The sequence below is a fragment of the Janthinobacterium sp. UMAB-60 genome (assembly GCF_900095235.1).
Lineage (GTDB): Bacteria > Pseudomonadota > Gammaproteobacteria > Burkholderiales > Burkholderiaceae_D > Janthinobacterium.
This window is the reverse complement of sequence record NZ_LT607484.1, coordinates 249,762-306,564: the sequence shown is the minus strand read 5'-3', so window position 1 is coordinate 306,564 and position 56,803 is coordinate 249,762. Positions and strand designations below refer to the sequence as shown.

At 64.7% G+C, this 56,803-nt stretch carries 49 protein-coding genes and 1 tRNA gene (1 of these 50 running past the window's edge); 34 read left to right on the top strand and 16 right to left on the bottom strand.

Annotated features, from left to right (window positions below):
- Positions 1 to 1,299: the 5' portion of a sensor histidine kinase gene (locus K0F86_RS07290; RefSeq protein WP_257572027.1), read on the bottom strand. The gene continues 216 nt to the left of window position 1, outside the view; the window shows 1,299 of its 1,515 coding nt (coding positions 1-1,299); it begins with the start codon at positions 1,297 to 1,299; its stop codon lies off the left edge, out of view.
- Complete coding sequence (locus K0F86_RS07285) at positions 1,296 to 2,018, bottom strand: response regulator (RefSeq protein WP_219133789.1); 723 nt, start codon at positions 2,016 to 2,018, stop codon at positions 1,296 to 1,298. The genes K0F86_RS07290 and K0F86_RS07285 overlap by 4 nt, the downstream gene beginning before the upstream one ends.
- Before the next feature lie 200 nt (positions 2,019 to 2,218).
- Here K0F86_RS07285 and K0F86_RS07280 point away from each other — a divergent pair, with 200 nt between their 5' ends.
- The 26 genes from K0F86_RS07280 to K0F86_RS07155 all read left to right on the top strand — a co-directional run bounded on the left by K0F86_RS07280 (position 2,219) and on the right by K0F86_RS07155 (position 27,412).
- The gene (locus K0F86_RS07280; protein WP_219133788.1) at positions 2,219 to 3,286 is read left to right on the top strand and encodes a porin; all 1,068 of its coding nucleotides are present in this window, start codon (positions 2,219 to 2,221) and stop codon (positions 3,284 to 3,286) included.
- 9 nt (positions 3,287 to 3,295) lie between these two features.
- The gene (locus tag K0F86_RS07275) at positions 3,296 to 4,276 is read left to right on the top strand and encodes a tripartite tricarboxylate transporter substrate binding protein (protein WP_219133787.1); all 981 of its coding nucleotides are present in this window, start codon (positions 3,296 to 3,298) and stop codon (positions 4,274 to 4,276) included.
- A 46-nt stretch (positions 4,277 to 4,322) separates the two neighbouring features.
- Positions 4,323 to 5,420, top strand: coding sequence for an ABC transporter substrate-binding protein (locus tag K0F86_RS07270; RefSeq protein ID WP_219133786.1), 1,098 nt, complete (start codon positions 4,323 to 4,325; stop codon positions 5,418 to 5,420).
- Positions 5,421 to 5,489: 69 nt separating this feature from the next.
- On the top strand, positions 5,490 to 7,280 hold the full coding sequence (locus tag K0F86_RS07265) for an iron ABC transporter permease (RefSeq protein ID WP_219133785.1): 1,791 nt from the start codon (positions 5,490 to 5,492) through the stop codon (positions 7,278 to 7,280).
- 22 nt (positions 7,281 to 7,302) lie between these two features.
- A complete protein-coding gene (locus K0F86_RS07260; RefSeq protein ID WP_219133784.1) occupies positions 7,303 to 8,376 on the top strand; it encodes an ABC transporter ATP-binding protein in 1,074 nt (357 codons plus the stop codon).
- Between the two features lie 649 nt (positions 8,377 to 9,025).
- Positions 9,026 to 9,787, top strand: coding sequence for a beta-ketoacyl synthase chain length factor (locus K0F86_RS07255; protein WP_219133783.1), 762 nt, complete (start codon positions 9,026 to 9,028; stop codon positions 9,785 to 9,787).
- A complete protein-coding gene (locus tag K0F86_RS07250; protein WP_219133782.1) occupies positions 9,780 to 10,571 on the top strand; it encodes a 1-acyl-sn-glycerol-3-phosphate acyltransferase in 792 nt (263 codons plus the stop codon). The genes K0F86_RS07255 and K0F86_RS07250 overlap by 8 nt, the downstream gene beginning before the upstream one ends.
- The gene (locus K0F86_RS07245; protein ID WP_071322591.1) at positions 10,564 to 10,818 is read left to right on the top strand and encodes a phosphopantetheine-binding protein; all 255 of its coding nucleotides are present in this window, start codon (positions 10,564 to 10,566) and stop codon (positions 10,816 to 10,818) included. The genes K0F86_RS07250 and K0F86_RS07245 overlap by 8 nt, the downstream gene beginning before the upstream one ends.
- A gap of 29 nt (positions 10,819 to 10,847) precedes the next feature.
- The gene (locus K0F86_RS07240; RefSeq protein WP_219133781.1) at positions 10,848 to 11,105 is read left to right on the top strand and encodes an acyl carrier protein; all 258 of its coding nucleotides are present in this window, start codon (positions 10,848 to 10,850) and stop codon (positions 11,103 to 11,105) included.
- A 3-nt stretch (positions 11,106 to 11,108) separates the two neighbouring features.
- Complete coding sequence (locus K0F86_RS07235) at positions 11,109 to 11,654, top strand: hypothetical protein (protein ID WP_219133780.1); 546 nt, start codon at positions 11,109 to 11,111, stop codon at positions 11,652 to 11,654.
- Entirely contained in the window at positions 11,647 to 13,476 is a 1,830-nt protein-coding gene (locus K0F86_RS07230; RefSeq protein WP_257572026.1) for an AMP-binding protein, read from the top strand. The genes K0F86_RS07235 and K0F86_RS07230 overlap by 8 nt, the downstream gene beginning before the upstream one ends.
- Positions 13,470 to 14,558 (top strand): class I SAM-dependent methyltransferase, encoded by a 1,089-nt coding sequence (locus K0F86_RS07225; RefSeq protein WP_219133779.1) that lies wholly within the window; start codon positions 13,470 to 13,472, stop codon positions 14,556 to 14,558. The genes K0F86_RS07230 and K0F86_RS07225 overlap by 7 nt, the downstream gene beginning before the upstream one ends.
- A complete protein-coding gene (locus tag K0F86_RS07220; RefSeq protein WP_257572025.1) occupies positions 14,551 to 15,306 on the top strand; it encodes a glycosyltransferase family 2 protein in 756 nt (251 codons plus the stop codon). Before K0F86_RS07225 ends, K0F86_RS07220 begins: the two co-directional genes overlap by 8 nt.
- Entirely contained in the window at positions 15,303 to 16,274 is a 972-nt protein-coding gene (locus tag K0F86_RS07215) for an acyltransferase (protein WP_219133912.1), read from the top strand. The genes K0F86_RS07220 and K0F86_RS07215 overlap by 4 nt, the downstream gene beginning before the upstream one ends.
- The gene (gene hutH, locus K0F86_RS07210) at positions 16,261 to 17,829 is read left to right on the top strand and encodes a histidine ammonia-lyase (protein WP_219133778.1); all 1,569 of its coding nucleotides are present in this window, start codon (positions 16,261 to 16,263) and stop codon (positions 17,827 to 17,829) included. Before K0F86_RS07215 ends, hutH begins: the two co-directional genes overlap by 14 nt.
- Positions 17,822 to 18,277 (top strand): thioesterase family protein, encoded by a 456-nt coding sequence (locus K0F86_RS07205; protein WP_257572024.1) that lies wholly within the window; start codon positions 17,822 to 17,824, stop codon positions 18,275 to 18,277. The genes hutH and K0F86_RS07205 overlap by 8 nt, the downstream gene beginning before the upstream one ends.
- Positions 18,274 to 18,885, top strand: a complete 612-nt coding sequence (locus tag K0F86_RS07200; protein WP_099762893.1) for an outer membrane lipoprotein carrier protein LolA — start codon at positions 18,274 to 18,276, stop codon at positions 18,883 to 18,885. Before K0F86_RS07205 ends, K0F86_RS07200 begins: the two co-directional genes overlap by 4 nt.
- Before the next feature lie 5 nt (positions 18,886 to 18,890).
- Entirely contained in the window at positions 18,891 to 21,275 is a 2,385-nt protein-coding gene (locus K0F86_RS07195) for an MMPL family transporter (RefSeq protein WP_219133909.1), read from the top strand.
- Positions 21,275 to 21,829 (top strand): DUF3261 domain-containing protein, encoded by a 555-nt coding sequence (locus K0F86_RS07190; RefSeq protein ID WP_219133777.1) that lies wholly within the window; start codon positions 21,275 to 21,277, stop codon positions 21,827 to 21,829. The genes K0F86_RS07195 and K0F86_RS07190 overlap by 1 nt, the downstream gene beginning before the upstream one ends.
- Positions 21,830 to 23,020 (top strand): beta-ketoacyl-ACP synthase, encoded by a 1,191-nt coding sequence (locus tag K0F86_RS07185; protein ID WP_219133776.1) that lies wholly within the window; start codon positions 21,830 to 21,832, stop codon positions 23,018 to 23,020.
- The gene (locus K0F86_RS07180; RefSeq protein ID WP_219133775.1) at positions 23,017 to 23,490 is read left to right on the top strand and encodes a hotdog family protein; all 474 of its coding nucleotides are present in this window, start codon (positions 23,017 to 23,019) and stop codon (positions 23,488 to 23,490) included. Before K0F86_RS07185 ends, K0F86_RS07180 begins: the two co-directional genes overlap by 4 nt.
- Positions 23,483 to 24,208, top strand: coding sequence for a 3-oxoacyl-ACP reductase FabG (fabG, locus tag K0F86_RS07175; protein WP_374197270.1), 726 nt, complete (start codon positions 23,483 to 23,485; stop codon positions 24,206 to 24,208). Before K0F86_RS07180 ends, fabG begins: the two co-directional genes overlap by 8 nt.
- The gene (locus K0F86_RS07170) at positions 24,205 to 25,437 is read left to right on the top strand and encodes a beta-ketoacyl-ACP synthase (RefSeq protein ID WP_219133773.1); all 1,233 of its coding nucleotides are present in this window, start codon (positions 24,205 to 24,207) and stop codon (positions 25,435 to 25,437) included. The genes fabG and K0F86_RS07170 overlap by 4 nt, the downstream gene beginning before the upstream one ends.
- Positions 25,438 to 25,510: 73 nt before the next feature.
- Entirely contained in the window at positions 25,511 to 25,960 is a 450-nt protein-coding gene (locus K0F86_RS07165) for an excinuclease ATPase subunit (protein ID WP_219133772.1), read from the top strand.
- A 99-nt stretch (positions 25,961 to 26,059) separates the two neighbouring features.
- Positions 26,060 to 26,656 (top strand): hypothetical protein, encoded by a 597-nt coding sequence (locus K0F86_RS07160; RefSeq protein WP_219133771.1) that lies wholly within the window; start codon positions 26,060 to 26,062, stop codon positions 26,654 to 26,656.
- A gap of 132 nt (positions 26,657 to 26,788) precedes the next feature.
- The gene (locus K0F86_RS07155) at positions 26,789 to 27,412 is read left to right on the top strand and encodes a 4'-phosphopantetheinyl transferase superfamily protein (protein WP_219133770.1); all 624 of its coding nucleotides are present in this window, start codon (positions 26,789 to 26,791) and stop codon (positions 27,410 to 27,412) included.
- Here K0F86_RS07155 and K0F86_RS07150 read toward each other — a convergent pair.
- The 3 genes from K0F86_RS07150 to K0F86_RS07140 are packed head-to-tail and all read right to left on the bottom strand — an operon-like array spanning position 27,409 to position 29,058.
- On the bottom strand, positions 27,409 to 28,194 hold the full coding sequence (locus K0F86_RS07150; protein ID WP_219133769.1) for a DUF2145 domain-containing protein: 786 nt from the start codon (positions 28,192 to 28,194) through the stop codon (positions 27,409 to 27,411). The two genes, K0F86_RS07155 and K0F86_RS07150, sit on opposite strands and share 4 nt — an antisense overlap.
- Positions 28,195 to 28,199: 5 nt before the next feature.
- The gene (locus K0F86_RS07145) at positions 28,200 to 28,610 is read right to left on the bottom strand and encodes a hypothetical protein (RefSeq protein WP_219133768.1); all 411 of its coding nucleotides are present in this window, start codon (positions 28,608 to 28,610) and stop codon (positions 28,200 to 28,202) included.
- A 25-nt stretch (positions 28,611 to 28,635) separates the two neighbouring features.
- On the bottom strand, positions 28,636 to 29,058 hold the full coding sequence (locus K0F86_RS07140; protein ID WP_219133767.1) for a hypothetical protein: 423 nt from the start codon (positions 29,056 to 29,058) through the stop codon (positions 28,636 to 28,638).
- A 160-nt stretch (positions 29,059 to 29,218) separates the two neighbouring features.
- On the opposite strand from K0F86_RS07140, the gene K0F86_RS07135 reads away from it, so the two are divergent.
- Positions 29,219 to 29,962, top strand: a complete 744-nt coding sequence (locus tag K0F86_RS07135) for a helix-turn-helix transcriptional regulator (RefSeq protein WP_257572023.1) — start codon at positions 29,219 to 29,221, stop codon at positions 29,960 to 29,962.
- A gap of 4 nt (positions 29,963 to 29,966) precedes the next feature.
- On the opposite strand, the gene K0F86_RS07130 is transcribed toward K0F86_RS07135, so the two are convergent.
- Entirely contained in the window at positions 29,967 to 31,409 is a 1,443-nt protein-coding gene (locus K0F86_RS07130) for a DUF3999 family protein (protein ID WP_219133765.1), read from the bottom strand.
- Positions 31,406 to 34,612 (bottom strand): DUF2339 domain-containing protein, encoded by a 3,207-nt coding sequence (locus K0F86_RS07125; protein WP_219133763.1) that lies wholly within the window; start codon positions 34,610 to 34,612, stop codon positions 31,406 to 31,408. Before K0F86_RS07125 ends, K0F86_RS07130 begins: the two co-directional genes overlap by 4 nt.
- 245 nt (positions 34,613 to 34,857) lie before the next feature.
- Between K0F86_RS07125 and K0F86_RS07120 the strand changes: the two genes are divergently transcribed.
- On the top strand, positions 34,858 to 36,744 hold the full coding sequence (locus tag K0F86_RS07120) for an MFS transporter (protein ID WP_219133761.1): 1,887 nt from the start codon (positions 34,858 to 34,860) through the stop codon (positions 36,742 to 36,744).
- A gap of 9 nt (positions 36,745 to 36,753) precedes the next feature.
- Here the strand turns inward: K0F86_RS07120 and K0F86_RS07115 are convergent, their stop codons facing one another.
- Both K0F86_RS07115 and K0F86_RS07110 read right to left on the bottom strand, forming a co-directional pair.
- Complete coding sequence (locus tag K0F86_RS07115; RefSeq protein ID WP_219133759.1) at positions 36,754 to 38,280, bottom strand: ATP-binding protein; 1,527 nt, start codon at positions 38,278 to 38,280, stop codon at positions 36,754 to 36,756.
- An 8-nt stretch (positions 38,281 to 38,288) separates the two neighbouring features.
- On the bottom strand, positions 38,289 to 39,812 hold the full coding sequence (locus K0F86_RS07110) for an ATPase domain-containing protein (RefSeq protein ID WP_219133907.1): 1,524 nt from the start codon (positions 39,810 to 39,812) through the stop codon (positions 38,289 to 38,291).
- Positions 39,813 to 40,234: 422 nt separating this feature from the next.
- Between K0F86_RS07110 and K0F86_RS07105 the strand changes: the two genes are divergently transcribed.
- The 6 genes from K0F86_RS07105 (at position 40,235) to K0F86_RS07080 (ending at position 49,833) form a co-directional block, all read left to right on the top strand.
- Positions 40,235 to 41,443: an efflux RND transporter periplasmic adaptor subunit gene (locus tag K0F86_RS07105; RefSeq protein WP_374197269.1), complete on the top strand. Its 1,209-nt coding sequence runs from the start codon at positions 40,235 to 40,237 to the stop codon at positions 41,441 to 41,443.
- A 15-nt stretch (positions 41,444 to 41,458) separates the two neighbouring features.
- Complete coding sequence (locus K0F86_RS07100) at positions 41,459 to 44,623, top strand: efflux RND transporter permease subunit (protein WP_219133756.1); 3,165 nt, start codon at positions 41,459 to 41,461, stop codon at positions 44,621 to 44,623.
- A 1-nt stretch (position 44,624) separates the two neighbouring features.
- On the top strand, positions 44,625 to 46,073 hold the full coding sequence (gene adeC / locus K0F86_RS07095; RefSeq protein ID WP_219133754.1) for an AdeC/AdeK/OprM family multidrug efflux complex outer membrane factor: 1,449 nt from the start codon (positions 44,625 to 44,627) through the stop codon (positions 46,071 to 46,073).
- A gap of 68 nt (positions 46,074 to 46,141) precedes the next feature.
- Positions 46,142 to 46,756 carry a TetR/AcrR family transcriptional regulator gene (locus K0F86_RS07090; protein ID WP_219133753.1) on the top strand — a complete coding sequence of 205 codons (615 nt, stop codon included), beginning with the start codon at positions 46,142 to 46,144 and terminating at the stop codon, positions 46,754 to 46,756.
- Positions 46,757 to 46,857: 101 nt separating this feature from the next.
- Positions 46,858 to 46,934: transfer RNA gene (locus K0F86_RS07085), tRNA-Pro, on the top strand.
- An 886-nt stretch (positions 46,935 to 47,820) separates the two neighbouring features.
- Entirely contained in the window at positions 47,821 to 49,833 is a 2,013-nt protein-coding gene (locus K0F86_RS07080) for a S9 family peptidase (RefSeq protein ID WP_219133751.1), read from the top strand.
- On the opposite strand, the gene K0F86_RS07075 is transcribed toward K0F86_RS07080, so the two are convergent.
- From K0F86_RS07075 to K0F86_RS07045, 7 genes are all read right to left on the bottom strand, one after another.
- Positions 49,830 to 50,546 carry a glycosyltransferase family 2 protein gene (locus tag K0F86_RS07075; RefSeq protein WP_219133749.1) on the bottom strand — a complete coding sequence of 239 codons (717 nt, stop codon included), beginning with the start codon at positions 50,544 to 50,546 and terminating at the stop codon, positions 49,830 to 49,832. The two genes, K0F86_RS07080 and K0F86_RS07075, sit on opposite strands and share 4 nt — an antisense overlap.
- Positions 50,543 to 51,187 (bottom strand): class I SAM-dependent methyltransferase, encoded by a 645-nt coding sequence (locus K0F86_RS07070; protein WP_219133748.1) that lies wholly within the window; start codon positions 51,185 to 51,187, stop codon positions 50,543 to 50,545. Before K0F86_RS07070 ends, K0F86_RS07075 begins: the two co-directional genes overlap by 4 nt.
- Entirely contained in the window at positions 51,184 to 51,954 is a 771-nt protein-coding gene (locus K0F86_RS07065; RefSeq protein WP_219133747.1) for a PIG-L deacetylase family protein, read from the bottom strand. Before K0F86_RS07065 ends, K0F86_RS07070 begins: the two co-directional genes overlap by 4 nt.
- Before the next feature lies 1 nt (position 51,955).
- Positions 51,956 to 52,984, bottom strand: coding sequence for an acyl-CoA dehydrogenase (locus K0F86_RS07060; RefSeq protein ID WP_219133746.1), 1,029 nt, complete (start codon positions 52,982 to 52,984; stop codon positions 51,956 to 51,958).
- A 144-nt stretch (positions 52,985 to 53,128) separates the two neighbouring features.
- Entirely contained in the window at positions 53,129 to 53,749 is a 621-nt protein-coding gene (locus K0F86_RS07055; RefSeq protein ID WP_219133745.1) for a hypothetical protein, read from the bottom strand.
- 194 nt (positions 53,750 to 53,943) lie between these two features.
- Positions 53,944 to 54,537 (bottom strand): hypothetical protein, encoded by a 594-nt coding sequence (locus K0F86_RS07050; RefSeq protein ID WP_219133744.1) that lies wholly within the window; start codon positions 54,535 to 54,537, stop codon positions 53,944 to 53,946.
- A gap of 147 nt (positions 54,538 to 54,684) precedes the next feature.
- A complete protein-coding gene (locus tag K0F86_RS07045) occupies positions 54,685 to 56,763 on the bottom strand; it encodes a methyl-accepting chemotaxis protein (protein ID WP_219133743.1) in 2,079 nt (692 codons plus the stop codon).
- Between the last annotated feature and the right edge of the window lie 40 nt (positions 56,764 to 56,803).

Sequence of the window (56,803 nt, the reverse complement as noted above, 5' to 3'; positions counted from 1 at the left end):
CGGGATGCCGGCGCCGCTGTCCTCCACTTCCAGTACCGCGCCGTGCCCCGCTTGTGCAGCGCGCACGCGCAGGATCACGCTGCCGCCCTGCGGCGTGTAGCGCAAGGCATTGTCGACCAGGTTGGCCAGCAGTTCGTGCAGCAGCACGGCCTGACCATGCACAGGCGCGTCGTCGGGCGCTTCCAGCGATAAATCGATATTCTTGCCGACGGCGGCCATGGCCATTTCCAGCCCTACCTGCTGCGCCACGTCGCGCAGCGGGACGGTATGCATGGCCAGGCTGTCGCTGCCATGCTCGATGCGCGCCAGGGTCAGCAGGCGGTTGGCCAGCAGCACGGTCGAATCGGTGGTGGCGGCGATCGAGCGCACGATGTCGCGCAGGGCGGCCATGTCGGATGGCGTGCCGGCCTGGCGGTCGCATTCGCGCATGGCCAGTTCGGCCTGGGTTTTCAGCACCGTCAACGGCGTGCGCAGCTGGTGCGAGGCATCGGCGATGAAACGGCGCTGGCTGGCGATCAGTTGCTGCAGGCGCGACATGGAGCCGTTCATGGCGCTGACCAGCGGGCGCATTTCCTTGTGCACCAGCGCGGGATCGACATCGGACAGGTCGGACAGGGTGCGCGTCTCGACTTCCGTTTTCAAGCGCATCAGCGGCCGCAGCACCAGGCGCACGGCAAACCATACGAGCGCGCCCATCACCAGTATCATCGCCGCCTGCCAGCTCAGGGTATCGAACAGGATCTGGTTCGACAGGCCGCGCCGCGCATCGAGCGTTTCAGCCACCTGGATCAGGGCAATGCCGCGCATCGAGTCGTCATACACGGGTTGCAGCAGGGCGGCGATGCGGATCGGCTTGCCGTGGTAGTCGGCGTGGTAGAAGCGCACCAGGGCCGGGTAGTTCTGCGAGCGGGGCACGTTTTTCGGCACGGGCGGCAAGTCGCCATAGCCCGAGACCAGTTCGCCGTTGATGCCCGTGACCTTGTAATAGATGCGGCCCAGGGTGTCGGTCTCGAAGCTGTCGAGCGCCACGTAGGGCACTTCGGCCACGACCTTGCCGCCGACGATGGAGACGCGCTCGGCCAGCGCCCGCGTCGACGCCAGCAACGAGCGGTCGTAGGCCATGTCGGCCGCGTCGAGCGCATTGCGGTAAACAAAAAAAGCGTCGAGCAACACCAGCATCACCAGCGGGATGAGCAGCCAGCGCAGCAGCTGGCTGCGCAGGCTGCCCAGCGGCCGGCCCTGCGCCCAGCGCCCGCGCAGGCGTTCGAACAGGGGCCGGCGTGGGGCGTGCGCCTTCATTTTAGCGTGGCCGGCGCCATGGCGCTGCGCGGCTGCAGCAGGTAGCCGATGCCGCGCAAGGTGGTGATGGCGGCGCCATCGGGCGAACCGGCTTCCACGCCGTTTTCAAGTTTTTTACGTACCCTGTGGATGTACAGTTCGATGGCATCCAGGTTGACGTCGTCGGCCAGCGCGAAGACTTCGTCGAACAGCTTTTCCTTCGACACGGCGCGCCCGGAGCGCGTGATCAGCGCCTCGAGCACCGCGTGTTCGCGCGGCGTCAGGGGAAAAGGGGCACCGGCGTAGCTGAACATGCGCGTGACGGTGTCGAAACTGAGCGCGCCGCAGGTGTGCACCAGCGCCTCGTTGCCCTGGCTGCGGCGCAGCAGCGCTTTTACGCGCGCTTCCAGTTCGGCCAGCTCGAACGGCTTGGCCATGTAATCGTCGGCGCCCAGGTTCAGGCCCTGTACCTTGTCATCGAGGCCGCCGCGCGCCGTGAGTATCATGACGGGAGTCTTGCCCCGCGTGCCGCCGCGCGCGCGCAGGCGGCGCAGCACGTCCAGGCCGTCCATCTTCGGCAGGGTCAGGTCGAGCAGCACCAGTGAATATTCCTGCGTGTGCAGCAGGGCGTCGGCATCGGCGCCGTTGTGGGCGGTCTCCACCGTCAGGTGCGCGTCGCGCAGGGCCTTTGCCAGCCAGTGCGACAGCTCCAGATGGTCTTCCACTAATAATATGCGCATGGTCTCCGCCATTCGTTGAAATGATGCAGTGTAAGCCTGGCGGCAGGGGCGGCGATGAATATGTTTGCGCCCCTTGTGGCTGGCCGGCGACACCTGTCATGCTGAAAGCCAATTGAAAGGATCGCGCTCATATAGTGTGATCCTGATTCATGAAATGGATCAGGCATATCACTAATAACTATATCTAAGGGAGACCCACTATGAAAAAAACCGCATTCTCGCTGGCCGCCATGGCCGTTCTCGCCGCCGCAGCCGGCGCTGCCCAGGCACAGTCGAATGTCACCGTGTATGGCTTGCTCGACGTCGGCTTCGACAACACCAGCAACGCTTCGGCATCGAAAGGTTCGGTCAGCCGCGTCAGCTCCGGCGGCATGAATACCTCGCGCTGGGGCATCCGCGGCAATGAAGACCTGGGCGGCGGCCTGAAAGCTGTTTTCAACCTCGAAGGCGGCATCCTGATGGATACGGGCGCCATCGATGGTGGCGTGCTGTTCAAGCGCCAGGCCTATGTGGGCCTGGAAGGCAGCTACGGCCGACTCGTGCTGGGCCGCTCGTTCACCACCGTGTACGACTTCGTGCTGCCGTTCGATCCGATGGGCTACGCGCCTTTCTATTCGTGGGCGACGGCGGCCGGCAAGGCTGTGCAAGGTCAGTACGGCATGACGACCGGTTTCGACAACCTGGTCAAGTACTCGGGCACGGCGGGCGACTTCAAGTTCGGCGCCTCTTATGGTTTCGGCGAGCAAGCCACGGGCGCCCAGGACAGCGCCAAGTTTTCTTCCGGCGTGACCTACACGGCCGGTCCGGTCAGCCTGCTGGCCACCTATGAGCGTGTCAACGGCAATTCAATTGTCGGCGGCGCGCGCGACAAGACCACCTCCTATCACCTGGGCGCGATGTACAACGAAGGCCCATGGAAGTTGCAGGCCGTGGCGCGCGACTACAAGCTCGATCCGGCCGCCTCCGGCAAGCCTGACCTGCGCGGTACCCTGTACTGGGGTGGCGTCAGCTACCTGACCACGCCGCAAGTCACGCTGACGGGCGTCATCTACTACCAGGACGTGAAGAACGTGGCCGCCAATACGGATGCCGATCCGATCATGTACGTGGCGCGCGTGCGCTATGCGCTGTCCAAGCGCACCGACCTGTACGTGGCTGGCGCCTATGCCAAGGCCAAGAACAACCAGCTGGTCAGCCTGTCGCGCGACGATGCCGGTTTCGGCAACACGCAGCGTGGCGTGATCGCCGGCATGCAGCACCGCTTCTAAGCCATGACCATGCCGCGCTCCCTGTTCCTGTTGCTGCCATGCCTGCTGCCCGTTTTTGCCGGGGCACAGGTGGCTACGCCAGCGCCGGTCGAATGCGTGGTGCCGTCCAAGCCGGGCGGCGCCATGGATCTGACGTGCAAGCTGGCGAAAAAAGGCCTGGCGCAGGAGGGCGCGGCAGCAGCGGCAGGTCCCATGCGCATCAGCTACCTGCCGGGCGGTATCGGCGCGGTGGCCTGGCATTCGATGGGCTCGCAGCGCCGCCGCGCGGAAGCGAACACCCTGGTGGCCTTTTCGGGCGGCTCGCTGCTCAATCTGGCGCAGGGCAAGTTCGGCAATGCCAAGGCGGGCGACGTGCGCTGGGTGGCGGCGCTGGGCGCCGACTACGGCATGATCGCCGTGCGCAGCGATTCGCCCTACAAGACGCTGGGCGACCTGATCGCGGCATTGCGCCAGCATCCTGACAAGGTGCTGATCGGCGTCTCCGGCACCATCGGCAGCCAGGACTGGCTGAAGATGGCGCTGGTGGCGCGGCATGCCGGCATCGACCCGAAAGTGCTGCGTTTCGTCGCCCTCGAAGGCGGCGGCGAAGTGTTTACGGCGATGCAGGCCGATTATGTGCAGGTGGTCTCGGGCGACACGTCGGAGGCCACCCTGAACGCCAGCGCCAACCATGCGCGCGTGCTGGCGGTGCTGTCGGAAAAACGCCTGCCCGGCGTGCTGGCCGGCGTGCCGACGGCGCGCGAGCAGGGCGTCGACGTGGTCTGGCCCATCATCCGCGGCGTGTGGATGGGGCCGCAGGTGCCCGAGGCGGACTACCAGCGCTGGGTGGCCACCTTTGAGCGTGCGATGGCCACGCCGCAGTTCGCCGAATGGCGCGCCCAGGCCGGCCTGTATCCATTTGCCCTGACGGGGCCGAAGCTGACCGCGTATGTCAGGAAGGCGGTCGACGAGTATGCGCGGCAGGCCACCGAACTCGGATTAATGCGCTGAACGGCATCCCATTTAAAAAAACTATTTCACAGACGGAGACAACCCCATGCAAAACAAGACCCTGCTTCAAGTCGCCATTGCCGCCGCGTTTGCCAGCCTGGCCGGCGCCGCTTTCGCGCAAGTACCGGCCGGCTATCCGGCCGACTACCAGAAGATCATCGACGCGGCCAAGAAGGAAGGCAAGGTGGTGATCTACAGCGCCACCGACAGCAAGGCCGCCGCGCCGCTGATCAAGGATTTCAGCGCCCTGTATCCGGGCATCTCGGTCGAATACAACGACATGAATTCCACCGAAGTGTACAACCGCTTCATTTCCGAAGTGGCGGCGGGCGGCAACACGGCCGACGTGATGTGGTCGTCGGCGATGGACTTGCAGATGCGCCTGGCCTCCGATGGCTATGCGCTCAAGTACAAATCCGTCGAAGCGGCGAAGATTCCCGGCTGGGCCATGTGGGATGACCAGGCTTACGGCACCACGTTCGAGCCGGCCGCCATCGTCTACAACAAGCGCCTGCTCGATCCGAAGGAAGTGCCGAAGAATCACGACGACTTCGTCAAGCTGATCGCCACGCCGAAATTCAAGGACAAGGTCACCACCTACGACATCGAAAAGTCGGGCGTGGGCTTCATGTTCATGGCGCAGGATGCCAAGGAATACCCGCAATTCCTGGCGCTGCAAAACGCGTTCGGTGCCGCCAAGGTACGCGTGCAATCGTCGACGGGCACCATGATGGAGCGCATCTCGTCGGGTGAAAACCTGATCGGCTACAACGTGCTGGGCTCTTATGCCCTGGTGCGCGCCAAGACCGATCCGTCGATCGGCGTGGTGCTGCCCAAGGATTACACCCTGATTTTGTCGCGCGTGCAGTTCATCAACAAGAACGCGAAGAACGTCAACGCCGGCAAGCTGTGGCTCGATTACATCTTGTCGCACCGCGGCCAGACCATCATTGCCAACGGCGCCAAGCTGTTCGCCATCCGCGCCGACGTCACGGGCGAAACCACGTCGGCTGACCTGATCAAGCAAATCGGCGCATCCAACGTCAAGCCGATTCCCGTGCACCCGATCATCCTGCAATTTCTGGGACCTGCCAAGCGCATGGCCTTCTTGAAGCAGTGGAAAGAGACAGCCGGCAAAAAATAATGCCGTCCTGGCCGTCCGCAGGCGTATGCCTGCGGACGGATGCCGCACCCTTCATTCATTGGATTCATCATGCAAACTGCCATCTTGCCGCTGCCTGCACGGTCGCGCTCTCCCTTGTCGCGCCTGAACTGGTCGCGCGGCGTGGTCGTGACGATCACGCTGATCGCCATTTTCCTGCCGCTGTTCCTGATTTTTTACCAGAGCTTTTTGAACGCGCCGTTTTTCATGCCGGTGCGCGAATTCGGCTTTGACTCTTACCGTTTCATCTTCGATGATCCCGATTTCGCCATGGCCTTCAAGAATGGCCTGATGCTGGCCTTCGGCCTGACCGTCATCGCCGTGCCGCTGGGCGGCATGCTGGCCTTCCTGATGGTGCGCACCGATTTGCCGGGACGCGGCTGGGTCGCCCCTGTGCTGCTGGTGCCCATTTTTGTGTCGCCGATGGTGATGGGCTTTGGCTATGTCGTCTCGATGGGGCCTGTGGGCTTTTACTCGATCTGGGCCAAGGAACTGCTCGGCTTCGTGCCCTGGAATATCTATTCCTTCACCAGCATCGTCATCATCGCCGGCCTGACGCACGTGCCGCACGTCTACCTGTATGCCTCGTCGGCACTGAAAAGCCTCGGTTCCGATGTCGAGGAAGCGGCCCGCGTGGCGGGCGCCTCGCCGATCCAGGTGATGCTGAATGTATCGCTGCCGATGATCATGCCGGCGCTGGCGTATGCGGGCGTGCTGGTGTTCTTCCTCGGCTTCGAAGTATTCGGCCTGGTGCTGGTGCTCGGTGATCCGGAAGGCCATCTGGTGCTGCCGACCTATCTGTACAAGCTGACGAACAAACTGGGCACGCCGTCGTACCACCTGATGGCCGCCGTCGCCGTCTGCCTGGTGATGGTGACCATGCCGCTGGTGATGATACAGCGCTGGCTGCTCAAGTCCGCCAACAAGTATGTGTCGATCAAGGGCAAGGGCGCGCGCAGCAAGGCCATGCCGCTGGGCCGCTGGAAGTGGCTGGCCTTTGCCTTGCTGGCGGGCTGGCTGATTTTTACCATCATCCTGCCGTTGACGGGCATCGTGCTGCGCTCCTTCGTGCAGTACTGGGGCGAAGGCGTGCACCTGGCCGACGTGCTGACCCTGCAGCATTTCCGCGATATTTTCGACCAGCCATCGCTGGTGCGCGGCATCGTCAACACCATCCTGATCGGCGTCGTCGGCGGCGCGCTGGCCGTGGGTTGCTACAGCTTCATCGCGCTGGCCATGCACCGCAAGCAGGACGGCATCACGCGCCTGCTCGATTACAGCGTGCTGGTGCCGCGCGCCGTGCCGGGTCTGCTGGCCGGCCTGTCCTTCCTGTGGGTGTTCCTGTTCGTGCCGGCCTGGCTGGATGGCATGTTGAAAGGCATGGACAACGGCGTGGCCCTGTGGCTGAGCGGCCATGTGATTCCCGTGCTGCGCGAAGTGCGTTCGACCATCTTCGCCCTGTGGCTGGCGTATTCGGTGGTGTGGATGGCTTACGGCATGCGCCTCATTTCCACCGCGCTGCTGCAGGTGGGACCGGAACTGGAAGAGGCGGCGCGCGCCGTCGGCGCCAGCCGCGGCCAGGTGACGCGCGACGTCACGCTGCCGCTGATCAAATACGGCTTGCTGGGCGCCTGGCTGATGGTGTTCCTGATCTTCGAGCGCGAATATTCGACGGGCGTGTACCTGCTCTCGCCGGGCACGGAAGTGATCGGCGCCATGCTGGTATCGCTGTGGGCCGGCGGCTCGACCGACCTGGTGGCGGCGCTGTCCTTCATCAATATCACCCTGGTGGCCATCGGCCTGGGCATCGCGCTGCGCTTCGGCGTCAAGCTGCATAACTAAATACAAAGACTGAGACCACATCATGAATGAACTGACCGTCAATGAGCTGTACCTGGACTACGGCACCGGCGCTGCCGCCAACCAGATCCTGAAAGGTGTCTCGATGCACCTGCAAAAAGGCGAAGTGGTCGCCTTGCTGGGGCCTTCGGGCAGCGGCAAGACCACCTTGCTGCGCGCCGTCGCCGGGCTGGAAAGCCCGAAGGCGGGCACGATCCAGATCGGCGAGCGCAATGTCTACGATGGCGCGAAACACTTCGAGATGCCGGCCGAGCATCGCAACCTGGGTCTGGTGTTCCAGTCGTATGCGCTGTGGCCGCACAAGACCGTGTTCGACAACGTCGCCTACGGCCTCAAGTTGCGCAAGATGGGCAGCACGGAGATCGCCGCGCGCATCAAGGAAGTGCTGACGCAGCTGGGCCTGGGGCACTTGGGCGAACGCTATCCGCATCAGCTGTCCGGCGGCCAGCAGCAGCGCGTGGCGATCGCCAGGGCGCTGGTGTACAACCCGCCCGTGATCCTGCTCGACGAACCGCTGTCGAACCTCGATGCCAAGCTGCGCGAGGAAGCGCGCGCCTTCCTGCGCGAACTGATCGTGCGTCTGGGCCTGTCGGCCCTGATGGTGACGCATGACCAGGGTGAGGCGATGGCCATTTCCGACCGCATTTTGCTGCTCAATAACGGCAAGATCGAGCAGCAAGGCACGCCGCAAAGCATGTATGAAACGCCCGACACCCTGTTTACGGCCGAATTCATGGGCAGTAACAACCGCCTGCCCGGCAAGGTGGTGCAGCGCGACGGCAACCAGGTGCGGCTGCTCGTCGACGGCGCCTCGATGCAGGGCGTGGCGCGCGGCGCCAACGTGGGCACGGAAGTGACGACCATGATCCGCGTCGAGGAGGTGAAGATCAGCGCCACGCAGGTGGACAACGCCATCGAACTGCCGCTGCTGACCTGCATGTACCTGGGCGACCGCTGGGAATGCCTGTTCGAGCGCGGCGGTGCCGAGAATATCAGCCTGCGCGCGTATTCGCGCCACAAGCTCGAAGCGGGCAAGTACTGGCTGCACATGCCGGCCGATAAACTCTGGGTGTTTTAACGGTGCCGAGGTGGCCACGCTGGCGCGCAGTGTAGTGCTCTTGCTGCGCGGCGCTGGCCGCCTGGTCGGCGTTGCCCTGTGCCGCTTCTTGATGCCGCTGGCATTGCTGACCGCTCCATTCTTTTCTCCGCTGACCAGGCAAGGCCGCCACAGTTGAATTGGCCGGCTGGAACTGGCATAAAGCAAACGCTCTGTATTGTCCTTGCTGCACACCCCATTAATCCTCGCGGCCGCCACGGGTGGGCAATATGTGCGTCCCCGTTTTTTGGGCTTTCCTTCTCGGCCGCCTGCTGGCCAGTCATACCCGATGGCTGCGTTTGCCGCGCCGCTGCGCCATGCTGCGTGTGTTATCTAAAAACAACGCTCGTATGGGCGGCATGTGCAGCTTATTTTGATTATTGATAAAAAATACTATTTCTGAGAATGCCGACTTTCCATCGAAGACAATGGATGAAGGTGTTACAAATAGTAACTAAAGCGGTACATCCTTTTTAAAAACGTTTTGTATTTGCATTTAAAAAGTTGCCTCACGGCCATTTATTTTAGTTATTTTTACTTCCTTCGTTTATAATTTGAAAAGAACGCCGGCGGGGCTTTTTGCGCAGTTTTGACGTGAGTTCGCCCTTTTTTTGAGCTCAGGAAAATGCATATGCGCACCGATGGTGTCCGTTTTTCAATTGTCAGACATGCCGCTTGGGCGCCAGGCCTGGAAACGCCGCAGCAATGGCGGGCGTGGGCGCAAAGCGCCTTGCCCGTCGCGCCGATTGCTGCCGCTGGCGAGCCAGGCGTGCGTGCGATGGCGCCGATGCAGCGCCGCCGCGCCGGTCAGTTGGGCAAGATGGCGCTCGAAGTGGCGTACGCCTGCCTCGGCGAACAGCGCGATATTGCGCTCGTCTTTTGTTCTCGCCATGGCGAGGTGGCGCGCGCCGTCGAACTGTTGTCGGCGCTGGCCCAGGGCGAACCCTTGTCGCCGACGGCGTTCGGCATGGCCGTGCACAATGCCAGCGCAGGCCTGTTTTCCATCGCCCGCGCCGATACGGCCAATCAGCTGGCCGTCGCCGCCGGTGCTGCCAGCCTCGAGGCCGCGGTGATCGAAGCGTGCGGCTTGCTGGCCGATGGCGCGGCGCAGGTATTGCTGGTGTTGGCGGAGTGTCCCTTGCCAGTGCCATTCGAGGCCTTTGAAGACTGTCATGAGCAGCCGCATGCGTTTGCCTGGCTGCTGCAGGCCGAGGATTCCCCGGGCACGGCGTTCAGCCTGACGTGGCGCGCCCGCGGCAGCGATGATGCGTTGGCGGCAGCCGCCGGCGCCATGCCGGGCAGTCTGGCCGTGTTGCGATTCATGCTCGGTGAGGTCAGCACGTTCGAGCATGCGGCCAACCGCCAGACATGGTGCTGGAGCCGCCATGCATAAGCTGGAGGCTGTTCGCGCCGGCCTATCGATAGGCTGGCGTACCATCGCGACCGCGCTCAGTTTTGTCGCCTTCGGCCTCGGTGGCTTGCTGCTGCGCGTGCTGGTGTTTCCCGTGCTGCAGGTGCTGGTGTGGCGGCGCGAGACGCGCATTGCCTGCGCGCGCGCCACCATCCGCTGGAGTTTTCGCTTGTATATCGGCCTGATGCGTTTTCTCGGCGTGTTGCGCTATGACTTGCGCGGTCTGGATAAGCTGGAGCGGGGCGGTTTGCTGATCCTGGCCAATCATCCGACCCTGATCGACACGATTTTCCTGATGGCGTATGTCAAGCAGGCCGATTGCATCGTCAAGTCCGATTTGTGGAATAACCCGTTTACGGGCGGTCCCGTGCGCGCGGCCGGCTATATCAACAACACGGGCGGCGCCGAACTGGTGGACGCCTGCCTGGCATCGCTGGCACGCGGCAATAACCTGATCATTTTTCCGGAAGGCACGCGCACGCCATGCAGCGGCGAGGTCGTGCTGAAGCGGGGCGCGGCGAATATCGCCGTGCGCGGCCGCTGCGACGTGACGCCCGTGCTGATACGTTGCCTGCCCAGAACCCTGGGCAAGGGCGAGCCGTGGTGGCGTGTGCCGGCTCGCCGCGCGCATTTCGAGATCGCCGTGCAGGACGACCTGGCGATCGACGAGTTTACCGGCGGTGGCGCCAGCGACGTCATGGCGGCGCGTACCTTGACCACTCATCTGCAACATTACTTTAGCGGGAAACAGGAACAACATGCTTGAACAAGAAGTGAAGGAACTGATCATCGAGGCGCTGCAACTGGAAGACATGAGCGCTGCCGATATCGATACGGATGCGCCCCTGTTTGTCGAGGGCCTGGGACTCGATTCGATCGATGCGCTGGAACTGGGCGTCGCCCTGCAAAAAAAATACGGCATTTCCCTGTCGGCCGATTCGGCCGATACGCGCCGCCACTTTGCCTCGGTACGGGCGCTGGCGGCCATGGTTGACACTCACAGAAAGAAGTAAGGAGCAGCAAAATGGTAGATATGAGCGCAATGAGCCGCGATGAACTGTACGCATGGGTAGTGCAGTTGCTGGCCGAAATGTTCGAGCTTGATCCGGCGGCGCTGACGCCGCAGTCGAATCTGTATGCCGAACTCGATATCGACAGCATCGACGCGGTCGACCTGGCGGTCAAGCTGAAGCAGCTGACGGGCAAGCGCCTGCAGCCGGAAGTGTTCAAGACCATCCGCACGATCGACGACGTGGTCGAGGCGCTGCGTGCGATGTCGGTGTCGGAACAGGTGGCATAAAGCGTGCTGCTCAATGCCGTCGCGCTACTGCTGACAGTACTGTATCCGCTGGCGATCTGGTTCGCGCATGGACAGGTCGAGCCGCGCTGGCTGGCGTTGTTGCTGCTGCTGGCCGTCGGCTGCCGCCTGCCGGCGCTGAAGTTGCAGCGCGCCGCGCGCTGGTCGGTGGCCGCCGCGCTGCTGCTGGTCGCCATCGCCCTGTGGAGCAACCTGCTGCTGCCGCTGAAACTGTATCCGGTACTCGTCAACGCCGTCTTGCTGGCCACCTTCAGCTACAGCCTGTGGGTGCCGCCGTCGGTGGTGGAACGCATGGCGCGTCTGCGCGAGAAGGATTTCCCCCCCTCGGCCGTGCGCTATACGCGCCGCGTGACGCAGGTCTGGTGCGGCTTTTTCATCTTCAATGGCGGCATCGCGCTGGGCACGGCACTGTGGGCCAGCGAAGCCGTCTGGTCGCTGTATACGGGCGTCATCGCGTATATCCTGATGGCCCTGTTATTTGGCGGCGAGTATCTCGTCCGCCTGCGTTTTAAGCGTTTGCATCATGCCTGAAGTCCTCATGCCGGAAACCCATTCTCCGATTGATTCCCTTGCCCGCCTTGCGCTGGCCATGCAAGGCCGTACGCCCGCCATGCCGGTCGGCTGGCGCGATGGCGACGTGCTCGATCACGCGCATTTTGCCGCGCGCATGGAGGCGTGGGCCGGCTTGCTGGAGCGCCAGGCAGGCCGCCATTTTGCCTTGTACCTGGATGACAGCGTCGAGTTTGGCGCCGCCTTGCTGGGCGCCTGGCAGGTCGGCAAGACCATCTGGCTGACGGCCGATACGCTGCCGGCCAGCTGCGCCTCGCTGGCTGCGTCCGTGGATGGTTTCCTGGGGCAGTTCCCGGTCGCGCATGCGCCGTTGCCCCTGCCTGCCGACAGCCTGGCCGAGCGCGCATGGACAGTGCTCGCTGACGATTTTCCGGCGCTGGTGGTGCATACCTCCGGCAGCACGGGCGCGGCGCAAGCCATGCCGAAAAAAATCTCGCAGCTGGCCAGCGAGGTAGCCACGCTGGAGCAGCTGTTTGGCGAGCACGCCGATGGCGCAGCCGTCGTCGCCACCGTCACGCACCAGCATATCTACGGCTTGCTGTTCAAGGTCCTGTGGCCATTGTGTGCGGGACGTGCCGTGCATGCGCACAGCGTGGACTATCCTGAGCAGCTGGCAGCCTTGCTGGCACGCGGTCCATGCGTGCTGGCCGCCAGTCCCGCGCACCTGAAGCGCCTGCCGGAACACCTGGACTGGTCTGGCGCCCGTGCGCATCTGCGCGCCGTGTTTTCATCGGGTGGGCCGCTGGCCCTGGACAGTGCGCTGGCGGCGGGCAATCTGCTTGGCCGCGTGCCGCGCGAAATCTATGGCAGCTCGGAGACGGGCGGCGTGGCCTGGCGCCAGCGTGCTCCAGAGCGTCCTGACGACGAGAGCTGGCAAGGCTTTCCTGGCGTGGACTGGCGCTTGCTGGACGACGGCGCGCTGGAAGTGCGTTCGGCGCACCTGGCCGATGATGGCTGGCTATGCCTGGCCGACCGCGCGCGGCAAACGGCGCCAGGACGCTTCCAGTTGCTGGGTCGCAGTGACCGCATCGTGAAGATCGAAGAAAAACGTATTTCTCTCAATGCCATCGAAGCGGCATTGCTGGCCACACCGCTGGTGCTGGACGCGCGCGTACTGCTGTGCGATGCGCCGGCTGGCGAACGTCAGAAAGTGGCCGCCTTTATCGTCTGCAGCGCTGCCGGCCGGGCGCTGCTCGACGCCGAAGGCAAGCTGGCGCTGAACCGCCAGCTGCAAACGGCGCTGGGCGGCCAGGTCGACGCCGTTGCCTTGCCGCGCCGCTGGCGCTACCTGGAACAACTGCCCATCAATGCGCAGGGCAAGACGACGCAGGCGCTGCTGCTGGCCTTGCTGGCGCAGGTGGACAAGCCGCCCCGCCTGCCGCAGGTGCAGCTGATCGAACGTTCGGCCGAAGGCGAAACGCCGCGGCTGCTGTTCGAGCTGCGCATACCCGCGAACCTGTTCTATTTCGATGGCCATTTCACGGGCGCGCCGTTGCTGCCCGGCGTGGTGCAAGTGGAGTGGGCGCTGCACTTTGCGCGCCAGCACCTGGCGCTGCCCGCGCGGTTCCGCGCCATGCATGCGCTGAAATTCCAGCAGCCGGTGCTGCCGGACCGGCCGGTGCGGCTGGCGCTCGAGTATGACGCGCTCAAGGCCAGCCTGCAGTTTCGTTATCTGTCGGACGCCGGCCAGCATGCCAGCGGCCGCATCCTGTTCCACCCGAATGCCGCTGCCGTTCCCGGTAGCGGCGCCGATACACCCATTCCAGCAACGAGCGCATGTTAGATAAAAAATTCTCACCCGAACGTCAGACCGCCTTTGCCGCCCGTTACGAGGCGCAAAAAATCGCTTTCGGTCCCGTCGTCTTTCAATGCGTGCGCTATGCCTGGAAGCGCGGCATGCTGCAGGCGCTGGCCGACACGGGCCACAGCGGCCTGACGGTTTCCGACATGGCCGCCAGCGGCCGCTGGACGGAATATGCGCTGAAGGTGGCGCTGGAGTCCTGCCTGTCGGCCGGTGTCGTCTCGCTGCGCGATGGCGCATACGTGCTCGATAAAGTCGGTTTTTGCATGCTGACGGACAGTATCACCCAGGTCAACCTGGACTTCATGCATGACGTCTGCTACCAGGGCTTGTTTGACCTGGACCGTTCGCTTGACACCGAGCAGCCATTGGGACTGGCCGCGCTGGGCGACTGGCCCACCCTGTACCAGGGTCTGTCGGCGCTGTCGGAACCGGCCAAGGGCAGCTGGTTCGCCTTCGACCACCATTATTCGGACACCTCGTTCCCCGAGATTTTCCCGGACGTCTTCGCCACGGCACCGCGCCGCATCATGGATATCGGCGCCAATACGGGCAAGTTCGCCAGCGCGGCGCTGGCCTACCGTGCGGGCGTGGAACTGCACCTGGTCGACCTGGAGCGCCAGCTGGCGGTGGCCGACCGCACATTGACCGAAGCGGGCGTGCGCGAGCGGGCCCATTTGCACGCCTGCGACCTGCTCGACGATGCTGCGCCGCTGCCGGCCGGCATGGACCTGATCTGGATGAGCCAATTCCTCAGCTGCTTTTCCGAGCCGGCCATCGCCAGCATCCTGCGCCGCGTGGCGCAGGCGCTGGGACCGAATGGCCAGGTGCTGATCATGGATACCTTCTGGGACCGCCAGCAATACGATATCGCCGCCTACTGCCTGATCAACACTTCGCCGTACTTCACGGCCATGGCCAGCGGTAACAGCAAGATTTACCAGAGCGCCGACTATATCCGCCTGGCGCAGGAGGCCGGCCTGGAGTTGCTGACCACGCGCGACGGCATCGGCTATTGTCATTCACTGCTGCGCTTTGGCCGCGCCGGAGCCGGCAGTGACTGAAGTGCATTTTCGCCCCTGCATCGTGATCCCCGTGTTCAACCATGAACACGCGATCGGCGCCGTGGTGCAGCGCCTGCTGCCGCATGGCGTGCCGCTGATCCTCGTCGACGACGGCAGCGCCGGCGCCGGCGCGCGCACCCTCGATGCGCTGGCCGCCGCGCACCCGTCTCGCGTGACCCTGCTGCGCCATGCGCACAACCAGGGCAAGGGCGGGGCGGTGCTGACGGGCTGCCGCCACGCGCATGCGCACGGCTACAGCCATGCGTTGCAGATCGACGCCGACGGCCAGCATGAAACGGACGATGTGCCGCGCTTCCTGGCGCAGGCGCAAGCCACGCCGGCGGCCGTGGTGATCGGCTATCCCGTGTACGATGAATCGGTACCGAAGGCGCGCTACTACGGCCGCTATGCGACGCACATCTGGGTGTGGATCAATACCCTGTCGCTGCAGATCCGCGATTCCATGTGCGGCTTTCGCGTCTATCCGCTGGCGCCGCTGACGGCGCTGGCGCAGCGCGGCGTGCTGGGACAGCGCATGAACTTCGACACGGACGTGCTGGTGCGCCTGTACTGGGATGGCTTGTCGATGGCGAATCTGCCCACGCGCGTGGGTTATCCCAGCGACGGCGTCTCGCATTTCGAGCTGTGGCGCGACAACGTGCTCATTTCGCGCATGCATGCGCGCCTGTTTTTCGGCATGCTGTGGCGCGCACCGCGCCTGCTGGCACGCCACTGGCGCGCGCGATGACGGCGGCGTCGCACCAGCCGCGCGGACACTGGTCCGGCTTCAATGAAGTCAGCTTCGTGGCCGGCATGCGCCTGCTGTTCTGGATCTGCCGCGTCTTCGGCCGCTGGCCTTTCCGCATCGTGCTGTACCCGGTGCTGGCCTGGTACGTGCTGACCAAGCCACGCGCGCGCCGCGTGTCGCGCAGCTACCTGCGTCGCGTCGCGGCCTGCGGCGGTCCGGCAAACCTGAGCGTGCTGCGGCACTTCGCCGCGTTTGCCGAAACCATCCTCGATAAAATGCTGCTATGGGGCGGGCTGTACGACACGCGCGGCGTGAGCCTGCACGGCGTCGACGGCGAAGAGGGCGTCAACCGCTGCCTGGACGAGGGGCGCGGCGCCTTGCTGATCTGCGCCCACCTGGGCAACCTGGATTTGTGTCGCGTGCTGTCGCAGCGCAATGCGCGCCTGAAGCTGACGGTGCTCGTGCACACGCGCCATGCGCAGGCGTTCAACCGCATGCTGGAGCGCCTCAATCCCGATAGCCAGCTCAATCTGATGCAGGTGACGGAAATCACGCCTGCCACGGCCATGCTGCTGGCGGAAAAGGTGGCGCAAGGCGAGTTCGTGGTGATCGCCGGCGACCGCGTTCCCGTTTCTCCCCAGCCGCGCGTGGCCGTGGCGCCGTTCCTGGGCCAGCCAGCCGCCTTTCCGGTCGGTCCGTATGTGCTGGCCAGCGTGCTGCAATGCCCCGTGTATTTGCTGTTTTCCATGCGCATCGGCCAGCGCTCCGAAATCCATTTCGAACTGTTCCGCCAGTCGCTGCACCTGCCGCGCAAGGCACGCGAGCCGATGCTGGCCGAACTGGCGGCCGCCTATGCGGCGCGCCTGCAGCACCACTGCCTGCGCGCGCCGCTCGAATGGTTCAACTTCTACGATTTTTGGCAACTCCCCGATACTTCAAGACTGGATACTCCCGATGCACCTCGCTGACCTGAAAAACACCCGGCGCGCCGTCCGCTTCGACCGCGAACGCCTGCGCATCGAAGACATTACCGACATCGCGCATGGCCGGGCCAGCGCCGAACTGTCCAGCGATCCCGTCTTTCTGGCGGCGATCGCGCGCGGCGCCGATTTCCTCGACCGCCTGCTGCGCGAGGACGGCACCATCTATGGCGTGACCACGGGCTACGGCGATTCGTGCACCGTGACCGTGCCGCCGGAACTGGTTGCCGAACTGCCGCACCACCTGTACACCTATCATGGCTGCGGCCTGGGCGAATTCTTCACGCCGGCGCAGACGCGCGCGATCATGGCCACGCGCCTGGCGTCGCTCGCCAAAGGTTTTTCCGGCGTCAGCGTGGAACTGCTGGCGCAGATCGCGCGCCTGCTCAATGCGGGCCTGCTGCCGTTGATCCCGTCGGAAGGTTCGGTCGGCGCCAGCGGCGACCTGACGCCGCTGTCCTACCTGGCGGCGGTGCTGTGCGGCGAACGCGAAGTCTGGCGCGACGGGATACAGGTGCCGGCGGAACAGGCGCTGCGCGAAGCGGGCATCACGCCGCTGCGCCTGCGTCCGAAGGAAGGCCTGGCGATCATGAACGGCACGGCCGTCATGACGGCGCTGGCCTGCCTGGCGTATGAGCGCGCCGAGTATCTGATGCGCCTGACGACGCGCATCACGGCCATGGCTTCGTTTGCGCTCGATGGCAACGCGCACCACTTCGATGCAACCCTGTTTTCCGTCAAACCGCATCCCGGCATGCAGCAAGTGGCGGCCTGGCTGCGCGAGGATTTGCCCACCGATTCCTGGGAACGCAACGGCAAGCGGCTGCAAGACCGCTATTCGATCCGCTGCGCGCCGCACGTGATCGGCGTGCTGGCCGACGCCTTGCCGTGGCTGCGTTCGTCGATCGAGAATGAACTCAATAGCGCCAACGACAATCCCATCATCGACGCCGAAGGCGAGCGCGTGCTGCATGGCGGGCATTTCTACGGCGGCCATATCGCCTTCGCCATGGACAGCATGAAGAACACGGTGGCCAACCTGGCCGACTTGCTGGACCGCCAGATGGCCTTGCTGGTCGACAGCCGCTACAACCAGGGCTTGCCGGCCAACCTGTCGGGCGCCACCGGCCCGCGCGCGGCCATCAACCACGGCCTGAAGGCATTGCAGATCAGCGCCTCCGCCTGGACCGCCGAAGCGCTGAAGCTGACCATGCCCGCCTCGGTGTTTTCGCGCTCGACCGAATGCCACAACCAGGACAAGGTCAGCATGGGCACCATCGCCGCGCGCGACTGCCTGCGCGTGCTGGAACTGTGCGAGCAGGTCGCCGCGGCCCTGCTCATTACCGTGCGCCAGGGCGTCTGGCTGCGTTGCAAGGTCAGTCCTGACGTGCCGCCGCAAGCGGCGCTGGCGGCGATGATGGCGGCGCTGGCCGCCGATATCGCGCCCGTCGAGGAAGACCGCCGGCTCGACCCGGAACTGCGCGTGCTGCTCGAACGCATGCGCGCACAAGCCTGGCCACTGTACGGAGCCGGGAATGACTGAGACGCATAAAGTGCGCGGCAAGAGAGCCACGCCCAGCCGCTGGCACGCCGAAGTGGAGATGCAGGTGCAGTTCTTCGACCTGGATCCGATGGAGATCGTCTGGCACGGCCGCTACGTGAAATACCTCGAAATGGTGCGCTGCGCGCTGCTCGACAGCATCGGCTACAACTACGTCGACATGAAGGCGTCCGGCTATGCCTGGCCCGTGATCGACATGCACTTGCGCTATGTGGCGCCAGCCACCTTTGGCCAGCGCCTGACCTTGCGCGCCGACCTGGTGGAGTGGGAAGACCGCTTGAAGATCGAGTACCTGGTCAGCGACAGCGCGACGGGCAAGCGCCTGAACCGCGCCAGCACGACGCAGGTGGCTGTCGATATCGCCAGCGGCGAGATGTGTTTTGCCTCGCCGCCCATCTTGTTTGAAAAATTGGGATTGAAGGCCGTATGAAAAAACAATTCAAAATCCTGCTGGCGGGACTGTGCCTGATGGCGATGGCGCCGCTGCACGCGGCCGCACCGGTGGCGAAGATCGAGGCCATGCTGGCCAAGCCGCAGCAGCTGTGCGGCCGTTTCGACCAGAGCAAGCAGCTGGCCGGCATGAAGAAGGCGCTGGCGTCGAATGGCCGCTTTTGCGTGGTGGCCGGCAAGGGCGTCTTGTGGCGCACCTTGCAGCCGTTTCCGAATACCCTGCGCCTGACGCGCGACGAGATCGTGCATTTCCAGGGCGAGCGCGTGGCCATGCGTCTCGACGCGAAGACGGAGCCGGTGGTCAAGATGATCAACAGCGTGCTGTTTTCGCTGCTGGCCGGCGACCTGGCGCAACTCGATACGCTGTTTGAAGTGGACGGCAGCATCGATGGCGGCACCTGGCAGGTGGCGCTGAAGGCGCGCCAGCCGGCGCTGGCCAAGGCCATCGGCAGCATCCGCCTCGATGGCGGCGCCTTCGTGAAAAACATCAGCATCAGCGAGGCGAGCGGCGACCGCACGAGCATCGTGTTCTCGGCGATTGAGACGGGACCGTCCGCCATCACGGCGCAAGAGGCGGCCCTGTTTTGAACGCATTGACGAAGCGCGGCCGCAACGCCGGGCGCTTGCTGGCCATCGCCTGGGCGCTGGTGGTGGCGCTGCTGCTGGCGCATAACGCCTATCTGTGGCTGGGCAAGCGCATCGCGCCCGAAACCGACATTCTCGCCTTGCTGCCGGTGCAGGAGCGCGATCCGGTGCTGCAGGCGTCGTTTACACACATGGTCGACGCGGCGCAGCAGCGTCTGGTGGTGCTGGTCGGCGCCGCCGAATGGAGCGATGCGAAGCGCGCGGCGGACGCCTACGGCGCAGTGCTGGCGCGCCATGCGGGCCTGTTCCAGTCCACGCCGCTCGACGAGCAGGCGCAGAACGACTGGCTGGCGCTGTTCCAGCAGCATCGCCTGACCTTGCTGACGGCACCGCAGGAAACGCAGCTGCGCCAGGAGACGCCACAATTCTGGCGCGATTCGGCGCTCAGTCAGCTTTACAGCCCGTTTGGTGGTCCGAAGCTGGGCGCCTGGCAGGACGATCCGTTTGGCCTGTTTGGCGGCTGGGTGCAGGAGCGTGCGCAGGAAACGCCCGTGCGTCCGCGCGACGGCCATTTGTTCGTCGCCGACGGCGAGCGCCAGTATGTGCTGCTGCCGATGACCTTGAGCCTGCCCGCCTTTTCGCTGGGCGCCCAGGAAAGCGTGTTGCCCGTGCTGGCGCAAGCCGAAGCGGCGGCGCGGCAAGCCGTGCCCGGCGTGGAAATCATCAGCGCCGGCGTGATCCTGCATGCGGCGGCGGCCAGCAGCCAGGCAGCGGGCGAAATGTCGACCATCGGCCTGGGCTCCCTGGCCGGCATCATCCTGCTGACGTGGTTCACCTTCCGCTCATTCAAGCCGATCTCGCTGATCCTGCTGTCGATCGGCATCGGCTGCCTCGGTTCCCTGTCCGTGTGCTGGCTGCTGTTTGGCAAAATACACCTGATGACATTGGTCTTTGGCGCCAGCCTGATCGGCGTGGCGCAGGATTACGGCATTTATTTTCTATGCAACCGCCTGGGCGCCGACCCGGCGCTCGATTCGCGCACCTTGCTGCGCCGTCTGCTGCCGGGCCTGTGCCTGACCCTGCTGGCCGCCGTCATCGGCTACATGGGTCTGGCGCTGACGCCATTCCCCGGCTTGCGCCACATGGCCGTATTTTCCGCCCTGGGCCTGGTGTTTGCGTGGCTGACGGTGGTGTGCTGGTTCCCCGCGCTGATTGGTGGCGGCACCTTGAAGAGCGGCGCGCTGGTCAAACAGTATGGCGCGGCGCGGGCGCGCTGGCCGCTGTTGCGGGCCAACCGCGCCACCCTGGTTGGCGGCGTGCTGTTTGCCCTGTTTGCGCTCTTCGGCATCAGCCGCCTGGGCGTCAACGACGATATCCGCCTGCTGCAAACGCCGCCCGCGCACTTGATACGCGACCAGATCAAATTGAGCAAATTGCTCGATGGGCCCACGCCGGTGCAGTTCTACCTGGTGCGCGGCGATAGCGCGGAAGCCGTGCTGCAGCGCGAGGAAATGTTGAAACAGCGCCTGCTGCCGCTGATCGCGCAAAAGCACATCAGCGGCGTCCAAGCCATGTCGAACTGGGTGCCGTCGCTGCGGACGCAGGCGGCGCGCCGGGCTTTGCTCGACACGGCCATCCTGCAGCCGGGCGCCGCGCTCGACTTGCTGGCGCAGTCCGTCGATGAAGGTCCCGAGTGGGCCGGCAAGGTACGCGCGCAGTTGGCGCAAGCCGGTGCGCCGCTGTCGATCGATGCCTTCCTGAAGGTGCCGGCCAGCGAGCCATGGCGCCATCTGTGGCTGGGCAAGGTGGAAGGCGGCTATGCCTCCATCGTCGCCTTGCGCGGCATGCGGTACGCGGCCATTCCCCTGCTGGCGCAGGCGGGCGAGGGTATGCCAGGGGTGCAGTGGGTCGACAAGGTGAGTGAAATTTCCTCGGTGCTGGGGCGCTACCGCGTCTACATGGGCGCCGTGGTGCTGGGCGCCTACCTGGTGGTCTTCGGCTTGCTGCTGCCACGCTACCGGCGCCGCACCTGGCGCGTGCTGGCGCCCACGGCGCTGGCCAGCGTGGCGGCTCTGGCCTTGCTGGGCTACCTGGGCATGCCGCTGCAGCTGTTCCACGTGCTGGCGCTGATGCTGCTGCTGGGCGTGGGCGTCGATTACGGCATCTTCATGCAGGAGCACCCTGACCGCCGCAACGACACGCCATGGCTGGCCGTGGGCCTGTCGGCGGCGAATACCATTCTGTCTTTCGGCTTGCTGGCGCTGAGCAAGACGGCCGCATTGCAGGCATTCGGCCTGACCATGCTGATCGGCACGGCGCTGGTATGGCTGCTGTCGCCGTGCTTTGCCGAAGCCGATCATCGTAGCGCGGCCGATGCCGCAGGAGAAATCTGATGTTTTTGCACTGTCAACGATGGGCGCCGGCACTGCTGCTGGCACTGGCCGGCTGCGCCAGCGTGCCGCCTTCGGCACCGGCGCGCCTGGGCCTGAAACTGGCGCCGCAGGCGCTGGGCGCCACGGTCAGCGTGCAGCAGCACCTGGTCGTCGAACGGGCGGGCCGCATCGACGAACTCGATGCGGCGCTGGAAGTGGAGCCGTCGCATCTCGACCTGGTGGGACTGGCGTTCGGCCAGCGCGTGCTGTCGCTGCATTACGACGGCAAGGACATGACCTCGTGGCGCCACCTGATGCTGCCGGCGCAGGTGCGCGCCGAGGACGTGCTGGAAGACATGCAGCTGACCCTGTGGCCGCGCGAGGCGATCGCGCAAGCCCTGCCGGCCGGCTGGCGCATCGAGGACAGCGGCTTGCGCCGTACCCTGTTCCTGCATGACGAGGAGGTGACGGTGATCGACTACAGCGGCATGCCGCGCTGGAGCGGCAAGGTGGTGCTCGACAACCTGCGCTACCGCTATCGCCTGACGATACAGAACGCCCCGGAAGGAAGCTGAATGACCGGCTTGACTGTGTACCTGAATGACTGCGGCATCGTCTGCGCGCTGGGCGCCGGCCGCGAAGAAGTGCGCGCGCGCCTGTTTGCCGCGCACAGCGGCGTGGTGTCCGTCGATACCTGCACGCCGGGGCGCATGCTGCCGCTGGGCGTGGTCGACGCGGCCTTGCCATCGGTGGCGCATCACGGCATCGCCGCGCGCAGCCGCAACAACCGGATGGCGCTGGCGGCGCTGGCGCAGATCCGCCCCGCCGTGGAGCAGGCCATCGCCCGTTACGGCGCGGACCGCGTGGCCGTGGTGATCGGCACCAGCACGTCGGGCATCGCCGAGACGGAAGGCGCGATCGGCCAGCATGTGGCGGGCGACGGCTTGCCGGCTGCCTTCCACTACGGCCAGCAGGAGATGGCGTCGCCGGCGCTGATGCTGGCCGGGGAACTGGGCATCGACGGCCCGGCCCTGGTGCATTCGAGCGCCTGTTCGTCGAGCGCCAAGGCGATGGCCAGCGCGGCGCGCCTGATCCGCATGGGCCTGTGCGACGCCGTGCTGACGGGCGGCGTCGATACCCTGTGCGGCTTTACCGTGGCCGGTTTTTCCGCGCTGGCGTCTGTCAGTGCGCGGCGCTGCAATCCGTTCGGCGCGAACCGCGACGGCATCAATATCGGCGAGGGCGCGGCCCTGTTCCTGATGACGGCGCAACCGGCCGCAGTGGCCTTGCGCGGCTGGGGCGAGTCGTCCGACGGCCACCATATGTCGGCACCCGATCCCGCAGGCGGCGGCGCGCGGCTGGCCATCGCCCAGGCACTGGCGCGCGCCGGCATCGCGGCGTCGCAAGTCGACTATGTGAACCTGCACGGCACGGCCACGCCGCAAAACGATGCGATGGAAGCGCGCGTGGTGTCCGAGCTGTTCGGCGCCACGGCGATGAGCAGCTCCACCAAGCCGCTGACAGGCCATGCGCTGGGCGCGGCGGCGGCCATCGAGGCCGCGCTGTGCTGGCTGGCGATGCAGGACGATAACGCCGAGGGCTTGCTGCCGCCGCACCTGTGGGACGGCGTGCCCGATGAATCCCTGCCGCCGCTGCGCCTGGCCTTGCCCGGCGCGCGCCTGGGGCGTCCGCTCGACTGGGCGCTGAGCAATTCATTTGCCTTCGGCGGCTCGAATGCCGCCCTGCTGTTCGGGAGGGGAGCATGAGTTTTCCGGATATCCGCGAACTGGTGCCCCATTCCGGCGCCATGGTGCTGCTCGACCGGGTGTTGTCGGCCGATGCGGAAAACCTGTGCGCCGAAGTGGCCATCCATGCCGGCAGCGTGTTTTATGACGCGCCGTCGGCCGGTGTCGGCAGCTGGGTCGGCATCGAATACATGGCGCAGGCGATCGCCGCGCATGCGGGCTACCTGGCGCGGCTGGCCGGCGCGCCCGTGAAGATCGGTTTTTTGCTGGGGGCGCGGCGCTACGAAGCGCAAGCGCCCTTGTTTGTCGATGGCAGCGTGCTGCTGGTGCATGTGCAGCAGGCCTTGCAAGGCGAGAATGGACTGGGTGCGTTCGAGTGCCGTATCGAGATGGCGGGCGCCGTGCTGGCGCAGGCGACGATCACGGTATTTCAGCCCGAGGATGCAAAGCAATTTCTGCAGGAGAGTATGAATGGAGCGCAGCATGAGTAAAAGTGTATTGGTGACGGGGTCGTCGCGCGGCATCGGCAAGGCCATCGCCTTGCGATTGGCGCGCGACGGTTTTGACGTGGTGCTGCATTGCCGCAGCGCGCGCGGCCAAGCCGACGCGGTGGCGCAGCAGGTGCAGGCGCTGGGACGCGCGGCGCGCGTGCTGCAGTTCGATATCGGCGACCGTGCCGCGGCGGCTAGCGCGCTGGAAGCGGATATCGCCGAACATGGCTGCTATTACGGCGTCGTGTGCAACGCCGGCGTGGCGCGCGACAATGCGTTTCCCGCCATGTCGGGCGAGGACTGGGACATCGTCTTGCAGACCAACCTCGATGGTTTCTACAATGTGCTGAACCCGCTGGTGATGCCGATGGTACAGCGCCGCAAACCGGGGCGCATCGTCACCATGGCGTCCGTTTCTGGCCTGATCGGCAACCGGGGGCAAGTCAATTACAGCGCGGCCAAGGCCGGCATCATCGGCGCGACCAAGGCGCTGGCGCTGGAACTGGCCAAGCGCGCCATCACCGTGAACTGCGTGGCGCCGGGCCTGATCGAGACGGACATGATCAGCGAGGTGCCGCTCGACGAAGCGCTGAAGATGATCCCCGCGCGCAGAGTCGGCACGCCGGAAGAGGTGGCCGCCGCCGTGAGTTTCCTTGTCGGCGAGGAGGCGGGCTACATCACGCGCCAGGTCATTTCCGTGAATGGAGGCATGGCATGAGCCGCCGGGTAGTCGTGACCGGCATGGCCGGCATCAGCCCGATCGGCAATGACTGGCCGGCCATCCGCCAGCGCCTGGGCGAATACCGCAACGCCATCGTGCGCATGGACGAATGGGCCGATTACGAAGGCTTGAACACGCAGCTGGGCGCGCCGGCCGCGCCGTTCGCGCTGACGGACCGTTACAACCGCAAGGCCGTGCGCAGCATGGGGCGCATCGCGCTGATGGCCACGCGCGCCAGCGAACTGGCGCTGGAACACGCGGGCCTGGCGGAACATCCCGTGGTCAAGAGCGGGCAGATGGGCATTTCCTTCGGTTCGTCCGCCGGCACGCCCAGCGCTATCGGCGACTTTGGCCGCATGATGGAAGAGCGCACCACCAAGGGCATCAACGCCACCACCTACATCAAGATGATGGCGCACACGGCGCCCGTGAATATCGGCGTGTTTTTCGGCGTCACGGGACGGGTCATCACCACATCGAGCGCCTGCACCTCGGGCAGCCAGGGCATCGGCTATGCCTACGAGGCGATCGCCGGCGGCAAGCAGCTGGCGATGATCGCCGGCGGCGCCGAGGAGCTGTGCGCCACCGAGGCGGCCGTCTTCGACACCCTGTTCGCCACCAGCACGCGCAACGACGCGGGCCACACGACGCCGCGTCCTTTCGACGCCAGCCGCGATGGCCTGGTGATCGGCGAGGGCGCCGGTTGCCTGATCCTGGAAGAGTTCGAACACGCGCAGGCGCGCGGCGCCACCATCCATGCGGAGCTGGTGGGCTTCGGCACGAACAGCGATGGCTGCCACGTGACCCAGCCGAACGCCGCCACCATGCGCCAGGCGATGCTGCTGGCGCTGGCCGACGCGGGCTTGCAGCCGTCCGATATCGGCTACATCAATGCGCACGGCACCGGCACGCAGCAGGGCGATATCGCTGAGTCGCAAGCCACGTTCGAGGTGTTTGGTGACAGCACCCCTATCAGTTCGCTGAAAAGCTACATGGGCCACACCCTGGGTGCCTGCGGCGCGCTGGAAGCGTGGATTAGCATCGAGATGATGCGCGAAGGCTGGTTTGCCCCCACCATCAACTTGCGGCAAGTCGACCCGCAATGCGCGCCGCTCGATTACATCACCGGCGAAGGCCGGGCCATCGAATGCGAATACGTGATGTCGAACAATTTTGCCTTTGGCGGCATCAATACGTCGCTGATTTTCAGGCGTTACCGGCCGTGACGCCCGCTTGTGCTGGCGCAAACGGCGGACGCGCTTCTTTTTGTACCATCTCTATCTTATCGAGGAAAACAGCATGAAAAAAATGATGATCCTGGCGGCAATGAGTGCTGCGCTGACAGTTGTCTTGCCGGCCCAGGCAGGCGATACCAAACACATGATGCCGATCGCCAATGCGATGTCCGCCAACGATGCCCAGGCCCGTCTTGGCGATACCGTCAAATTCTATTTTGGCGACCAGGCAACGCCACCGATTGCCACGCGCATCAGCAGCGACAAGACCAGCCAGAAAACCAATGGCGTCGGCAAGTCGGCAGAGACCTCGTGCAACTGGGCCTTCCTGTCGGCCATGCTGGCGCTGCAAAAGCGCGCCCAATCGGTGGGCGCCGATGCCGTCGTCAATATCGTCAGCAATTACAAGAATGTCGAACTTTCCAGCGCCACGGAATTCGAATGCCATGAAGGCACGATGATGACGGGTGTGGCCTTGAAGGGCGAGTTCGTGAAGTTAAAAGCAGCTAAGTAAGCAGCGGAGTAGCAGGGAAATCGTCCATATCGCTACCCGGCGCCAGCTTGCAGGAAAGCTGGCGCCGGGTAGCCATTCGAATAAAAAGAGAAAGAGAACATGCAAAAAGTATCGAAAACTGTCATCCTGGCTGGCGCATTGCTGGCGATGTCCATGCTGCAAGGCTGCGCCACGCGCGTCAAGGCTTCGTCAACAAGCAATCCGGCACCGAGCGAGGCCTTCTCGTCGTTTGGCCGCATTGAAGTCAAGCCGACGGTGTTTGCCCAGGGTTACAAGGGTAACCAGGCTGGTCTGACGAAGATTGACGAGAATATCCGCAAGGACCTGGCCGAATCGCTGACCAGCTGGAATGCCGCCCCGGCCAATGGCCGCGTCCTGATCATCGAGCCTATCGTCGAAGAGATGCAGTTCAAGAGCGGCGTCAAGCGTGTATTCCTGGGACCATTGGCCGGCAGCTCCGGCGTGCGCATGCGCGTCATGATCCGCGACAACAACGGCACCCTGGTCGCGACGCCAGAGTTCTTCCAGCGCGCGGACGCGATGGCGGCCGGATTCACGTTTGGCGTGCACGATAACCTGATGCTGACCCGCATCGCCAACCTGACCAGCGCTTACATCAAGGCCAACTATGTACGTGCCGAAGGCGGCCCGACTGGCGCCGATAGTAAAGCGGTCGAAGCCGCAATGACGAACTAAGAAGGGCGCGGTGCGCAAGCGCCTGCAGACTTGCTGAGAATGGCAGCGACGGGCAACCGCGCTGCCATTTTTTTGCTGCATGCATGCTGGTCATTTGTGGCAGACTGCGCCTTTGCCTATCCAGACCTTGTCATGTCACCAGCCTTCCCCGGTAGCGGCGCCAGCATCTGGCTGCTCGATTCCCGCAGCATTGATCTCGCGCAGCTGACTCAGTATGAAACGTGGCTCGGGCCAGCGGAAACGGCCCGCTACGCGCGCTTTGCGCGGCCGCTGCGGCGGCGCCAGTTCCTGCTGGGGCGTGCTCTGCTGCGCGCGGCGATGGGGGAAATGCTGGCAGTGGCGCCGGAATCCATCGCGCTGGAAGAGCGACCCGGCCAGGCGCCGCTGCTGCTGTCGCCCGTCGATGGTGGACATTTCAGCATTTCGCACAGCGGCCACTGGGTCGCCTGCGCGCTGAGCGGTACTACGCGGCTGGGACTCGATATTGAGCTGCGCGATTCTGTCCGAGACGTGCTGGCGCTGGCGCGCCAGGCGTTTGGCGCTGCTGTGGTCGCCGAGCTGCAAGGCTTGCCGGAGGATCTGCGGCTGGCGCAGTTCTACCAGCGCTGGAGCGAGGCCGAGGCGCGCTACAAGCTGGGCATGGATGCCGCCGTTTGTGTGACGATCGCACATGCGGAGCTGTCCATCGTGCTGTGCAGCGCGGCGCCGCTGGCGCAGGCGCCCGCCTTGCTATTGTCCGGCCTGGCGCCAGACTAATTTCCCCGCACGACGATCTCCTGCGCCTTCGGTTCGCGCTGGCGCACGAAGCGCACGATGGAGTCGACGGTGACGACGTCGATCTGGCGCGTCATGCGGCGCTCGAACGGGTGATCGTCAAAAGCGATATTCGCGCGGAACATGCGCGCGCCCAGGCGCGTGGCGGCGGGGATGCTCAGCGTTTGCGGCGCGTAGCTGGCGCTGCGCAGCCAGCCTTGCGCTTCGGCGCGCGTCTCGATCTTGCCAGGCTCGTTGCTGGCCGCGGCCAGGGTTTCCAGCACCCATTGGTTCGAGTTCTGGTACTTGGTGGAGAACGGGTAGGCCAGCATATTGTAGTGCGGCTCATGCAGGCGCTTGGGCGTGTTGCTGGTCAGCAGGCGCGCCAGTTGCTGCTGCGTATCCTGGCCGGGAATCAGGATCAGGGTTTCATACATGAACACGTCGTCCATGAAGAAATTGCCCAAGCCTTCGTTGTACAGCGACGACTCCGCCGTACCGCACTCATTGAGTTCATGCACCACCAGCCAGCGCCCTTTCGGGTGGTCGCGCCAGGCCAGCGCCATGTGTGAATAGCGCAAATTGTACTTCGACAGGTCCTGGCCCGCGCGCGCCACCAGCGCCACTTGCGCGCCGGAGGCATCGAGCGCCTGCAGGGTCTTTTGCGCCAGCTCCATCGATTTGACGAGGGTGCTCGCGTCCGTTGGTTTTTCCTCGCACGAGCGCCCCGCATGGGCGGCGCCGGCCAGGGCCAGGCTGATGATCATCACGGTCAGGCGTTTCATGGGGTTCACGCTTTCGAATGGTGGAGGATGGCATTGCCGGCCGCGTTCGGCACATAGGCGATGGCCTTGCCCGACAGCAGCAGCATGTGGCCCGTCGAGACGGCCACCACCTTGACCACCGTGCCGGCTGCCAGCGACAGCCCTTGCGTGGCCTTCTGGCTCAGCTTGACGGAGGCCGTGGCGGCGGTGGACGCGCCCCTGGCCGCGCTTTTCAGCACGAGGACGCTGCCGTCGGCCACGTCTTCCACCTTGTCGATGACGACTTCACCGGCGGCGGCCAGCGCCGACATGGAGCCGACCAGCACGATGGCCGAGGCCATGCTGGCGTTGTCGGAGGCGTTGGTGGTGTCGGAGTTGGCAGCCTGGACATGCAGCGTGGCGGCGCACAGCACGGCGGTGGCGAGCAGATGTTGCATGGGAGAGTGGCTTTTCATCGGTGATTTACACTTTGGAGTGGTGCAGCAGGGCCTTGCCCAGTTCGTTCGGGATAAAGGCGATGGCCTTGCCGGAAAGAACCAGCATGTGGCCGGTGGACAGCGCCACCACGTTGACCATGGTGCCGGCCGCCAGCGACAGGCCCTTGGCCGCTTGCGTGCTCATCTGGATGGAAGCGCCGCCCGCTTCGGACGCGCCTTTCAGCACGATGACGATGCCTTCGCCCACCGTTTCCACGCTGGCGACGACCACCTGGCCGGAAGCGACCAGCATCGACATGGAACCGGCGACGACGATGGCGGAGCCCTGGCTGAGGTTTTGCGAGCCTTTCGACAGGTTCTCCGAGGCGGCGGCATGGACCAGGCCGGGAGCGGCCACGGAGAGCGTCAACAGCGACAGGGACAGGCAGAGGGGCAGCAGGCGTTTCATGTGTTTCTCCTTCAAGTGTGCCAAGTGGCAACGCCATCATTGTAGACTGTGGGCAATTGGTCAATGGAAACGCTACTCGTAGCGGGCAGGCATACCGCAGGTAGCGTATTGCGCTACTTTCTTGCCGCTGGAACCGATGCAATTTTTATAAAGGAAGTGCATGCCGCAAACCCACGCCTTGATCGAAGCCTTGAAACGCCTGTTGAAAGCGCGTTCCGTCACGTATGCCGAGCTGGCCCAGCGCATCGGCGTGTCCGAAGCCAGCGTCAAGCGGATGTTTTCGCAGAAGCAGTTTACCCTGCAGCGCCTGGACCAGATACTGGTCGCCATCGGCAGCGATTTCCAGCAGCTGGCACTGGCCGTGCAGACGGCGCAGGCCGCGCCCACCCTGATCACGGGGCTGACGTATGCGCAGGAAAAGGAAATCATCGACGACACCCGCTTGTTCGTGGTGGCCGTGTCCGCCCTGAACCTGTTGCCGCTGGAACAGATCGTTGCCACTTACGACATCAGCGAGGCGCAAGCCGTCAAATATTTGCTGCGCCTCGACAAGATCGGCTTCCTGGAACTGCTGCCGAATAACCGGGTCAAACTGCTGGTGGCGCGCACGTTTGCGTGGATACCGAATGGTCCGATTCATACCTATTTCAAAAAAGAAGCGTATGGCGATTATCTCAATGCGCAATTCGATGGCGAAACAGAATTGCTGCGTCTGGTGAACGTGATGCTGTCGAAAAAATCCACGGCGGCCTTGCTGGAGCGCCTGAAGCAAGTGGCGGTGGAGTTTTCGCAGCAGCACCAGGAAGACGCGCGCCTGCCCGGCGATGAGCGCCTGGCCATCAGCTTCATGCTGGCGGCGCGGCCGTGGATGCCGCAGACGTTCAAGGCGCTGCTGCGTCAGTAGCAGCTTACTGCGCGGGCGGCTGCTCGTCCTTGATCTGCGACAGCAAGCGCCAGGCAAAAAAGCCCAGCACGGCCACGCCCAGCAGCAGTGCGGCCCACAGCGCGGCCAGGCGCCACGTTGCCCCATCCTTGGTGACGCGTGCGGGCGCCGCCACGCCCCCGTTGGGTTTGAGTGCGCCGGCGCTGGCCGTCTTGAGCGCCAGCAATTCGTCCGCTCTGAAGCCGGGCGCCACCTGCGACAGCGGTTGCGCCACGGCGGCGGCGCTGCTGTTGCCGAACGCCAACTGATAGGGCGGCTTGCCGCTGGCCAGGAAGATCACGGTGGCCGGTGTCCAGCCCAGGCGCAAGGCCGGCGCATCGCTGGCGGAGAACGGGTGTTCTGTGGTCGTCTGCAGCACCCATTCACCCGTCTGCGTCACGGGCATGGCCAGGTCGCCCGAGATGCGCTCCTTGCCATCGAGGCCGATGCGGTAAAACGTCGTACGCAGCAGGGGATCGAAATAGGCACCTTGCGCGGGACGTTCCTGCTGGCGCAGGTGCAGCCGGTGCCGGGGAACATAGCTGTTCTGGCGATACACGCCCAGAGTCGCGGGCAGTACCACATTGTTGTGCGTCAATTGCAGGGCAATGCTGTCGGCGGGAATGGCGAGGGGCGTGGCGTAGCGCCATTCATTCGCCTGCTTGCCGGGCAAGCCTTGCAGCACGATGGAGGCACGCGGTGGGGCGATGTCCGTTTCGCTGACGGCTTGCGCCGTAATCGCCGCAAAGGCCAGCGGTTCGCCCGCTTGCCAGCTCAGGCGCGCATAGCGGAAGGCGCGCGGCGCGAAGGCGATGCTGTCGTTGGCCAGGGTCTGCGTGTCGCTGTTGCTGAGCCAATTCAGGGTGGTGGTGCCGATGGCGTCCCATTGCTTCAGGTCATCGCTTACTTCCAGCAGCACTTGCGCACTGTAATTGTCCGTGCGGGCCGGTGGCGTGAAGCGCAAAGCGGCGATGCGCTTGTCTTGCGTCTGCTTGCCCAGGTCGAGTATCAGCGCTTGCAGCGCCGCCGTGGTCGCTGCGGTGCCGGCGCGCGTGCTGACCGACAGCAGGCGGCCATCGTCGGCCGTGCGGATGTCGATGCCTTGCATGCCATCGCCAGTTGCCGGCGCGCCCGTCACGGGGAAAATGCGGGCTGGAATGGCTGTCTGTTGCGTGGCCGATTGCGCGGGTGGCGCGCCGATGGCGTAGGCCAGGCGCTTGCCGTCGGCGTCGAACAGGCGCAGGTCGGCCAGGCTGGCCGAGCTGGCGTGCAGGTAGACGTCCCTGGGCAATGTTAGCTGCACGATGCCGGCGCCGGCCGGCACGGTCACCGGCATGCTCCAGGCATAGTCCTGTGGCCGGTCCTGGCCAGGCGCGGCCAGCGCGGCGCCTGCCACCAGCAGGCCGCAGCAGATCAATGAGGCTTTCATGCGGCTCCTTGCTGAGGTTCGGCTGGCGCTGGCGCGGCAGCCTTGGGGAAGGGCGCCAGGTAGCCGATCAAGACCATCAGCAAGCCGACACCGACAAAGGAGATGATGCGTTCGATGCCGCCCACGTTCGACAGGTCGATCAGGAACAGCTTCACGACAACCAGCCCCAGCAGCACGGCACCCATGCTCCATTGCTGGCGCCGCTGCTGGCGGGCCGCGTGGCGCATCAGCAGCAGGGCCGTGACGCTCCACACCAGCGACAGCATGGCTTGCACGAACTGCGAGGCCAGCATGGCGTCAAAGGTGTACGGCACGCCCAGATAGTGCGAGACCGTGCGCAGCAGCATCAGGTTGAACCAGCCATACAGCAAGCACGCGGCCACAACGGGCAAGCGCGCCTGCCACAAGGCGGGCAGCGGGATCTGGCCGGCCGGGAATAAACGGTAGCTGGCAATGGCCAGCAGCACGGCAAAGCCCGTGCTCAGGTCCAGTGGATTGAGTACCGGCAAGTACGGCAGCGGTGCCATGGCGCCGTCGTCAAAGACGTTCCACGCGGCGATCAGCAGCAGCGACCACAGCGCGCCCAGCGGTATCAGGGTGCGCTGGTACCACGCGGCAACCGGCGCCACCGGCCAGGCGCCCGCGCGGCAGCGGCGGATCAGCCAGGCCAGTACCAGCATCATGGCCCAGGCAGGCAAGTAGCGGGCCCAGGCGGGGCTGACGCTGTCTTCATGCTGTGCCAGCCAGGTGCCGACGTGCATGGCGCCCACGGGCCACAGCATCAGCCAGGGCGCGGCCGTGCGCAGCGTATGCAGCAGACGCTGCGCCCGCCCGTCGAGTTGCCAGCCCGCTTGCGGCCAGGCCCGCAGCAGGTATTCGCCGGCGGCCAGGGCACAGGCCAGCGCCAGCCAGCTCAAACCCGTCGGCAGGTAATCGCGCAGGTACAGCGCCAGCAGCAGGTTGGCGCTCCACAGGCCCAGGCCGAGCCAGGCGGCCACAGTGAACCAGCGCAGTTGCGGCCATTCGAGGCGCCGCGCCATGATGGCGAACGCGGGCGTCGTGACGCACACGGCGATCAGGTACAGCGCCAGCCAGTGCTCGCCCGCATGCGCTTGCAGCTCCAAGTCGCCGTCGATCAGGCGCAGCAGCCAGCTGACGAGCGGCACGAGGATGGCGGCAAACCACAGCAAGCCGCTCCAGACCAGCAGGGGCCGTGCGACCAGGGCCAGCAGTTCGTCGCCGCCGCGCGCGCGCAGCGCCAGGAAACGGGCGCTGGCAAAGGCGGCGGCGCCCAGCAGCAGGGCGCTGAGGAAGGAACCGTGGAACAGGCTGGCCGGATGCTGATCCCAGACCCAGCTGGCGCGGCTGAGCATGACCATGCCGGCCAGCACCTGCACGGCCAGCAGCAGGGCGCGCGGCGCATGCCATTGTTCGCGCCGCGCCAGCGCCGCCAGCAGGGCGGCCACGCCCAGGGCGCTGATGGTCAGCAGGTTAAGTTGCGTGGTGGTATCCGTGCGCAGCAGGATTTCGCTCCAGAGGCCGCCCAGCAGCCAGGCCGTGGCGGCCGTCAGGAACAGCACGGACAGGCTGCGCATGAACTCCGGATACAGGTGGCTGGCATGGCGGCGGAAATTGTAGGCCATCACCAGCGCGGCGGCGGCCAGCAGCGCGCAGCCGAGCCAGAGGTTGGCCTGCAGGGCAGTTGCCATATTGAGTTCCTGCATGGCGCCGAGGAAGGCAAGCCAGGCGGCCCCCTGCACCAGCAATCCGAAGGCCCAGGCCAGCGTCTGGCGCTGGCGCAAGCCGACCCAGACGATGCCCGCGCCTTCCAGCGCCCAGGCGGCCGACGTCCAGCGGCCGTCGAGGGCGAACGGGATGGCCAGGGTGCCGAAGACGATGCCCAGCGCCAGGAAGGCTTCGGCCAGCAGGCGGAAGCCAACGCGGCGCCAGAGCGCCACGGCCAGTCCCGTGTAGGTCAAGCCGGCAAGCAGCGCGGAAAATGCCAGGCCAAATTCAAAGTGCCGCACCAGCCCGTATTGCAGGCCCATGGCCGCCAGCGGCGTGCCGAACACGAGGGTGCCATCCACGTAATGCTTGAGGCGCGGCGCCTGGCGCGCGCAGTAGGCGATCGCGATGCCGATATAGAACAGCACGAACAGGATCAAAAACAGCTGCGTCGACAGGTAGTTGTCCGGGGTGTAGCGCAGCAGGCCCCAGGTGGTGGCGACGACGAAGGTGAAGCCAAAGCTCAGCACATTCAGGACGCGCCAGGCGCGTTTCAGGGCGATGGCGAAGACGCCCGCATTGAGCAGCGCGTAATAGCTGAACAGGCCGATATGGTTGCCGCTGCCCGTCGATACGAGCAAGGGCACGGCAAAACCGCCGACGATGCCGAAGACAGCCAGCCAGACGGCGTTTTGCAGCACGGCCAGCAAACACGTGAACGCCGTCAGCACGAACAGCACGGCAAATGCCAGGCCAGCCGGGATCAGTTCATACAGGCGGAAGGCGCCAAACGTCACCAGCATCAATATCGCCAGCGCCGTGCCCTGCAGCGGCAAGCTGATGCCGGGACGGCTGAGGCGGATGCGCCAGGCCCAGGCCAGCAGCGCGATGTCGGCCAGCGCGATGCCGGCCAGGCGCAGCTCGATGGGCAGCGTGACTTGCGCCGACACGTATTTGAGCAGGAAGCTGACGCCGAGGAAGAGGATCAGCAAGCCCAGCTTGGCAACCAGGTTGCCGGTAAATAACCAGTTCTTCGCCTTGGCAACGAGGCCATCCGGGTGGGCGATCCAGGACGGGGTGTTGGGGACGGCAGGGGCGGGCCTGGAGGGGGGCGGTGGCGCTGGTTTCGGTGGCACGGGTGCGGCAGGAGCGGGGACCGCAGCCGGCGCGACCTTCGCCAGCTCGGCCAGCTTGATCGTGGCCGCTTGCGGCACGGGGGCGGGTGTCGGCAAAGGCGTCGGCACTGCCACTGGCGCCACGCTGGCGGGCACGGCGGGTGCGATGGGCATGACGGGCGTGGCCGCAGGCGCTTCGGCCTGGCCTTCCAGCGCTCGCAGGCGCTGCCCGATGCCGTCGACTTCCTTGCGCAAGCGCGCCGTCAGCAATTCCAGATCCGCCACTTTCCTGCGGTACTGCAGCACCTGCACAAAGGCGGTGATCAGCAAGCCAAATATGATCAGCGATATCAATCCAAACATGGAGGCAGCTTTCCGGGAGGGGCAGGCAGGGGCGCCAGCGGTATGCGCACATTACCTTATTATTAAGAAACAAGCGATTTCTGTTGTGTCAGAGTAAGAGCCAGGCAGTGCGTGCAGCGGCAAGGCGAGCATGACGCGGCAGGCTGTTTTCCGTATTGACGCCAAGCAAGATGACGACATTCAGATTGTCGTGCGCAGGATAGTGCTGTATTTTAGCAATTCCTTAATTGCCAGTTCCCCATGCCATGAGTCAAAGCAGCCAGTTTTCCTTATTGTCGCAGCGCCGTTTCGGGCCGTTCTTCTGGACCCAGTTCTTTGGCGCCTTCAACGACAATCTGTTCAAGACAGCGCTGATGGTGATTCTCGCCTATGACGCGCTGAGCTGGACCACGCTCGACCCGTCCACCATCACCAACCTGATCCCCGGCCTGTTCATCCTGCCCTACGTCGTGTTTTCGGCCACGGCGGGCCAGCTGGCCGACAAGTTCGAAAAGGCGGGCCTGGCGCGTTTCGTCAAATGGATGGAGCTGGCCATCATGGCCGTGGCCGCCACCGGCTGGATGACGCATACCCTGTGGCTGCTGGTCGCCGCCGTGGTGGGCATGGGCGTGCATTCGACCCTGTTCGGCCCCGTCAAGTATGCGTATCTGCCGCAGCAGCTGAAACCCGAGGAATTGGTCGGCGGCAATGGCCTGATCGAGATGGGTACCTTTGTCGGCATTTTATTGGGCGAAATCCTCGGCGCCGTCTTGATCGTGCACAAGCCGCTGGGCGTGGAACTGGTGGCCGGCGCGACGATTGCCGTGGCCGTGTTTGGCCTGATCGCCAGCTACCGCGTGCCGCGCACGCCCGCCCCCGAGCCGGACTTGAAGGTGAGCCTGAACTTTGTCGCCGAATCGTTCCGCAACCTGAATTTTTCGCGCAAGAACCGTCCCGTTTTCCTGGCCATGCTGGGCAATTCCTGGTTCTGGTTTTACGGCGCCCTGATCCTGGCGCAATTTCCCGTGTATTCGAAGGATTTCCTGCATGGCGACCACAGCGTCTTCGTGCTGCTGCTGACCGTGTTTTCCGTCGGCATCGGCACGGGTTCCTTGCTATGCGAGCGGCTGTCCGGCCACAAGATCGAGATCGGCCTGGTGCCGTTCGGCTCCATCGGCTTGTCGCTGTTCGGCATCGACCTGTATTTCGCCAGCAATGCGTATGTCAACACGCAGGTGGTCGACGCGCTGGCGTTTGTGGGCCAGGCGGGCGTGCCGCGCATTCTGCTCGACATCGTCATGATCGGCGTATTCGGCGGCTTCTTCATCGTGCCCCTGTTTGCCCTGATCCAGACGCGCTGCGACCCGAAACACATTTCGCGCACGATCGCCGGCATGAATATCCTGAATGCCCTGTTCATGGTGGCGGCGGCCGGCGTCGCCATCGTGCTGCTGGGCCAGGGCTTTACCATACCGCAGCTGTTCCTCGTCACGGCGATTCTGAACGCGCTGGTGGCCGCCTACATCTTCTCGCTGGTGCCGGAATTCCTCATGCGCTTCCTGGCGTGGATTTTGATCCAGACCGTGCACCGCGTGAAAGTCGTCGATGGCGAGCGCATCCCCGCGGAAGGGGCGGCGGTGCTGGTGTGCAATCACGTCAGCTATGTGGACGCCATCGTCATCATGGCGGCCAGCCCGCGCCCGATCCGCTTCGTCATGGACCACCGCATCTTCAAGATGCCGCTGATGGGCTGGATCTTCCGCACGGCCAAGGCGATTCCCATCGCGCCGGCCAAGGAAGACCCTTTCCTGATGGAAAAGGCCTTCATCGATATCGCGCAAGCGCTGCATCAAGGCGAACTCGTCTGCATCTTCCCTGAAGGCAAACTGACGCGCACGGGCCAGATCAGCGAATTCAAGGGCGGCATCGCCAAAATCCTCGAGCGCAGCAAGGTGCCCGTGATTCCGCTGGCGCTGCGCGGCTTGTGGGGCCATCTGTTGAGTCATCGCAATGGCCATTTGTTCGAGCGCGCCTTCAAGGCGGGCTTGCGCTCGCGTCTGTCGCTGGCCGTGGGCATGCCTGTGGCGCCAGAGGCCGCCACGCCGGAATTGCTGCAGCAAAAGGTGCAGGAATTGCGCGGCAAGTGGAAGTAGGGAAATCAGTCACTCCGCCTGCGTAGTGGCCGCCGCCCGCTGCGCCAGGTGCTGCAGCAGCAGGGCGGCGATAGCGTCGAAATCGACGGGTTTGGTCAGGTGATGGTCGAACCCCGCTTGCGCCGTGCGCCCTCCTGCATCGCCCCAGCCCGTCAACGCGAGCATCAGCACGTCGCGCCCCCGTGCTTTCAGGCGGATCTGGCGCGCCGTTTCGTAGCCGTCCATGCCCGGCATGCCCAGGTCCATCACGATCAGTTGCGGCCACAGGGCATCGACGGCGGCCAGCGCCTGTGCGCCGTCGTAGGCGACCCGCACGGCGTGGCCTTCCAGCTGGAGCAGCGTCTGCAGTGAATCTGCCGCATCGTGGTTGTCGTCCACCACCAGCACTTGCACGGCCTGGGCCGACCCGGCCGGCACATCGCTGGCCGGCGTGGCGGCCGGCCCTGCGGGCATGCTGGCGGGCAGGGTGACGACGAAGCGGCTGCCTTGCCCGGGTCCGGCGCTATGCGCTTCGATCTTGCCATCATGCATTTCAGCAAACTGGCGCGCCAGGCTCAGGCCGATGCCCAGGCCGCTGGTCATTTCGCCCGCCACCGTGCGTCCCTGTTCGAACATGGAAAAGATGCGCGCGATGGCGTCCGGCTCGATGCCGATGCCATTGTCTTCCACGGCCACCTGCAGCTGACCGTCGGCCAGCCGGGCCGTAATGTGGATGTGCCCGCCGCTTGGCGTGAATTTGACGGCGTTCGAGACGATATTCGCAAAGATCTGCACCAGGCGCGCATAGTCGGCGTGCAGCATCACCGTGTGCGGCGGCAAGTCCAGCGCGATGCTGATGTTGCGGCTGCTGGCGGCCGGCTGGCACAGCTCGATTACATGGCTGAGGACTTGTTGTAGCGCAATGTCCTTGCGTTGGAGCACTACCTTGCCGCTGGTGATGCGCGCCACGTCGAGCAAGTCATCCACCAGCCGCGTCAGGTGCGTCACCTGGCGTTCGATCACGTCGCTCACTTTGCCGACCTGTTCCGATGCAGGGAACAGGTGCTTGAGCAGGGCCACGGAGGACTTGATGGGCGCCAGCGGGTTGCGCAGTTCATGCCCGAGGCTGGCAAGGAATTCATCCTTGCGCCGCTGCGTCTCGCGCACCTGGTACTGGCGCTGGCGCGCGCGCAGCATGGCGTGCGCCGACGTGATCAGGGTCAAGATGTGCACGGGGCGTTCCAGCAGGGTCAGGTTGCCCAGGGTGGCAATGGCTTGCCGCAAGGGCAGGGAATCGAGCCCCGCGTGCGTCAGCAGGATGATGGGCAAGTCGGACCAGTCCGGCTGCTGCCGGGCATACGCGTCGAGCACGGCATACACGCCCGCATGCAGCGCCTCGTCCACCGTCAGCACGCCGCCGGCGCCCAACGCCAGCTGCTCGGCCAGCTCGTCGGCGGAGCGGCAGGCATGGCTGGCGATGGCGCTGCCCGCCAAGACGGTGCCGGCCAGGGCGGCATCCTGGCCGGCAGGCGCGTAGATCAGGATGCGCTGCTCCATGGCGATTCCTAGGGGAAGGGCGTGCCGCCGACGGTGGGCAAGCCCGACAGGATGCCGTGAAAGCCGGCCAGGGCCGGGCCGATGCGGATGCCCTGCGCGCTGATTTCGAAACGGCGGATGCTGCGTTCGTGCGCACTGCCGCGTTTCTTGAAGACGGAAATGGCTTGCCGCACCTCGCCTTCCGTTTCGTAATAGCGCAGCATGATGACGCCGTCGGCCAGGTAGCTGGCGTCGGCCGAGGTGGTCATCGCGGTGCCCAGCATGTTTTTCTGCACGCCGACCAGCAGGGTGGACACGCCGCGCTGGCTCAGATAATTGAGCAGTTCATGCAGGTAGGTGCTCTGGAAGCGTTCGTCGGGAACCGCATGCATGTAGCCGTTCAGGCTATCGATGACGATCACGCGGGCGCCTTGCTCCGCCGCGTCGACCACGGCCTGGGCAAATTCTCCCGGTGTCAGCTCGGCCGGATCGATCTGCTGTGCGCTCAGCAAGCCCGTGTCGAGCGCCGCCTGCAGGTGCATGCCCACGTTGTCGGCCCGTTTCAGCAGCTTGCTGCGCGCTTCTTCGAACAGGAACATGGCGCACTGTTCGCCGCGCTTTGTTGCCGCGTGCACGAATTGCGCCGCCAGGGTGGACTTGCCGCTGCCGGCGGGGCCGGAAATGAGCGTGCTCATGCCTTCTTCCAGGCCGCCGCCTGTCATGCTGTCGAGTTCGGGCACGCCGCTCGACAGGCGCCGATGGTCGCCATCGCGCCGCGTGTCGGCCGCCACCAGGCGCGGATAGACGACCAGGCCGTCACGGGCGATCTTGTAGTCGTGCGTGCCGCTGCGAAACGGCACGCCCCGGTATTTCACCACGCGCACGCGGCGCCGGTCATTGCCATACGCCTGGTTTTGCAGCTCCAGCGAAATGACGCAATGGGCCACGCTACGCACCTGCAAGCCGTCGTCGAGCGCGGAACGGTCATCGATCAGCAAGGTAGTGCAGTGCCGGCTGGCCAGGTAGCTCTTCAACGCCAGCACCTGGCGCCGGTAGCGCAGGGGGTTTTCCGCCAGTAGTTGCAGTTCGGATAGCGAATCGAGCACCAGGCGGGCCGGCCGATGCTTGTCGATGGCGGCCAGGATGCGCTGGTTGGTCGAGGCCAGTTCGATTTCGGACGGATGGAAGATGGTGTACTGGCGCTCGGGGTCGAGCATGTCGTCGCTGGGCGCCACCTCTTCGATGGCGATGCCGGCCAGGTCCCAGCCGTGGGACAGGGCGGCGCCGCGCAGCTCGACCTCGGATTCGGCCAGGGCGAGATACAGCACGGGTACGCCATTGCGCGCCCCTTCGGCCAGAAATTGCAGCGCCAGCGTGGTCTTGCCTGTGCCGGGCACGCCTTCGAGCAGGTACAGGCGCTCGGCCAGCAAGCCGCCCGTGAGTACGGTGTCGAGGCCGGGAACGCCCGTCGACAGCAGTGGCGGCGCGTCCGGGCCGCTCGCGCCCCCGTGTTGCGCCGTTCCTTGCACCTGCCCTTGCGCCTGTGCTGTCATCATCGCGCCCCCGCTTCGCCACGCCGTGGACAGTATAGTAGCGCGTCTGCCTCCGCATGTCTTTTCGATACCATTGGTAAATAATTATTTGCCACGCCTGGCATGAGGGCCAGTGTTGCGTCCTTGTCGGCCAGTTCAGCAAAGAAATCTTGACCCTGCTAAAGTAATCACGCAATCCACCTTTTCCGCCGTGCCGTTTTTGCCACCGTCCGCCAGGTTCCTGCTCAACTTTGCTGGTGTGCCGCCGCTGTTGCTATCCTCATTTTATTGCCTCATTGATAATTTAATTCACTTGATAGTTGCTTTGTTTCAATTGTAACGATGCTTGACGATTTTAGAATGATCGTTCATTCTTTGATCTGCGTTAATAAATTTAGTCATTTCTAACGACACTAGCCAGCTTCTTTTTCAGAAAGTCCAAGATGCAACCAACCTTTTCATTGACGTCGCCGCGTACGAGCGGCGCTATTGCCGTTCTGTGCGCCACTGTAATCATGGCCGGCTGCAGTAAAAAACAGGAAGCACCTCACGCGCAGCAAGCGCCACAGGTGGTCGTGTTTACTGTTAATCCGGCCGCGTTGCCGATGAGCGCCGAATTGCCCGGCCGTACGAATGCCTACCAGGTCGCCGATGTGCGTCCGCAAGTCGGCGGTTTGATCCAGAAGCGCCTGTTTGTCGAGGGTAGCGACGTGAAAGCAGGCACGGCCCTGTACCAGATCGACTCGGCCACCTACCAGGCGGCATACAACTCGGCCAAGGCCGCGCTGTCGAAAGCCAAGGCCAACCTGCTGACGGCCGGCCCGAAAGCGTCGCGCTACAAGGAACTGGTTGCCATCGAAGGCGTGAGTCGCCAGGAATACGATGACGCCGTCGCCGCGTTCGAGCAAGCCAAGGCAGACGTCGAGTCCGCCACCGCGGCGCTGGAATCGGCCAACATCAACCTGCGCTACAGCACCGTGACGGCGCCGATCAGCGGCCGCACCAGCCGCTCGTCCGTGACGGCCGGCGCGCTGGTGACGGCGGGCCAGGCTGAAGCGCTGACCACGGTACAGCAACTCGACCCGATGTATGTCGACGTGACCCAGTCGAGCACCGACCTGCTGCGCCTGAAACGCCAGATGGCCGACGGTTCGCTCAAGAAAGTGGGCGAAGGCCAGGCCAAGGTTGACTTGATCTTGCCGGACGGCAGCAAGTATGGCGAGTCGGGCAAGCTGCAGTTCGCCGGCGTGACGGTCGATCCGACCACCGGCAACGTGATCCTGCGCGCACTGTTCCCGAACCCGAAAGGCGAATTGCTGCCAGGCATGTACGTGCGTGCGCAGCTGGAAACGGGCGTCGATGAAAAAGCCATTACCGTGCCGCAAGTGGGCGTGACGCGCAACCAGAAGGGCCAGGCGACCGCCTTGATCCTGAACAAGGAAAACAAGGTCGAGCAGCGCGTGCTGACCACCAGCGGCACCGTCGGCACCAACTGGCTGGTGACGTCCGGTCTGGTCGCAGGCGACCGCGTGATCGTGGAAGGCTTGCAAAAAGTCAAGCCAGGCGCGCCAGCCGTCGCCGTGCCGGCCAAGGCCGACGCTGCTCCTGCCGCTGCTGCTTCCGCCGCCGCATCGGCCGCCAGCGCCCACTAATTCAGGAGAATATTAATGGCCCGTTTTTTCATTGACCGCCCGATTTTTGCCTGGGTGGTCGCGATCGTCATCATGCTTGCCGGCGTGATTTCGATCCTCAGCCTGCCGATCGCGCAGTACCCGAGCATCGCCCCGCCGTCGATTTCGATCAGCGGCTCCTACCCTGGCGCCTCCGCCAAGACCGTGGAAGATGCTGTCACCCAGGTCATCGAACAAAAGATGAAGGGTATCGACGGCTTGCGCTACATGGCCTCGTCGAGCGATGCCACTGGCGGCATCAGCATCACGCTGACGTTTAGCAGCGGCACCAACCCGGACATCGCCCAGGTGCAGGTACAGAACAAGCTGCAGCTGGCCACGCCACTGCTGCCGACGGCTGTCACGCAGCAAGGCCTGGTCGTGTCGAAAGCCACGAAGAACTTCCTGATGGTGTTCGGCTTCATTTCCGAAAACGGCAAGATGGACCAGACCGACTTGAGCGACTATGTGGCCGCCAACGTCGTCGATCCGCTCAGCCGTGTTGCCGGTGTGGGCGATGTGACCCTGTTCGGTTCGCAGTACGCCATGCGTATCTGGCTCGACCCGGCCAAGCTGCAAAGTTTTAATCTGACCCCGGCGGACGTGATCACGGCCGTGCAGGCGCAGAATGCGGAAGTGTCGGCCGGTGAACTGGGCGGCACGCCGTCCGTCAAGGGCCAGCAGCTGAACGCGACCGTGTCGGCGCAAAGCCGCTTGCAAACGGTGGAGCAGTTCGGTGCCATCTTGCTGAAAACCACGACCAACGGTGCCATGGTGTACCTGAAGGACGTGGCCAGCATGGAACTGGGCCGCGAGAACTACAACACCGTGGCCCGCTACAACGGCCATGCGGCCACCGGCGTGGCAATCAAGCTGGCGACGGGCGCGAATGCACTCGATACGGCCAATGCGGCGAAAGCCATGCTGGGCAACCTGAGCAAGCAATTCCCTGAAGGCATGAGCTACCAGGTGGCGTTCGATACCACCCCGTTCGTGAAACTGTCGATCGAAGAAGTGGTCAAGACGCTGGTCGAAGCGGTCATCCTGGTGTTCCTGGTGATGTATCTGTTCCTGCAAAACTTCCGCGCCACCCTGATCCCGACCATGGCCGTGCCGGTCGTGCTGCTCGGTACCTTCGGCATCCTGAACGCGTTCGGCTATTCGATCAATACGCTTACCATGTTCGCCATGGTGCTGGCCATCGGTCTGCTGGTCGATGATGCCATCGTGGTGGTGGAAAACGTCGAGCGCGTGATGAGCGAAGAGGGCTTGTCGCCGCTGGAAGCGACGCGCAAGTCCATGACGCAGATCACGGGCGCGCTGGTCGGTATCGCCATGGTGCTGTCGGCCGTGTTCGTGCCGATGGCCTTCTTTGGCGGTTCGACGGGCGTGATTTACCGCCAGTTCTCGATCACGATCGTCTCGTCGATGGTGCTGTCCGTCATCGTCGCGCTGGTCTTTACGCCGGCCTTGTGCGCCACCCTGCTCAAACCGGTCGAAAAAGGCCATCACGCGACGAACAAGGGTTTCTTCGGCTGGTTCAACCGCAGCTTCGACAGCAGCAGCAACAAGTACCAGGGCCTGGTTGGCAGCATGATCCGTCACCGCGGCCGTTCGATGCTGTTGTATGTCATCTTGCTGGCCGGTCTGGTATTCGTCTTCATGCGCCTGCCGACCTCCTTCCTGCCGGAAGAAGATCAGGGCATCCTGTTTACGCAGATTCAATTGCCGACGGGCGCGACGCAAGAGCGTACCCTGAAAGTGATCGAACAGGTCGAAGACCACTTCATGAACAGCGAGAAAGACAACGTCGCTTCCGTGTTTGCCGTCGCCGGTTTCAGCTTCGGTGGTAACGGTCAGAACACGGGTATCGCCTTCGTGCGCCTGAAAGACTGGTCGCTGCGCAAGGACGTGGCGCAAAAAGCGCCTGCCGTGGCCGGTCGCGCCATGGGCAAGTTGTTGCAGATCAAGGACGCGATGGTGTTTACGTTCGCCCCGCCTGCCGTGCTGGAACTGGGTAACGCCACCGGTTTCGACATGCAGTTGCAGGATATCGGCGGTGTCGGGCATGACGCCCTGATGGCGGCGCGTAACCAGTTGCTGGGCATGGCGTCGCAGAATCCGGCCATGGTGGGCGTGCGCCCGAACGGCCAGGAAGACACGCCGCAGTACAAGATCGACATCGACCAGCAGAAAGCCACCGCGCTGGGCTTGCAGCTCTCGGAAATCAACCGCGTGCTGAGCGTCGGCTGGGGTAGTTCGTATGTCAACGACTTCCTCGACCGTGGTCGCGTGAAGAAAGTGTTCATGCAAGGCAATGCCGAATCGCGCATGCTGCCGGAAGACTTGAACAAGTGGTTCGTGCGCAACACGGCTGGCCAGATGGTGCCGTTCTCGGCCTTTGCCACCGGCAAATGGATTTACGCTTCGCCACGCCTGGAACGCTACAACGGCTTGCCGTCCGTAGAGATCCTGGGTACGCCGGCACCGGGCCAAAGCACGGGCGCCGCCATGAACGCGATGGAAGAGATGGTGGCCAAGTTGCCGCCTGGCATCGGCTTCAGCTGGACCGGCGTCTCGCTGGAAGAGCGTGAATCCGGTTCGCAGACGCCGCAGCTGTATGCGCTGTCCTTGCTGATCGTCTTCCTGTGCCTGGCCGCGCTGTATGAAAGCTGGTCGATCCCGTTCTCGGTGCTGCTGGTCGTGCCGCTGGGCGTGATCGGCGCCGTGCTCGGGACGTGGATGTTCGGCCTGTCGAACGACGTGTACTTCCAGGTGGGCTTGCTCACGGTGGTGGGCCTGTCGGCAAAGAACGCGATTCTGATCGTCGAGTTTGCCAAGGAAATGCAGGAATCGGGCATGTCGCTGCTGGACGCGACCTTGCATGCGGTGCGTCTGCGTCTGCGTCCGATCCTGATGACCTCGATTGCCTTCGGCCTCGGCGTGTTGCCACTGGCCATTTCCAGCGGCGCCGGTTCCGGCAGCCAGAACGCCATCGGTATCGGCGTGCTGGGCGGTATGTTGACGGCCACGTTCCTCGGTATCTTCTTCGTGCCGGTGTTCTTCGTGCTGGTGCGTGGCTTCTTCTCGAAGTCGGACGCGCCAACCACGCCGGCGACGCCTGGCGCGCCAGCCGTCACGCTTTCCAAGGATGCACATTAATATGAAAAAATCACTACTCTCCATGGCGGCACTGGCCTTGCTGGCCGGTTGCAGCCTGGCTCCCACGTATGAGCGTCCGGCAGCGCCGGCGCCCACGGCGTGGCCGACCGGTCCTTCCTACAAGGCCGACGCGGCCGCCGCCGACGCCAAGCCGGTGGCGGACGTCGCCTGGCGCGAGTTCTTTGCCGATGCGCGCCTGCGCCAGGTACTGGAACTGGCGCTGGCCAACAACCGCGATCTGCGCGTCTCGATCCTGAACATCGAGAAGGCGCGCGCCACGTATGGCATCGAACGCGCCGCGCTGATCCCGACCCTGTCGGCGTCGGGTGGCCAGTCGGCCACGCGCATTTCGAAAAACGCCAGCCCGACGGGCGAAGCATCGATCAATCGCCAGTACACGGCGAACCTGGGCGTCTCGGCCTACGAGCTGGACTTCTTCGGCCGCGTGCGCAGCCTGTCCGACAGCGCGCTGGAACAATACCTGGGCACGGAAGAAGCACGCCGTGCGCAGCAGATCAGCCTGGTGGCCGAAGTGGCCAGCACCTATCTGAACCTGGTGGCCGACCAGCAGCGCCTGCGCGTGGCGCAAGATACCCTGAAGAGCCAGCAGTCGTCATATGACCTGGCCGTGCGCCGCTTCAGTGCCGGTGCGACTTCCGGCCTGGACAAGTACGATGCCCAGACCAGTGTCGAATCGGCCCGTTCCGACGTGGCTGTGTTCACGAGCCAGGTGGCGCTGGATCAAAACGCGCTGATCCTGCTGGTGGGCGGCCCCGTGCCGGCCGATCTGCTGCCGCCAGCCGAGTTCGGCACCGTGACGGCCCTGGCGGACATCCCGTCCGGCGTGCCGTCGGACGTGCTGCAACGCCGTCCCGACGTGCTGGCGGCCGAGCGCACCCTGCGCGCCGCCAACGCCAACATCGGCGCGGCGCGCGCGGCCTTCTTCCCGCGCATTTCGCTGACGGCCACGGCCGGTTCGGTCAGCGACAATCTGTCGGGCCTGTTCAAGGGCGGCAGCGGCACGTGGAGTTTCCTGCCGCAGATCAGCTTGCCGATCTTCGATGGCGGCGTGAACCGCGCCAACCTCGATATCGCCAAGGTGCAGCGTGAAATCTCCGTGGCGCAATACGAAAAGGCGATCCAGGTCGCCTTCCGTGAAGTGTCCGATGCGCTGGCCCAGCGCGGCACCATCGACGAGCGCCTGCAATCGCAGGTCTCGCTGGTCGAAGCGTCGACGAAGAGCTACACCATCCACGATGCGCGCTACAAGCAGGGCGCCGAGTCCTACCTGAACGCCCTGGTGGCCCAGCGCGCGCTGTACACGGCGCAGCAAAGCCTGATCACGGCGCGCCTGGCCAAGTCGACCAACCTGGTGACCTTGTACAAGGTGCTGGGCGGCGGTTGGCAGCCTGAGCAGACAGCCGTCGCGGCGGCTGGCGGTGTCCAATAATCACGGGGACGCCGACGCCGGCCTTGCCCTTGTCCGCAGGGGCAGGGCCGGCGCGCTACTGGAAAATCATGAACCAAGTTGAAAAGAAGCATCCGGATCCCGAGCGCGCCAACACGCGGCGCAAGCAGGTGCTCGATGCGGCCGAAAGCTGTTTCAGCCGCCGCGGCTTCCACGGCGCCAGCATGGCCGAGATCTCCAAGGCGGCCGGCATGAGCGCGGGTCACATCTATAATTATTTTGACAGCAAGGATGCGATCATCGCCGCATTCGTCATGCAGAATACGGAACGGGTATCGAACCTGATGCAGGACCTGGCGCAGCGCGAAGACCCGCTGCAGGCCGTGATCGACAATGCGGGCGAGCATGTGCTCGAAGCGCTGGACCCGACAACGTGGATGATGCCGCTGGAAATCTTTGCGGAAGCGTCGCGCAATCCGGCGATCGCCGAAATGCTGCAATGCTCGGACCGGCGCTCGCGCCAGCTGTTTCTCTCCATCATCCGCGATGCGCGCATCAAGCGCGGCTTGCCGGCCGATGAAGAGATGCTGCAAGGCCGCCTGAACGCCCTGGTCGCCATGTACCAGGGCTTGCCCGTGCGCTTCATTCACAATCCGGACGTGAAAGTCGAGCCTCTGATCGCGGGCTTCCGCATCATCCTGACGGCGCTGTTGCTGAGCGAATAAGCGTTTTTCCGGGGATTGAAAAAAACTTTGCGCAGTTCGATATGAATCAAGCGCAAAGCATGGCAAAAACCTAAAAGCCTCTGCTATAATTCCCACCTCGTCGGGGCGTAGCGCAGCCTGGTAGCGTACATGCATGGGGTGCATGGGGTCGGAAGTTCGAATCTTCCCGTCCCGACCATTAGATTCAAGGATTTAGGCCACTCTTCGGAGTGGCCTTTTTCTTGTGTGTGAGTTTTTATCCCTGCTGACGATTCCTTCGCAGCTTGCATGGTAATCCTCATTTACACAGCGTGCTAAAAGTAGAGGTTAGCGGTGCCACGTCGGCCGCAGGCTTGTTATGCGGCGCGCTCATCTGGCTGGGCGCGTGCTCCTTCTTCTCATTGGTGTATTTCGTCATCGTCAAATCCATCGCCCCAAGGCTGATGAGAACTCCAGATGCTGGAGGCGGCAACCATTTTTGGCAGAGGGGGATATCACCATCCCGCAGCGCGGGGACTCTCCGCGCACCGTGCCACCACAGTGTTTTTCAGGAAGGGCGTACCAGGGCGGATTTTCCGCGGCCCGGATAGGGTACGAACAGGACACCGCCGACGTCAACTGTCGTTGACGCGGCCCGCCCTTTGGTTTACTGCTTCGTTCGTGTCCGTTTGTCGCCGCTGACCCCGTGCGCCGCCGACACCGAACGACCGCCATGTGTCATTCAGGTTCAAAGGGCAGAGTGCACGGGATTTGTTCAATGGTCTCGGGCCTGACGTGCGGCGCGAGCATGCCTGCAGCGGCGATCCTGAGGACCGCGAGCGGCGCCGAGGGCATCTTCTGTGCGTCTACAGCAGGGAAAACGGCTACACGTGCCTGCTTGGACTTGACCTGCGTACCGGCACGAGCGCCGCTGGCCGCGCTCGCGTCAGTGATTTGACGGACCTGCCAGCCCCCGTTTTCGCCATTCTATCCCCCGATTTCCGTCCCCTGTCGCTGTCATCAACCTGGCAACACGGCTTTCGCCTATGATTTGCTGGCACATGCACGTGTGATGTTTCCCTTCATCCAGTAACCATGAGGTGTCCATGATTCGCTATGCCCTGCCTGCCCTGTTGTTTGCCGCCGCGCTGCCGGCGCACGCCCAAGCCCCTGTCAATCACACGCCGCTGATCGAGCGGGCGAAGATCTTTGGTAATCCCAGCAAGTCCGGCGGGCGCATCAGCCCGGATGGCAAGTGGCTGTCGTGGATCGCGCCGCGCGATGGCGTGCTCAATGTGTGGGTGGCGCCGGCCAGCGACCCGGCGCAGGCGCGCCCGCTGACGCAAGAGAAGGTGCGGCCCATCCGCGGCAGCTTCTGGTCGCCCGACTCGACAACCCTGCTGTTCATCCAGGACAAGGGCGGCGATGAAAACTTCCTGCTGTATGGCGTGAACGTGGTAACGGGCAAGCAGATCAATTACACGCCGTTCGAGAAGACGCGCGTGCGGATCGTCCAGATCAGCAGCAAGGTCAAGGACCGCATCCTGGTGGGCATCAATAACCGCGATGCGCGCTGGCACGACGTGTACAGCCTGGAGCTGGCCAGCGGCAAGCTGACCCTGGTGCAGCAGAACGATGGCTATGGCGGCTACCTGGCCGATGAATTGCTCAATTTGCGTATGGCCAGCAAGGCGCGCGCCGATGGCGGCATGCAGTATTTCCGCCTGACGGACGGCAAGGTCGAGAGCACGCCGCTGACCGAGGTGGGCCTGGAAGACTCGCAGACGACGGCGCCGCTGGCGTTTACGGTCGATGGCAAGACCTTGTACTGGACCGATTCGCGCGGCCGCAATACCTCGGCGCTGCTGGCGCAGGATGTCGCCAGCGGCAAGACCACGCTGGTGGCGCAAGACCCGCGCGCCGACATTTCTGACGCCCTGTACGACACGCGCACGGGCAAGGTGCAAGCCTATTCCGTCGACTATCTGCAGCAGGAATACCTGCCGCTGACGGACGACCTGAAGGCCGACCTGGCTTTCCTGAAGAAGCATGCGAAGGGCCAGTTCAACGTGACGTCGCGCACGGAAGCTGACGACAAGTGGCTGGTGGGCGTCGATACCGTCACGGCGCCGGCATCGAGCTGGCTGTATGAGCGCAAGACCAAGAAGCTGACGCAGCTGTACGTCACGCGCCCGGAACTGGAAGGCGCGCCGCTGGTGCCCATGTACCCACAGGAAATCAAGGCACGCGACGGCCTGACCCTGGTGTCTTACCTCACCCTGCCGCATGCATCGAAGGCGAATGCTGGCGGCAAGGCCACGCAGGCGGTGCCGATGGTGCTGCTGGTGCACGGCGGGCCATGGGCGCGCGATACCTACGGCTACAACGGCTACCACCAGTGGCTGGCCAACCGCGGCTACGCCGTGCTGTCGGTGAACTACCGCGGCTCGACGGGCTTCGGCAAGCAATTCATCTCGGCCGGTGACCTGCAGTGGGGCCGCAAGATGCATGATGACTTGCTCGACGCGGTGCAATGGGCCGTCAAGAGCGGCGTGACCACGGCGGACAAGGTGGCCATCATGGGCGGCTCCTACGGTGGCTACGCCACCCTGGCCGGCATGGCGTTCACGCCGACGACGTTTGCCTGCGGGGTCGATATCGTCGGCCCGTCGAACCTGTTTACCCTGCTGCAAACGATTCCGCCGTACTGGGAAGCGGGCAAGCAGCAGTTTTACAAGCGCATGGGCGATCCGACCACGGAAGACGGCCGCGCGCTGCTGAAGGAGCGCTCGCCGCTGAACTTTGCGCAGAACATCCAGCGGCCCTTGCTGATCGGCCAGGGGGCGAACGACCCGCGCGTCAACGTGGCCGAGTCGGACCAGATCGTGGCGGCCATGGCGGCCAAGAATATCCCCGTCACGTATGTGCTGTTCCCCGATGAAGGCCATGGCTTTGCCCGGCCCGTCAACAACATCGCTTTCAATGCGGTGACGGAAAACTTCCTGGGGCAGTGCCTGGCGGGCCGCGCCGAGCCGATCGGTGCGACCCTGAAGGCGTCCACCGCGCAGGTCAAGCATGGCGCCGAATTTGCGCCGGGTTTGCCGGAGGCGATGCGCTAAGTCGGCGTCAGGTGTGGTGACGCTTCCATCTCCGCCACCACCTGCAGCAAGGTATCGCCAAAGCCGCCCCGTGCCCTGGCCTGGCGGCGGGCGCTGGTGGTGACGCGCGGCGCGGCGCTCCAGGCGATGTGCGCGCCGCATTCTTGCAGCGCGGCCACCATGGCCACGTCTTCGCTGCAGGCCAGTGGCGCGAAGCCGCCGGCGCGCAGGTAGGCGCTGGCGCGCACGCCGAAGTTGGCGCCATGGATGTGGCGGTGGCCGTCGGCATCGGTGTAGGTCTGGGCGAAGTGCCGGCGCAGCGCAGCGGCACTGGGGCCGTGCGGCGACCAGTCGTCCACCGCCACCGTGCCGCAGACGGCATCGGCGTCCAGGCCCAGCTGGGTACTCAGCCAGGAGGGCGAGACGCGCGTATCCGCATCCGTAAAGGCCAGCCAGCGGGCGCCGCGCTGCAGCAGCTGCCGCGCGCCGGCGGCGCGCGCGGTGCCTACGTTCCGCGCATGGATGGCGATGCAGTCGAGACGCCAGCGCAGGTCCGCCTGCATGGCATGCGCCAGCACGATGCGCTGCGACTGGTCGCTGCAGGCATCGAGCACGATGACGATGCACACCGCCTCGCCATGCAGCAAGGGACAGGTGGCGGCAAGGCGCAACGCGTCCAGGCAGGCGCCCAGGCATGCTTCTTCGTTATGCACGGGCACCACCACGCCGATCATGCGAAACCCTCGCGCTGCGCCACCGAGCGCGCATCGTTCGACCAGATCCCCAGCAGGAAGTCGCTTTCTTCGTGCCGCAGCACGCGGTGCAGGCCGGGCGCGTCCTGGAAGGCCGCATGTACGCGCACGGTCGAGACGATGCGCTGCGCGAACGGCGCGCGCCAGTGGCACAGGACGATGCTGCCGCCCGGCGCCAGGCTGGCGATGCTGTGTTCGACCACACGCGCCAGCTCTTGCACCGACAGGTAATAGGCGATCTCGCTCAGGACGATCAGGTCGAACTTCTCGGCGCCGGGCAGGATGCGCGGCCAGTCCCGCGGCAGCCGGTGCTGCGCGAGGCTGACGTTGGCGCCGCATCCGGCGTCGAGCAGGCGCTGCTGCGCCAGCCCCAGCGCTTCGGCCGAGAGGTCGGCCGCCAGCACGCGTTCGCAGCGTCGCGCCAGTTCGGCCGTCAGCTCGCCATTGCCGCAGCCCGGTTCATAGGCGTGGCGGTAGCGCCGCTGCGGCAGGCTGGCCAGCAGCAGGGCGCGCTTGCGCTCCTCGTACCAGCGCTGGCGCACCCGCCACGGGTCGGCATCCTGGCGATACAGTTGTTCGAAATAGCGGCCGCGCTGGTCGTCCGGCGTGGAAGTAGCGCTCATAGAAAATACACCTCCCACGCATGCAGCAGGCGCTGCAAGGCGTCGCCGGCGACGATGGCGGGGCGGCCCGTCGACGGGTCATCCTGCATCTGGCTGGCGAAGCAGCGCAGTGCCGCGCGCTTGCGCTGCAGGACGGGCGCCGGCAATGGCAGGCGGCGCGCGCGCTGCCACGGCACGCGCATGTCGCCCGGCGCGGCCCAGTGCCAGCCCCAGACGGGCATTTCCACCAGGGTGGCGCCGCTGGCCGCGCAGGCCGCGGCGCAGGCCCGGCCGCATGCTTCATGGTCCGGATGGCCGTCCAGGCGCCAGGTGGTGAAGACCCTGTCGCCGGGACGCAGCTGCGCTGTCAGTGCGGCACTCAGCTGCGGCGTCATGCCGGTTACGCCGCCATCGGGCAGGTGCAGGCGCAGCCATGCGGGCGACGCCAGTCCCAGCGTGGCCAGCGCCTGCGCGGATTCTTGCGGACGCACCTGGCGCAGGCGTTCCTGCGGCCAGAGGGGCGAGTCCGGGTGGCTGGCGTCGCCATCGGTGACGGCGATCAACAGCAATTCGCTGCCTTGCGCCGCCAGCAGTTGCAGCAAACCGCCGCAGGCGAGGATTTCATCGTCGGGATGGGGCGCGACGATGACGGCGCGCGTGCCTGGCGGCACCAGTGCGTGCGCGCCGATGCAGGGCAGGTCGTTCAGTCCCGGCCAGGATAGCCATACCTGGTCCGGCGTGCCGCTGCCTTCGATGCGGCGCGCTTGCGTATCGGATTGGGCCAGCATGTCAAAGCGCCCACGGATGGTCTTCGGCGCCGGCGACGATACCGCCCAGCACGGCCTGATCGCGTTCGGCATGGCTCTGGCGCAGGAAGACGGGCAGGTCGGCCGCCAGGCGTGCAAAGCGGGCATCGCGGCACAGGGGGCCGGCGCCCAGCGCACGCGTGGCCAGGTGCAGGACCAGGGTGGCGGCGTCTTCCACCGTCAGGCGCAGCCGCAGCGCCAGGCCCATGGCGTCGCGCTGCGGCTGTGCGTCGATCTCGGCGGCGCCTTCGCGCAGCAGGGCGCCGGCGGCGCGCAAGGCGCAGTCGATCTGCCCCAGTTGCGCCAGGCGCACGGGATCGGGCGCGGCGTGCTGCGCGCGCGCATGCAGGTGGCCGGCGACGGCGCAGGCCGCGCCATACCAGGCTGCCGCGATGCCGGCGCCGCCATGCCAGAAGCCGGGGCGCTCCAGGTAGGCGCCCGGAGCGCCCACGGGAAAGGCCCGCGCGCCGGAAAAGGTCACGTCGACGCTGGCGCAGGCGAGCATGCCGACGGCTTGCCAGCCTTCATCCGTGACGTGCACGCCCGGCTGCGACAGCGCCACGGAGGCCAGGCAAGCCTGGCCGTCCTCATTCCAGCAGCTGATCAAGGCATGGCTGAGTCCCTTCGCCCCGGAGCACCAGGCCTTGCGGCCCTCGAGCACATAGCGGCCATCGGCCGCCTGCTGCAACTGCACGCGCGCGCCCGGCATTTCCGCGCACCATACGCCCCAGCTGCTGCCGGCCGGCACGCCGGGACCGTCGATTTCCGCCAGGATGGCCAGCGCATCGGTATGGCCCTCGTACAGCTTGAGCAGGGAAAGGTCGATGGCGGCGATGGCGGCCAGCATTTGCCAGCGCTGCAGGGTGGCGCCGTGGCCGGGCAGGGGTAATTGGTCCAACCCCGCGTGGCGCAGGCGCTGCAAGCCGTCGATCGGGTGGAAAGTGTTGTCCTGTGGCTGCAGCAGGGCGGCCAGCGCAGTGTTGGACGGCAGGGGAAAGGCGTTAGACGACATGGCAAGCTCCTGTTTTTCAACAGGATAGCTTTCTGTTTTCGCAATGTATGTTCGATTCTGCACATACACTCGCCAACGGCCTCAAGTCTATGGCGCGGCCGCGGCAAGCCGCAGGGCCGGCTGGCCCCACAGCCGATCCAGCACTTATTTTTTCACGTAGTGCATGTCCAGTACATACGCACCCTTGTCCAGCATCACCGTATACAGGTCGTTACCGCGCAAGGACAGGCCGCCGGGGATGCTTTGTGCAGCTTGCATGCCTTCGTCCCACATGCACGATTCGCCATTGTCCACGTCAACGCACCACTGTTGCTGGTTTGCTCGCAGCACATATTTCACGGTGGTGCCGGTCCGCTGGTAGCTGTAGGCAGGGGCCGACGAGGTGATCTTGTCGACGCGCAAGCTCGTTGCCGCGGCATTTTCCGCCAGCTTGATCAGCATGTCGGCGGTGCCGTCCGGCTTGCCGGTGATCTTCGCGTTGATGCTGTCTGTCGCGACCACGGGGCCGGAGCAATCGGCCTTGAAGTAAGTCTCGCCGGTCGGCGTCAGTTCCAGCGAACCGCTGCCGTCGCTCTTGAACGCGATGACCAGCGTTTGACGGTCGTGATCGTCGCAGGCCGACTGCCAGGTGCCGATATACGCTGCCAGCGGCGAGGCGCTGCCGGAATCGCCGGCAAGCTGCTGTGTCGTACCGCCGCCACCGCCACCACAGCCGGTCAAGAGTGCCGCGGCCGAGCCGGCCAATACTGCCAATAATTTTTTCATGCATCATCCTTTTTCATCCGGCAGCAGTGCCTGCCGTCAACGCGGCCTGATTATAGGAGTATTGATAGGGAGCAATTCTCCCCAAATCTATCAGCGACTTGATTTAGATCAATATCTTTCCCAGGAGGACGATACTGCATCAGGTCGACAGTGATGCCAGATGCGCCGCGCCGGCCGTATCTGGCGCAGTTTGCCTACTTGCGGGTCAAGACAAAGTTTGTCTTGTAGACGGCCGCATCCGGCAAGAGCAGATACAGCTTGTCGCCTTGCAGGTACAAGCCACCCGTTTGCGTGCTGGCGGGTTCCTGTCCCGCGTCAATGGCGCAGGAGCGCGGCTTGTCCGGGTGAGTGACGCACCAGGCCGGATTCCCCAGTTCGACGGAATAGATCAGGTCCTTGCCGGTGAAGACGTTCGTATAGACGGGACTGCGGAGCGTGATTTTGTCGATGCTGGTGGTGTTCGTGGCGCCAGCAGGGTTGAGCTGGACTTGCACCTCGGCCGTGCTGCCATAGCTAACGGTGGATGTGGCGGAGGGGCTTTGGGTGGCAAATGGCGTGCCGGAGCAGTTTGCGGTCTCGAAGTGCTCGATCTTGTCGGCGATTTCCAGGCTGCCGTCGGCTTTGCTGGTGATGGTCATCGTCTCGATCGCCTTGTCCTGGCAGGGCGTCTGCCAGCTGCCCGCATACACGGCCAAAGGCGCTGCGGCCTGTTCGGAAGGAGTGGAAGAGCCGCCGCCGCAAGCGGCCAGCAGTGTGGAAGAGGTAAGTACTGCGAGGGTTTTTTTCATGTATTTCCAATAATCGGCTAAATGGCGCGCCATGCGCGCGCCAGATTATACGAAATATTTCCACATGGAAATTCACGAAAACTCACCATGCTGCTGCGCCACCCGCAAAGAGCGGTATCTTTGCGGGTTAGCGTCGCCTCATTGCGCTTAAAACTCTTCCCAGTCATCGCCGGCCGGTGCCTTGGCGGCCGCGCGCGGCGTTGCCTGCGGCTTGGCGACGCTCAGGCGCTTGACGGGCGCCGGTGTTGTTGCCGTCACGGCGCGCGGCGTGGCCATGCTTGCAGCCGGCGCCGCCTGGCGTACCTGCTCGCCAAGCTTGAACACGCTGACCACCTGGGCCAGATGGCTGGCCTGGTCTTGCAAGCTTTCGGCGGCCGCCGCCGCCTCCTCGACCAGGGCCGCGTTTTGCTGCGTCACGCCATCCATCTGCGCCAGCGCCTGGTTGACCTGGGCGATGCCGTCGCTTTGCTCGGTGGTGGCAACGCTGATGTCGGCCATGATTGCGGTCACCTTGCGTACGCTGTCGACCACCTGCTCCATGGTGGCGCCCGCTTCATCGACGAGCTTGCTGCCGGCGGCCACCTTGCCCACGGAATCGTCGATCAGCAGCTTGATTTCCTTGGCCGCCGCCGCCGAGCGTTGCGCCAGGTTGCGCACTTCCGTGGCGACGACGGCGAAGCCGCGTCCCTGTTCACCCGCGCGCGCCGCTTCCACGGCCGCGTTCAGGGCCAGGATATTCGTCTGGAAGGCGATGCCATCGATGACGCTGATGATGTCGACGATCTTGTTCGACGAGTCATTGATCGAGGTCATGGTTGCTATCACCTTGCCGACCACTTCGCCACTCTTCTGCGCCACGCTCGATGCGGAAGCGGCCAGTTGATTCGCCTGGCGCGCATGGTCGGCGTTTTCCTTCACCGTGCCCGTCAGCTCTTCCACCGAGGCAGCCGTCTCTTCCAGCGAACTGGCTTGCTGTTCCGTGCGGGCCGACAGGTCGTTATTGCCTTGCGCGATCTCCGCGCTGGCACGGGCCACATTGTCGGCGCTCGCTTGCACTTGCAGCAGCACGGCGTGGATCTTTTCCACGAAGGCGTTGAACCCCTTGCCGATCACGGCCAGCTCGTCGGTGCCCTTGACTTCGAGCTTCACGCGCAGGTCGGCGTCGCCGCTGGACAGGTCCGTCATGGTGCGGCCCAGGGTGCGCAGCGGTCGCGTCAGCTGGTTGACGACGAGGATCAGAATGCCGGCCGTGGCGGCCGCGCACAGCAGGGCGACGATCAGGGTGTAGATCATCAGGTCGCGCGCCGAGGCGGTGGCCACGCTTTTCGGGAAGTTCAGTTCCACGCTCCACGGCGCGATATCGGGGTGGATCTGCAGCGGCTGCAGCAAGTGGATGTAGCCCTTGTCGTCTTCGTATTCATACGCCTGGCCCTGGCGCACCTTTTCCAGGCCGGCAGCCGGCACGTCGTCGGCCTTCTTGCCCAGCCGCTCAGGTGCGGGATGGCTGGCGTACAGGCCGCCGTTCGAGATCAGGGCCAGCTTGCCGCCCTCGATCACTTTCAGGCCGGCCAGGATCTTCGCCAGGCGCGTGAGCATGAAGTCGGCGCTGGCCGTACCCTTGAAGCCGCCATCGATCATGATGGGTGCCACCAGCGAGGCCATCAGCACATCCTTGCCGTCGACGGGGTAGATGTACGGTTCCGTAAAGAAGGTTTTGCCGGTGCGCTTGGGCACGTCGTACCAGTCGTTGGCGCCCGGCTTCGGATCGAAGACGATGGGTTCGACTTGCAGCTTGCCGCCGGCGCCCCGCGTCCAGTAGGGCATGAAGCGGCCGCTGGCGTCGTAGTTCGGTTTCTGGTTGGCAAATTCCGCATCCTTGCCGTCGAGCGCGTTCGGTTCCCACGTCACGGCCGCGCCCAGCAAGTCTTCCGAACTGGTCAGCGTGGCCTTGGTCAGTTCATTGATCTGCTCGCGCTGCAGGGGCAGGTTCGCGCTTTTCGTGCCGCGCATGGCGCCGGCCAGGCTGCTGACGCTGGCCAGGTTGCTGGCGATGCGCGCCTGCAGCGCGCCCGCCACTTCGCGCGCCGACGTGCGCGCCAGTTCCAGTGCGGCGGCCTCGGCGCTGGCGCTGCTCTTGTAGCCGATCACCGCCGCCGTGACGCCCAGGCTGAGGACGGCGAGCGCGGTGGCGGCGACGCAGATTTTGCTGTTCAGTGATAGTTGCATGAGGCTGTTCCTTGATGGGGATAGGTATCGGTGTCTCGGG

Excerpts from the sequence above, each read along its gene's own strand:
- K0F86_RS07205 (WP_257572024.1), top strand. The coding sequence starts at position 17,822 with ATGACTGAGACGCATAAAGTGCGCGGCAAGAGAGCCACGCCCAGCCGC.
- K0F86_RS07105 (WP_374197269.1), top strand. The coding sequence starts at position 40,235 with ATGCAACCAACCTTTTCATTGACGTCGCCGCGTACGAGCGGCGCTATT.
- K0F86_RS07165 (WP_219133772.1), top strand. The coding sequence starts at position 25,511 with ATGAAAAAAATGATGATCCTGGCGGCAATGAGTGCTGCGCTGACAGTT.
- K0F86_RS07215 (WP_219133912.1), top strand. The coding sequence starts at position 15,303 with ATGACGGCGGCGTCGCACCAGCCGCGCGGACACTGGTCCGGCTTCAAT.
- K0F86_RS07080 (WP_219133751.1), top strand. The coding sequence starts at position 47,821 with ATGATTCGCTATGCCCTGCCTGCCCTGTTGTTTGCCGCCGCGCTGCCG.
- fabG (WP_374197270.1), top strand. The coding sequence starts at position 23,483 with ATGAGTAAAAGTGTATTGGTGACGGGGTCGTCGCGCGGCATCGGCAAG.
- K0F86_RS07100 (WP_219133756.1), top strand. The coding sequence starts at position 41,459 with ATGGCCCGTTTTTTCATTGACCGCCCGATTTTTGCCTGGGTGGTCGCG.
- K0F86_RS07190 (WP_219133777.1), top strand. The coding sequence starts at position 21,275 with ATGTTTTTGCACTGTCAACGATGGGCGCCGGCACTGCTGCTGGCACTG.
- K0F86_RS07180 (WP_219133775.1), top strand. The coding sequence starts at position 23,017 with ATGAGTTTTCCGGATATCCGCGAACTGGTGCCCCATTCCGGCGCCATG.
- K0F86_RS07135 (WP_257572023.1), top strand. The coding sequence starts at position 29,219 with ATGCCGCAAACCCACGCCTTGATCGAAGCCTTGAAACGCCTGTTGAAA.
- K0F86_RS07150 (WP_219133769.1), bottom strand. The coding sequence starts at position 28,194 with ATGAAACGCCTGACCGTGATGATCATCAGCCTGGCCCTGGCCGGCGCC.
- K0F86_RS07140 (WP_219133767.1), bottom strand. The coding sequence starts at position 29,058 with ATGAAACGCCTGCTGCCCCTCTGCCTGTCCCTGTCGCTGTTGACGCTC.
- K0F86_RS07115 (WP_219133759.1), bottom strand. The coding sequence starts at position 38,280 with ATGGAGCAGCGCATCCTGATCTACGCGCCTGCCGGCCAGGATGCCGCC.
- K0F86_RS07090 (WP_219133753.1), top strand. The coding sequence starts at position 46,142 with ATGAACCAAGTTGAAAAGAAGCATCCGGATCCCGAGCGCGCCAACACG.
- K0F86_RS07120 (WP_219133761.1), top strand. The coding sequence starts at position 34,858 with ATGAGTCAAAGCAGCCAGTTTTCCTTATTGTCGCAGCGCCGTTTCGGG.
- hutH (WP_219133778.1), top strand. The coding sequence starts at position 16,261 with ATGCACCTCGCTGACCTGAAAAACACCCGGCGCGCCGTCCGCTTCGAC.
- K0F86_RS07110 (WP_219133907.1), bottom strand. The coding sequence starts at position 39,812 with ATGACAGCACAGGCGCAAGGGCAGGTGCAAGGAACGGCGCAACACGGG.
- K0F86_RS07230 (WP_257572026.1), top strand. The coding sequence starts at position 11,647 with ATGCCTGAAGTCCTCATGCCGGAAACCCATTCTCCGATTGATTCCCTT.
- K0F86_RS07055 (WP_219133745.1), bottom strand. The coding sequence starts at position 53,749 with ATGAAAAAATTATTGGCAGTATTGGCCGGCTCGGCCGCGGCACTCTTG.
- K0F86_RS07125 (WP_219133763.1), bottom strand. The coding sequence starts at position 34,612 with ATGTTTGGATTGATATCGCTGATCATATTTGGCTTGCTGATCACCGCC.
- K0F86_RS07240 (WP_219133781.1), top strand. The coding sequence starts at position 10,848 with ATGAGCCGCGATGAACTGTACGCATGGGTAGTGCAGTTGCTGGCCGAA.
- K0F86_RS07145 (WP_219133768.1), bottom strand. The coding sequence starts at position 28,610 with ATGCAACATCTGCTCGCCACCGCCGTGCTGTGCGCCGCCACGCTGCAT.
- K0F86_RS07225 (WP_219133779.1), top strand. The coding sequence starts at position 13,470 with ATGTTAGATAAAAAATTCTCACCCGAACGTCAGACCGCCTTTGCCGCC.
- K0F86_RS07285 (WP_219133789.1), bottom strand. The coding sequence starts at position 2,018 with ATGCGCATATTATTAGTGGAAGACCATCTGGAGCTGTCGCACTGGCTG.
- K0F86_RS07200 (WP_099762893.1), top strand. The coding sequence starts at position 18,274 with ATGAAAAAACAATTCAAAATCCTGCTGGCGGGACTGTGCCTGATGGCG.
- K0F86_RS07280 (WP_219133788.1), top strand. The coding sequence starts at position 2,219 with ATGAAAAAAACCGCATTCTCGCTGGCCGCCATGGCCGTTCTCGCCGCC.
- K0F86_RS07155 (WP_219133770.1), top strand. The coding sequence starts at position 26,789 with ATGTCACCAGCCTTCCCCGGTAGCGGCGCCAGCATCTGGCTGCTCGAT.
- K0F86_RS07185 (WP_219133776.1), top strand. The coding sequence starts at position 21,830 with ATGACCGGCTTGACTGTGTACCTGAATGACTGCGGCATCGTCTGCGCG.
- K0F86_RS07050 (WP_219133744.1), bottom strand. The coding sequence starts at position 54,537 with ATGAAAAAAACCCTCGCAGTACTTACCTCTTCCACACTGCTGGCCGCT.
- K0F86_RS07250 (WP_219133782.1), top strand. The coding sequence starts at position 9,780 with ATGCATAAGCTGGAGGCTGTTCGCGCCGGCCTATCGATAGGCTGGCGT.
- K0F86_RS07170 (WP_219133773.1), top strand. The coding sequence starts at position 24,205 with ATGAGCCGCCGGGTAGTCGTGACCGGCATGGCCGGCATCAGCCCGATC.
- K0F86_RS07160 (WP_219133771.1), top strand. The coding sequence starts at position 26,060 with ATGCAAAAAGTATCGAAAACTGTCATCCTGGCTGGCGCATTGCTGGCG.
- K0F86_RS07270 (WP_219133786.1), top strand. The coding sequence starts at position 4,323 with ATGCAAAACAAGACCCTGCTTCAAGTCGCCATTGCCGCCGCGTTTGCC.
- K0F86_RS07255 (WP_219133783.1), top strand. The coding sequence starts at position 9,026 with ATGCGCACCGATGGTGTCCGTTTTTCAATTGTCAGACATGCCGCTTGG.
- K0F86_RS07070 (WP_219133748.1), bottom strand. The coding sequence starts at position 51,187 with ATGAGCGCTACTTCCACGCCGGACGACCAGCGCGGCCGCTATTTCGAA.
- K0F86_RS07045 (WP_219133743.1), bottom strand. The coding sequence starts at position 56,763 with ATGCAACTATCACTGAACAGCAAAATCTGCGTCGCCGCCACCGCGCTC.
- K0F86_RS07265 (WP_219133785.1), top strand. The coding sequence starts at position 5,490 with ATGCAAACTGCCATCTTGCCGCTGCCTGCACGGTCGCGCTCTCCCTTG.
- K0F86_RS07075 (WP_219133749.1), bottom strand. The coding sequence starts at position 50,546 with ATGATCGGCGTGGTGGTGCCCGTGCATAACGAAGAAGCATGCCTGGGC.
- K0F86_RS07260 (WP_219133784.1), top strand. The coding sequence starts at position 7,303 with ATGAATGAACTGACCGTCAATGAGCTGTACCTGGACTACGGCACCGGC.
- K0F86_RS07275 (WP_219133787.1), top strand. The coding sequence starts at position 3,296 with ATGCCGCGCTCCCTGTTCCTGTTGCTGCCATGCCTGCTGCCCGTTTTT.
- K0F86_RS07245 (WP_071322591.1), top strand. The coding sequence starts at position 10,564 with ATGCTTGAACAAGAAGTGAAGGAACTGATCATCGAGGCGCTGCAACTG.
- K0F86_RS07060 (WP_219133746.1), bottom strand. The coding sequence starts at position 52,984 with ATGTCGTCTAACGCCTTTCCCCTGCCGTCCAACACTGCGCTGGCCGCC.
- K0F86_RS07065 (WP_219133747.1), bottom strand. The coding sequence starts at position 51,954 with ATGCTGGCCCAATCCGATACGCAAGCGCGCCGCATCGAAGGCAGCGGC.
- adeC (WP_219133754.1), top strand. The coding sequence starts at position 44,625 with ATGAAAAAATCACTACTCTCCATGGCGGCACTGGCCTTGCTGGCCGGT.
- K0F86_RS07130 (WP_219133765.1), bottom strand. The coding sequence starts at position 31,409 with ATGAAAGCCTCATTGATCTGCTGCGGCCTGCTGGTGGCAGGCGCCGCG.